This is a genomic window from Streptomyces plumbidurans (assembly GCF_019857225.1).
Classification (GTDB): Bacteria; Actinomycetota; Actinomycetes; order Streptomycetales; family Streptomycetaceae; genus Streptomyces; species Streptomyces plumbidurans.
This window is the reverse complement of record NZ_JAFJSY010000017.1, coordinates 56,813-113,660: the sequence shown is the minus strand read 5'-3', so window position 1 is coordinate 113,660 and position 56,848 is coordinate 56,813. Positions and strand designations below refer to the sequence as shown.

At 70.6% G+C, this 56,848-nt stretch carries 49 protein-coding genes and 2 tRNA genes (1 of these 51 only partly in view); 33 read left to right on the top strand and 18 right to left on the bottom strand.

Annotation, left to right across the window (positions count from 1 at the left end; translation table 11 throughout):
- Positions 1-16 precede the first annotated feature (16 nt).
- The 3 genes from JYK17_RS14390 to JYK17_RS14380 form a co-directional block, all read right to left on the bottom strand.
- Positions 17-90 (bottom strand) — tRNA-Pro (locus tag JYK17_RS14390).
- A 34-nt stretch (positions 91-124) separates the two neighbouring features.
- Entirely contained in the window at positions 125-910 is a 786-nt protein-coding gene (locus tag JYK17_RS14385) for a Pr6Pr family membrane protein (RefSeq protein WP_108010841.1), read from the bottom strand.
- A gap of 81 nt (positions 911-991) precedes the next feature.
- Entirely contained in the window at positions 992-1,918 is a 927-nt protein-coding gene (locus tag JYK17_RS14380; RefSeq protein WP_108010843.1) for a metallophosphoesterase, read from the bottom strand.
- A gap of 93 nt (positions 1,919-2,011) precedes the next feature.
- Here JYK17_RS14380 and JYK17_RS14375 point away from each other — a divergent pair, with 93 nt between their 5' ends.
- Complete coding sequence (locus JYK17_RS14375; protein ID WP_108011127.1) at positions 2,012-2,479, top strand: GatB/YqeY domain-containing protein; 468 nt, start codon at positions 2,012-2,014, stop codon at positions 2,477-2,479.
- A 144-nt stretch (positions 2,480-2,623) separates the two neighbouring features.
- Here the strand turns inward: JYK17_RS14375 and JYK17_RS14370 are convergent, their stop codons facing one another.
- A complete protein-coding gene (locus tag JYK17_RS14370; protein ID WP_108010845.1) occupies positions 2,624-4,918 on the bottom strand; it encodes a transglycosylase domain-containing protein in 2,295 nt (764 codons plus the stop codon).
- 636 nt (positions 4,919-5,554) lie between these two features.
- On the opposite strand from JYK17_RS14370, the gene wblA reads away from it, so the two are divergent.
- Positions 5,555-5,893, top strand: coding sequence for a transcriptional regulator WblA (gene wblA / locus JYK17_RS14365; RefSeq protein ID WP_037783411.1), 339 nt, complete (start codon positions 5,555-5,557; stop codon positions 5,891-5,893).
- 135 nt (positions 5,894-6,028) lie between these two features.
- Here the strand turns inward: wblA and bagB are convergent, their stop codons facing one another.
- The 3 genes from bagB to JYK17_RS14350 all read right to left on the bottom strand — a co-directional run bounded on the left by bagB (position 6,029) and on the right by JYK17_RS14350 (position 10,302).
- Complete coding sequence (bagB, locus tag JYK17_RS14360) at positions 6,029-7,348, bottom strand: ATPase BagB (protein WP_108010847.1); 1,320 nt, start codon at positions 7,346-7,348, stop codon at positions 6,029-6,031.
- Positions 7,345-8,400, bottom strand: a complete 1,056-nt coding sequence (bagA, locus tag JYK17_RS14355) for an ATPase BagA (RefSeq protein WP_258198297.1) — start codon at positions 8,398-8,400, stop codon at positions 7,345-7,347. Before bagA ends, bagB begins: the two co-directional genes overlap by 4 nt.
- Positions 8,401-8,613: 213 nt before the next feature.
- Positions 8,614-10,302, bottom strand: coding sequence for a recombinase family protein (locus JYK17_RS14350; protein WP_222810490.1), 1,689 nt, complete (start codon positions 10,300-10,302; stop codon positions 8,614-8,616).
- Here JYK17_RS14350 and sp36 point away from each other — a divergent pair.
- The 4 genes from sp36 (at position 10,301) to JYK17_RS14330 (ending at position 12,769) form a co-directional block, all read left to right on the top strand.
- On the top strand, positions 10,301-10,474 hold the full coding sequence (gene sp36, locus JYK17_RS14345) for a Sp36 family protein (RefSeq protein WP_108010853.1): 174 nt from the start codon (positions 10,301-10,303) through the stop codon (positions 10,472-10,474). The two genes, JYK17_RS14350 and sp36, sit on opposite strands and share 2 nt — an antisense overlap.
- The gene (locus JYK17_RS14340) at positions 10,471-10,938 is read left to right on the top strand and encodes a RidA family protein (protein ID WP_108010855.1); all 468 of its coding nucleotides are present in this window, start codon (positions 10,471-10,473) and stop codon (positions 10,936-10,938) included. Before sp36 ends, JYK17_RS14340 begins: the two co-directional genes overlap by 4 nt.
- A gap of 98 nt (positions 10,939-11,036) precedes the next feature.
- On the top strand, positions 11,037-11,912 hold the full coding sequence (locus tag JYK17_RS14335) for an NUDIX hydrolase (protein ID WP_128802577.1): 876 nt from the start codon (positions 11,037-11,039) through the stop codon (positions 11,910-11,912).
- Between the two features lie 2 nt (positions 11,913-11,914).
- Complete coding sequence (locus tag JYK17_RS14330; RefSeq protein ID WP_108010859.1) at positions 11,915-12,769, top strand: MBL fold metallo-hydrolase; 855 nt, start codon at positions 11,915-11,917, stop codon at positions 12,767-12,769.
- A 13-nt stretch (positions 12,770-12,782) separates the two neighbouring features.
- Here JYK17_RS14330 and JYK17_RS14325 read toward each other — a convergent pair whose 3' ends face one another.
- The gene (locus JYK17_RS14325; protein ID WP_108010861.1) at positions 12,783-13,637 is read right to left on the bottom strand and encodes a nucleotidyltransferase domain-containing protein; all 855 of its coding nucleotides are present in this window, start codon (positions 13,635-13,637) and stop codon (positions 12,783-12,785) included.
- Between the two features lie 121 nt (positions 13,638-13,758).
- The gene (locus JYK17_RS14320) at positions 13,759-14,433 is read right to left on the bottom strand and encodes a Crp/Fnr family transcriptional regulator (protein ID WP_016437305.1); all 675 of its coding nucleotides are present in this window, start codon (positions 14,431-14,433) and stop codon (positions 13,759-13,761) included.
- Between the two features lie 276 nt (positions 14,434-14,709).
- Here JYK17_RS14320 and nth point away from each other — a divergent pair, with 276 nt between their 5' ends.
- The 3 genes from nth to JYK17_RS14305 all read left to right on the top strand — a co-directional run bounded on the left by nth (position 14,710) and on the right by JYK17_RS14305 (position 17,772).
- Entirely contained in the window at positions 14,710-15,711 is a 1,002-nt protein-coding gene (gene nth, locus JYK17_RS14315) for an endonuclease III (protein ID WP_108010863.1), read from the top strand.
- Between the two features lie 109 nt (positions 15,712-15,820).
- Positions 15,821-16,516: an NUDIX hydrolase gene (locus JYK17_RS14310; protein WP_108010865.1), complete on the top strand. Its 696-nt coding sequence runs from the start codon at positions 15,821-15,823 to the stop codon at positions 16,514-16,516.
- Between the two features lie 56 nt (positions 16,517-16,572).
- On the top strand, positions 16,573-17,772 hold the full coding sequence (locus JYK17_RS14305) for a MarP family serine protease (protein WP_128802579.1): 1,200 nt from the start codon (positions 16,573-16,575) through the stop codon (positions 17,770-17,772).
- 51 nt (positions 17,773-17,823) lie between these two features.
- Here JYK17_RS14305 and JYK17_RS40515 read toward each other — a convergent pair whose 3' ends face one another.
- The 6 genes from JYK17_RS40515 to JYK17_RS14280 all read right to left on the bottom strand — a co-directional run bounded on the left by JYK17_RS40515 (position 17,824) and on the right by JYK17_RS14280 (position 25,900).
- Positions 17,824-18,006 (bottom strand): hypothetical protein, encoded by a 183-nt coding sequence (locus JYK17_RS40515; RefSeq protein ID WP_108010869.1) that lies wholly within the window; start codon positions 18,004-18,006, stop codon positions 17,824-17,826.
- 127 nt (positions 18,007-18,133) lie between these two features.
- A complete protein-coding gene (locus JYK17_RS14300; protein WP_128802580.1) occupies positions 18,134-19,102 on the bottom strand; it encodes an alpha/beta fold hydrolase in 969 nt (322 codons plus the stop codon).
- Entirely contained in the window at positions 19,099-19,614 is a 516-nt protein-coding gene (locus tag JYK17_RS14295; protein WP_128802581.1) for a phage holin family protein, read from the bottom strand. Before JYK17_RS14295 ends, JYK17_RS14300 begins: the two co-directional genes overlap by 4 nt.
- A 60-nt stretch (positions 19,615-19,674) precedes the next feature.
- Complete coding sequence (nhaA, locus tag JYK17_RS14290) at positions 19,675-21,111, bottom strand: Na+/H+ antiporter NhaA (RefSeq protein ID WP_108010875.1); 1,437 nt, start codon at positions 21,109-21,111, stop codon at positions 19,675-19,677.
- Positions 21,112-21,302: 191 nt separating this feature from the next.
- Positions 21,303-23,258, bottom strand: coding sequence for an acetate--CoA ligase (gene acs / locus JYK17_RS14285; RefSeq protein ID WP_222810489.1), 1,956 nt, complete (start codon positions 23,256-23,258; stop codon positions 21,303-21,305).
- A 185-nt stretch (positions 23,259-23,443) separates the two neighbouring features.
- Positions 23,444-25,900: a SulP family inorganic anion transporter gene (locus JYK17_RS14280; RefSeq protein WP_222810488.1), complete on the bottom strand. Its 2,457-nt coding sequence runs from the start codon at positions 25,898-25,900 to the stop codon at positions 23,444-23,446.
- Positions 25,901-26,234: 334 nt separating this feature from the next.
- On the opposite strand from JYK17_RS14280, the gene JYK17_RS14275 reads away from it, so the two are divergent.
- Positions 26,235-27,506 (top strand): polysaccharide deacetylase family protein, encoded by a 1,272-nt coding sequence (locus tag JYK17_RS14275; protein ID WP_108010881.1) that lies wholly within the window; start codon positions 26,235-26,237, stop codon positions 27,504-27,506.
- Between the two features lie 6 nt (positions 27,507-27,512).
- On the opposite strand, the gene JYK17_RS14270 is transcribed toward JYK17_RS14275, so the two are convergent.
- A complete protein-coding gene (locus JYK17_RS14270) occupies positions 27,513-28,493 on the bottom strand; it encodes an ATP-binding protein (protein WP_222810487.1) in 981 nt (326 codons plus the stop codon).
- A gap of 101 nt (positions 28,494-28,594) precedes the next feature.
- On the opposite strand from JYK17_RS14270, the gene JYK17_RS14265 reads away from it, so the two are divergent.
- Entirely contained in the window at positions 28,595-29,419 is an 825-nt protein-coding gene (locus JYK17_RS14265) for a Fic family protein (protein ID WP_108010882.1), read from the top strand.
- 380 nt (positions 29,420-29,799) lie between these two features.
- Here JYK17_RS14265 and JYK17_RS14260 read toward each other — a convergent pair whose 3' ends face one another.
- Complete coding sequence (locus JYK17_RS14260; RefSeq protein ID WP_108010884.1) at positions 29,800-30,633, bottom strand: HAD family hydrolase; 834 nt, start codon at positions 30,631-30,633, stop codon at positions 29,800-29,802.
- A gap of 575 nt (positions 30,634-31,208) precedes the next feature.
- Between JYK17_RS14260 and ssd the strand changes: the two genes are divergently transcribed.
- The 9 genes from ssd to JYK17_RS14215 all read left to right on the top strand — a co-directional run bounded on the left by ssd (position 31,209) and on the right by JYK17_RS14215 (position 36,584).
- The gene (ssd, locus tag JYK17_RS14255; RefSeq protein WP_222810486.1) at positions 31,209-32,321 is read left to right on the top strand and encodes a septum site-determining protein Ssd; all 1,113 of its coding nucleotides are present in this window, start codon (positions 31,209-31,211) and stop codon (positions 32,319-32,321) included.
- A 35-nt stretch (positions 32,322-32,356) separates the two neighbouring features.
- On the top strand, positions 32,357-33,553 hold the full coding sequence (locus JYK17_RS14250; RefSeq protein WP_234548470.1) for a TadA family conjugal transfer-associated ATPase: 1,197 nt from the start codon (positions 32,357-32,359) through the stop codon (positions 33,551-33,553).
- Complete coding sequence (locus JYK17_RS14245) at positions 33,550-33,699, top strand: hypothetical protein (protein WP_164932214.1); 150 nt, start codon at positions 33,550-33,552, stop codon at positions 33,697-33,699. The genes JYK17_RS14250 and JYK17_RS14245 overlap by 4 nt, the downstream gene beginning before the upstream one ends.
- A complete protein-coding gene (locus JYK17_RS14240) occupies positions 33,696-33,845 on the top strand; it encodes a hypothetical protein (protein WP_222810524.1) in 150 nt (49 codons plus the stop codon). The genes JYK17_RS14245 and JYK17_RS14240 overlap by 4 nt, the downstream gene beginning before the upstream one ends.
- A complete protein-coding gene (locus JYK17_RS14235; RefSeq protein ID WP_222810485.1) occupies positions 33,842-34,711 on the top strand; it encodes a type II secretion system F family protein in 870 nt (289 codons plus the stop codon). The genes JYK17_RS14240 and JYK17_RS14235 overlap by 4 nt, the downstream gene beginning before the upstream one ends.
- Entirely contained in the window at positions 34,708-35,496 is a 789-nt protein-coding gene (locus tag JYK17_RS14230; RefSeq protein WP_108010892.1) for a type II secretion system F family protein, read from the top strand. Before JYK17_RS14235 ends, JYK17_RS14230 begins: the two co-directional genes overlap by 4 nt.
- Positions 35,497-35,561: 65 nt before the next feature.
- Positions 35,562-35,771, top strand: a complete 210-nt coding sequence (locus JYK17_RS14225) for a DUF4244 domain-containing protein (RefSeq protein ID WP_108010894.1) — start codon at positions 35,562-35,564, stop codon at positions 35,769-35,771.
- Positions 35,758-36,135 (top strand): TadE family type IV pilus minor pilin, encoded by a 378-nt coding sequence (locus tag JYK17_RS14220; RefSeq protein WP_108010896.1) that lies wholly within the window; start codon positions 35,758-35,760, stop codon positions 36,133-36,135. Before JYK17_RS14225 ends, JYK17_RS14220 begins: the two co-directional genes overlap by 14 nt.
- The gene (locus JYK17_RS14215) at positions 36,132-36,584 is read left to right on the top strand and encodes an Rv3654c family TadE-like protein (protein ID WP_108010898.1); all 453 of its coding nucleotides are present in this window, start codon (positions 36,132-36,134) and stop codon (positions 36,582-36,584) included. The genes JYK17_RS14220 and JYK17_RS14215 overlap by 4 nt, the downstream gene beginning before the upstream one ends.
- Here JYK17_RS14215 and sftH read toward each other — a convergent pair.
- Positions 36,472-39,003: a DEAD/DEAH box helicase gene (gene sftH, locus JYK17_RS14210; RefSeq protein WP_234547981.1), complete on the bottom strand. Its 2,532-nt coding sequence runs from the start codon at positions 39,001-39,003 to the stop codon at positions 36,472-36,474. The two genes, JYK17_RS14215 and sftH, sit on opposite strands and share 113 nt — an antisense overlap.
- Positions 39,004-39,084: 81 nt before the next feature.
- Between sftH and bldG the strand changes: the two genes are divergently transcribed.
- The 13 genes from bldG to JYK17_RS14145 form a co-directional block, all read left to right on the top strand.
- Positions 39,085-39,426, top strand: a complete 342-nt coding sequence (gene bldG, locus JYK17_RS14205) for an anti-sigma factor antagonist BldG (RefSeq protein WP_003975386.1) — start codon at positions 39,085-39,087, stop codon at positions 39,424-39,426.
- A 117-nt stretch (positions 39,427-39,543) separates the two neighbouring features.
- Positions 39,544-39,975, top strand: a complete 432-nt coding sequence (locus JYK17_RS14200) for an ATP-binding protein (RefSeq protein ID WP_108010900.1) — start codon at positions 39,544-39,546, stop codon at positions 39,973-39,975.
- A 315-nt stretch (positions 39,976-40,290) separates the two neighbouring features.
- Complete coding sequence (locus JYK17_RS14195) at positions 40,291-42,699, top strand: sodium-translocating pyrophosphatase (protein WP_108010902.1); 2,409 nt, start codon at positions 40,291-40,293, stop codon at positions 42,697-42,699.
- A gap of 192 nt (positions 42,700-42,891) precedes the next feature.
- Entirely contained in the window at positions 42,892-43,482 is a 591-nt protein-coding gene (locus tag JYK17_RS14190; protein WP_108010904.1) for a small secreted protein, read from the top strand.
- 53 nt (positions 43,483-43,535) lie between these two features.
- On the top strand, positions 43,536-45,134 hold the full coding sequence (locus JYK17_RS14185; RefSeq protein WP_372465112.1) for a DUF7059 domain-containing protein: 1,599 nt from the start codon (positions 43,536-43,538) through the stop codon (positions 45,132-45,134).
- Between the two features lie 264 nt (positions 45,135-45,398).
- Positions 45,399-45,596: a hypothetical protein gene (locus tag JYK17_RS14180; protein WP_108010906.1), complete on the top strand. Its 198-nt coding sequence runs from the start codon at positions 45,399-45,401 to the stop codon at positions 45,594-45,596.
- Positions 45,597-45,836: 240 nt separating this feature from the next.
- Entirely contained in the window at positions 45,837-48,662 is a 2,826-nt protein-coding gene (gene topA, locus JYK17_RS14175) for a type I DNA topoisomerase (protein WP_108010908.1), read from the top strand.
- Positions 48,663-48,795: 133 nt separating this feature from the next.
- A complete protein-coding gene (tmk, locus tag JYK17_RS14170) occupies positions 48,796-52,023 on the top strand; it encodes a dTMP kinase (RefSeq protein WP_108010910.1) in 3,228 nt (1,075 codons plus the stop codon).
- Positions 52,024-52,139: 116 nt separating this feature from the next.
- A complete protein-coding gene (locus tag JYK17_RS14165; RefSeq protein ID WP_108010912.1) occupies positions 52,140-53,345 on the top strand; it encodes a DNA polymerase III subunit delta' in 1,206 nt (401 codons plus the stop codon).
- A gap of 123 nt (positions 53,346-53,468) precedes the next feature.
- Positions 53,469-55,049 (top strand): alpha/beta hydrolase, encoded by a 1,581-nt coding sequence (locus tag JYK17_RS14160; protein ID WP_222810484.1) that lies wholly within the window; start codon positions 53,469-53,471, stop codon positions 55,047-55,049.
- A 110-nt stretch (positions 55,050-55,159) separates the two neighbouring features.
- Positions 55,160-55,236: transfer RNA gene (locus JYK17_RS14155), tRNA-Thr, on the top strand.
- 261 nt (positions 55,237-55,497) lie between these two features.
- Positions 55,498-56,391: a glycosyltransferase family 2 protein gene (locus tag JYK17_RS14150; RefSeq protein WP_108011135.1), complete on the top strand. Its 894-nt coding sequence runs from the start codon at positions 55,498-55,500 to the stop codon at positions 56,389-56,391.
- 405 nt (positions 56,392-56,796) lie between these two features.
- A protein-coding gene (locus JYK17_RS14145; RefSeq protein WP_222810483.1) for an AfsR/SARP family transcriptional regulator crosses the window boundary here: on the top strand, positions 56,797-56,848 show its 5' end (the start). Its footprint extends 3,122 nt past the window's final position; only the first 52 of its 3,174 coding nucleotides appear in the window; its start codon is at positions 56,797-56,799; its stop codon lies beyond the right edge, outside the window.

Sequence of the window (56,848 nt, the reverse complement as noted above, 5' to 3'; positions counted from 1 at the left end):
GGGCCTCTGACCAGTGTCGGGGTGGCGGGATTTGAACCCACGACCTCTTCGTCCCGAACGAAGCGCGCTGCCAAGCTGCGCTACACCCCGATCGTCGCTGCTGCTCGCGGCGACGTCGATTACTTTAGCCCACCGGTGGCTGGAGACGAAATCCGGTTTTTCGGCGGTGGTGGACCGGGTTGGGGCGGGCGTGGTCGAGGGCGACGAGGAGGATGGCCAGGCCGTAGAAGGCGAGGCCGAGGAGGAGGGCGTTGGCGAGGACGTTCTTGTAGCTGTGCAGGTCGACGTCCAGGAAGGGGTAGAGGTAGCGGCCCGGTGTGCCGGGCGGGATCAGCTCGCCTCTGGTGAGGGAGAAGAGCAGGTACGCCAGGGGGTAGAGCAGCCAGGTCGCCGCCTGGCGGAGGTGCAGGCGGCCGCGGGGGGTCAGGAGCAGCCAGTCCAGCAGTACCGCGACCGGGACCACCGTGTGCAGGATCTGGTTGCTGATCCACTGCCGGCCGGTCAGCGCCGAGGTGCTGCCCGTCATGGAGAACACGGGCGAGGCGTCGGCCAGGAGCAGGTGGTACACCAGCGCCGTGATGGTGATGTAGAGCAGCGTCGCCCCCGTCCACGCCGAGGGGAGCGGTCGGCCGGCCTTCCAGGCGCGGCGGGCCGAGAGCAGAAGGACGACGGCGACCAGGATGTTGCTCTGGATCGTGAAGTAGCTCAGCACCCGTACCGGGCTGCCGAGGAGCAGGTCGAGCGTGACTCCCGCCGCTGCCGTCAGGGCGACCACGAGGCGGTACGCGGCGGCGAGCGGGCGCCGTACGGGAGTCACCACCGCGGCGGCGGGAACCGAGGAAGGCAGCAGTGAGGGCATACCGGACAGTGCTGGAAGATCCGGCATGTCCCGGGGTATCGGGGCGGTCATGCCCTCAAGCTAGGCAAAAGGGGTGTCGGGGGCCACGTGAATGGGCCGCGCGGGTTACGCCCGGCCGACCGCCGCCGGAGGTTACTCCCGTCCCACCAGCGTCAGCAGCGTCGCCTCCGGTGGGCAGGCGAACCGTACCGGCGTGTAGCGGTTGGTGCCGCAGCCCGCCGAGACGTGGAGATACGACGTGTGGCCGTCGGCCGTATGGGTCGACAGGCCCTTCACCCGGTCCGTGTCCAGGTCGCAGTTGGTGACCAGGGCGCCGTAGAAGGGGATGCAGAGCTGTCCGCCATGGGTGTGGCCGGCCAGGACCAGGGGGTACGCGTCCGCCGTGAAGGAGTCCAGTACGCGCAGGTAGGGCGCGTGTACGACGCCCATCGAGAAGTCCGCGGCCCCGGACGGGCCGCCGGCCACCTGGGCGTAGCGGTCGCGCTTGATGTGCGGGTCGTCGAGACCCGTGAGCTCCACCGAGACGCCCTCGACCTTGAGCGTGCCGCGGGTGTTCGTCAGGTTCAGCCAGCCCGCCGCGTCGAAGCCGTCCCGCAGGTCCTCCCACGGGTTGTGGATCGCGCCGACGACCGGTGCGTTGCCGTTCAGCCCGTGGCGCCGCTGGGCCTTCTCCATCAGATAGCGGGCCGGGTTGCGGAACCTGGGGCCGTAGTAGTCGTTCGAGCCGAAGACGTACGCCCCGGGGAACTCCATCAGCGGGCCCAGGGCGTCGAGGACCTCCGGCACGCCCTCCGGGTCGGACAGGTTGTCGCCGGTGTTGATCACGAAGTCGGGGCGCAGCCCGGCCAGGGAGCGCAGCCAGCGCTGCTTCTTGCGCTGCCCGCCGACCATGTGGATGTCGGAGACCTGGAGGATGCGCAGGGGGTGCATCCCCGGCGGCAGGACGGGGATCGTCACCCGTCGCAGCCGGAACGAGCGGACCTCGAACCCCGCCGCGTACACCACACCCGCGGCGCCGGCCGCCGCGATCCCCAGAGGTACTCCGTATCGAGCGCGCATACGCCCATCGTGTCAGACCCGGAGTACCTTCCGAGCCCCACCGCCCTTTAAATGCGCGGGCATCGGGCCGTCGGCACCTGCGACAATCGTCCCATGACCACCACGCTCAAGTCGAAGCTGCAGGAAGACCTCAACGCCGCGATCAAGGGGCGCGACGAGCTGCGCTCCTCGACGCTCCGGCTGACGCTCGCCGCGATCACCAAGGAGGAGGTCGCGGGCAAGGAGAAGCGCGAGCTCTCCGACGACGAGGTGCTGAAGGTGATCACCAAGGAGGCGAAGAAGCGCCGGGAGGCGGCCGACGCCTTCGCGCAGGGTGGTCGCCCCGAGCAGGCCGAGCGGGAGAAGGCGGAGGGCGAGGTGCTCGCCGTGTACCTGCCCAAGCAGCTCGGCGACGACGAGCTGAACGCCATCGTCGCGCAGGCCGTCGAGGAGGCCCGGGCGGCCGGCGCCGAGGGCCCGCGCGCCATGGGCGCCGTCATGAAGATCGTGAACCCGAAGGTCGCCGGCCAGGCCGAGGGCGGCCGCGTGGCCGCGGCGGTGAAGAAGCACCTGGCGGGCTGAGCCGCCGGCCGTAGGGCGTACGACGCCTGATCGCCGCATGTGCCTGATCACCGCATGTGAACCAACGGCCTTGTGCGTACGGCCCCTCTCCACCCATCCCGGTGACACAGGGGCCGTACACATTTCACATACGGATATGGGGCGTCAGCCGCGCCGCCCCCCGTTCCCGTTCCCCCCGTTGCCGTTCTGGCCCTGGAAGAGGTTCGACGGGAAGGAGAAGGTGGGTGTCGGGAGGGCGCCGCCGTTTGTGTTGCCGCCGGTGTCGTTGCCGCCGTCGTTGCCGCCCACCAGGCCGCCGATGAGGCCGCCGTTGTCTCCGTGGTCGCCGTTGTCCCCGTCGTCGTGGCCGTGGCCCCGGCCCTTGTCGCCGTCGGGGATGTTGACGAGGTTGAAGTTCTCCACCGGCTTGCCCTCCAGGGCGCCGGTCATGGCGTCCTTCCAGATCGGGCCCGGGGTGTCGGCGCCGTAGACGAGCGGGTGGTACACACCGCCGATGCTGATGTTCTTCATCTGGCGCCGGTGGGTCGGGTCGCCGACCCAGACCGCGCCCGCCATGTTCGGGGTGTAGCCGACGAACCAGGCCGCGTAGCGGTTGTCCGTCGTACCGGTCTTACCGGCGCTCGGACGGCTGTCGAGACCCGCCTGCTGGCCCGTGCCGTCCTCGACCACGCCCTTCAGGAGCGTGCTCACGGTGTCGGCGGTCTTCTCCGACATCGCGCGCGAGCAGGTCGACTTCGGCACGGCCAGGGACTTCTTCTGGCTGCCGACGGTCTGCGTGATGGACTCGATGGCGACCGGCGTGCAGTACATGCCGCGCGTCGCGAACGCCGCGTACGCGCTCGCCATCGTCAGCGGGGACATCTCCTGCGTGCCCAGCGCGATGGAGGGGGCCTGCTGCATCTTGCCGCCGTCCGCGCGCTCCACGCCCATCTTCTTGGCCATCTCGACGACCGGGCAGATGCCGATGTCGCTGATCAGCTGCACGTAGTAGGTGTTGATCGACTTCGCGGTCGCCTGCTTCATGCTGTACGGGCCGTGCTCCGACTCGTTCTCGTTCGTCAGCTTGGCCGGGTTGTTCGGGTCGGTCCGCCACTGCTTGCCGTCGCAGGTCGACACCGGGCTCGGATAGGCCATCTCGTACGGCGAGGAGTACGACTTCGTCGCCGGCGTGCCGCCCTCCAGGGCCGCCGCGGCCACGATCGGCTTGAACGTCGAACCGGTCTGGTAGCCCGCGCCGCCGCCCATGCCCTGGTCCACCGACAGGTTGATCTGCGTCTCGTGCTTGCGGAAGCCGTACGGCCGGGACTGGCCCATCGCGAGGATCTTGCCGGTGCCGGGCTCGACGAGGGTGGACGCGGTGGCCACGGAGTCGCTCTTGTAGACGTGGTCCTTGATCGACGTCTCGACCGACTTCTGCGCCTGCGGGTCGAGCGTCGTACGGATCGTCAGACCGCCCTGGTTCCAGACCTTCGCCCGGGCCTCCTTGGTCCTGCCGAAGACCGGGTCGTTGAGGAACACCTCGCGCACGTAGTCACAGAAGAAGCCGGCGCCCTTGACCGCGGTGATGCAGCCGTTCTTCGGCTTGCTGGGGTTGAGGCCCAGCGGCGTCTTCTTGGCCTTGTCGGCCTCGGTCTGCGAGATGTCGCCCATGTCGGCCATGCGCTGCAGGACGACATTGCGGCGCTTGGTGGCCTCCGCCTCGTCGTTGACCGGGTCGTACCGGCTCGGCGACTGGACGATGCCCGCGAGCAGCGCCGACTCCTGGACGTTGAGGTCCTTGGCGTGCTTGGAGAAGTAGCGCTGGGCGGCGGCCTCGACGCCGTAGGCCTGCTCGCCGAAGAACGTGATGTTCAGGTAGTTCTCGAGGATCTTCTTCTTGCCGAGCTCCTCCTCGACCTGGATCGCGTACTTCAGTTCCTTGATCTTGCGGCCGAGGGTCTGCTGGGTGGCCTCGGCGACCTTCGTCGGGTCGTCGCCGGCCTCCTCCACGAAGACGTTCTTCACGTACTGCTGGGTGAGCGTGGAGGCGCCCTGGGCCACCCCGCCGCTCCGCGCGTTCGTGTTCAGCGCGCGCAGGACGCCCTTCAGGTCGACCGCGCCGTGCTGGTAGTAGCGCGAGTCCTCGATCGCGACGATCGCCTTCTGCATGTAGGGCGAGACGTCCTTGAGGCCGACCACCGTGCGGTCGCGTGAGTAGACCGTGGCGATCTGGCCGCCGTCGGCGTCGAGGATCGTGGTGCGCTGGCTCAGGGGTGGCGTCTTGAGGTTCGCGGGGAGCTCGTCGAAACTCTCCACCGATCCCTTGGCGGCAAGGCCCAGTGCGCCTACGGCGGGCAACGCGATGCCGGCCAGCACCGCACCGGCGAGCACACTGACACCGAGGAACTTGGCGGCCTGCTGCGTTGGCGACAGACCACCGCCCGAGCGCTTCTTTGGCATGAGGGCAGCCTAATCCGTAGTGATGAGCGTTCCGCAGACGCAGGGGCTTCTCGGAGCGTTCGAGTACCGGACCGTGACATCCAGGTGCAGCCGGGCTGCCGCGAGGGCGGCGGCCTGACCAGCCAAGACGCCTTGCTCATGATGGCGAGCACAGGACGGCCGATCATTCCCGGACGACTGCCCAGCCATGACCAGAGGTCTCATCCTCTGAACGTGACGGCATGGCAACGTCAGGTGTCTACGTTCTCATTCGCCGGACACACGTATATGCCTTGGCCTAAGCTGCTCTCAACTGTCACAGCAGTAGGGCCACGTATCAATACGTCCGGCGACCCCGAATCGTTCCGGAGGTTCCCCAACTTTTTGCTGGGGACGTGTCCGAATCCGCCTTGTGTGTCAGTTGGCGTCCGTTGTGACTCAACAGAACTGTCCCGGTTTGCCGGGAAGATCACGCATGTCACCAGCTCACTCCCCCGGGTGATCTGCCGCTTACGCATAGTCCGTTCGGGCCATTCAAGATTGGGCCCGCTGGGGGTGTTGCGCTCTGCCCGCCTTCCGTAACGTCCTCAACTGGCGGCGGTGCATATGCCGCTGCCGCCGTGGGGGAGCCTCGATTCGGGAGAGGACGGCGCCGGTATGGGCTGGGTAACCGACTGGAGTGCGCAGGCCGCCTGCCGCACTACCGATCCGGATGAACTGTTCGTGCAGGGAGCAGCGCAGAACAGGGCCAAGGCGGTGTGCACCGGATGTCCGGTACGCACGGAATGCCTGGCCGATGCGCTGGACAACCGCGTCGAGTTCGGCGTGTGGGGAGGCATGACGGAGCGGGAGCGCCGCGCACTGCTGCGCAGGCGACCCACGGTCACCTCCTGGCGCCGGCTCCTCGAGACGGCCCGCCTGGAGTACGAGCGCGGGGTGGGCATCCTGCCGCTCGACGACGACCAGGTGTACGAGAACTACGCGGCCGTGAGCTGAGGTCGACCCTCGGATCAGTCCGTAGCGGTCTCCGGGTCCACGGCAGGTTCTGGGTCCACGGCGGTTTCGGCGTCCTCAGCGGTCGTCTCTGAGGCCACGGCGGTTTCGTAGTCCTCAGCGGTCCCTGAAGCCACGTCAGTCTCTTGGGTCCACGGCGGTCTCGGGCAGCTCCGGTCGGTTGGCCGTGAGGCGGTCGCCGATGTTCCGCAGGCCCGCGAGGTCGTGCACATCGCCAGGCAGCGCGGCCACTTCGGCCACCGCCACCTCGGGGTGCAGGGTCGTGAAGCGGTCACGCGTGCGCTGCTCGCGGGAGAGCAGCTGCATACGGTCGGCATGCAGCCGCAACAGGCCCGCGGTGAGCTGGTCGACGTCCCCATCCGCCCCGGGGGAGTGGGGCTCGGATGCGGGTGATTCTGAACTGCCGTACGGGTCGGGAGAGTTACGAAGTCCAGCTTTCCCGCCGTCCTGATCGACAATGCGGGGCTCCACAAGATTTTCCGCGGCGGCGAGCGCCCGCTCGGCCGACAGCCGGGCGGCACCGCTGCCGTGGACGCGGTTGAGCACCAGACCGGCGAGCGGCATGTCCTCCGCCGCCAGCCGCTCCACGAAGTACGCGGCCTCCCGCAGCGCGTCCCGCTCCGGCGCCGCCACCACCAAAAACGCCGTCCCCGGCGCCTGCAGCAGCTTGTACGTGGCATCCGCGCGCGTGCGGAAACCGCCGAAGGTCGTGTCCATCGCCGACACGAACGTCTGGACGTCCTTGAGCAGTTGACCGCCCAGCAGCTTGCCGAGCGTGCCGGTCATCATCGACATCCCGACGTTCAGGAACTTCATGCCCGCGCGGCCGCCCAGCTTCGCCGGGGCGGTCAGCAGCCGGATCAGCCGGCCGTCGAGGAACGAGCCCAGCCGCTTCGGCGCGTCCAGGAAGTCGAGCGCCGAACGCGACGGCGGGGTGTCCACGACGATCAGGTCCCACTCGTTGCGCGCGCGCAGCTGCCCGAGCTTCTCCATCGCCATGTACTCCTGCGTGCCCGCGAAGCCCGCCGAGAGCGACTGGTAGAAGGGGTTCGACAGGATCGCGGCCGCCCGCTCGCGGTCCGCGTGCGCTTCGACGATCTCGTCGAAGGTGCGCTTCATGTCGAGCATCATGGCGTGCAGTTCGCCCCCGCCGTCGACGTCCTTCACCCGGCGCGGGGTGTTGTCGAGCGAGTCGATGCCCATGGACTGCGCGAGCCGGCGTGCCGGGTCGATGGTCAGCACGACCACCTTGCGCCCGCGCTCGGCCGCCCTCAGGCCCAGGGCCGCGGCGGTGGTCGTCTTGCCGACGCCGCCCGAGCCGCAGCACACCACGATCCGGGTCTTCGGGTCGTCGAGCAGCGGGTCGACGTCGAGGGTGCGCGCGGGGGAGAGTGGGTGCCGGGTGCTCTCCTGGTCCGCTGCCGGGTCCGGACTCATGACATCCCCTGCTTCCGCAGCTCGGTGGCCAGCTCGTACAGCCCCGCCAGGTCCATGCCCTCGGCGAGCAGCGGCAGTTCGTGCAGCGGCAGGCCCAGCTCGGCGAGCACCGCGCGCTGCTCGTGCTCCAGCTCGTACCGCTCGGCGTACTCCTCGGCCTGCTCCAGCAGGGGGTCCACCAGCTTCTCGGCGTTCCCGCCCCGCCGGGCGCCACCCAGGCCCGCCGCCGACAGTGCCCTGGCGACCGATGAACGCGGCACGCTGCGCACGAGTTCCAGATCGGCGGCGTCCAACACCTCGGGCCGCACCATGTTCACCATGATCCGGCCCACCGGCAGCTTGGCCGCGCGCAGTTCGGCGATACCGTCCGCGGTCTCCTGGACCGGCATCTCCTCCAGGAGCGTGACCAAATGCACGGCCGTCTCCTTGGACTTCAGCACGCGCATCACGGCCTGCGCCTGATTGTGTATCGGGCCGATCTTGGCGAGTCCCGCCACCTCGTCGTTCACGTTCAGGAAGCGCGTGATGCGGCCTGTGGGCGGCGCGTCCATGACCACGTAGTCGTAGGCGAACCGTCCGCTCTTGTCCTTGCGGCGCACCGCCTCGCACGCCTTGCCGGTCAGGAGCACGTCCCTGAGGCCGGGCGCGATGGTGGTGGCGAAGTCGATCGCGCCGAGTTTCTTGAGGGCTCTGCCGGCGCCTCCGAGCTTGTAGAACATCTGGAGGTAGTCCAAAAGGGCCAGCTCGGGGTCGATGGCGAGGGCGTACACCTCCCCGCCCCCCGGAGCGACGGCGATCTTCCGCTCCTCGTAGGGCAGCGCTTCCGTCTCGAAGAGCTGCGCGATGCCCTGGCGCCCCTCGACCTCGACGAGAAGCGTCCGCTTCCCCTCGGTCGCGAGGGCCAGCGCGAGAGCGGCGGCGACCGTCGTCTTTCCGGTCCCGCCCTTGCCGCTGACGACCTGGAGCCTGCTCACGCCTTCGAGCCTAACCAGTCCGTGCACCAACCACGCGACAGCCTGTGGACAACTCGACCACGGGGGGCGGGTGGGCAGCGGCCAGAGTCAGGCCGCATGTGGTTCGGATGGCCACACCGTGGGCGTATGCGTGGCGTAGACCACTTCACTCTGCAAACTGCGGCTCCTTGGTCTGGACCCGGGGCAATTCTGGCCGGCCGAAGGATACGCGGATCAAGCATCGCTGCCCTTTCCGAAAGGGCTCGGCTCTAGGTATCGGTACTGCGCCAAAAGAGCCCCGCCCAGAGGCGCTCAGACCCACTCGATAGTCACTCGGCCATCAATGACAGCCCGCGCTTTGTTGCCCCGGCTCTTTTCGCTGGGAAGCGCCTTGCGGACGACGATTCGCTTACAGAACAGTGCGACGAACTCTCGGCGAGCGGTCAAGGTCGCAGATTCCCACCATGAGCCCGGCCCCATCGGGTCGCCATTGTCAGACTCGGTCCACCCGCTGATGGGCAGCACCATCGAGCCAGCCTGTCCGAGGACTTTCAAGCGGCTGTCAGCAGCCCGCAGACGCGCTTGCTGAGTCTTCACGTCCTCTTGCCAGCGCGCACGGCCCACGGGGTCACCCGCGTAAAGCTCACGGTCGTCGTAGAGCTGTGTCAGCGCCCGCGTAGCGTCTGCCCGCTCATGCATGACGGCCTGCCGTTCCTGCGCCACCTCGGGAGTTTCGTTGATCTCGGCGTAGTGCGCGGAGACCCGTTCAAGAATCTCCCTCGATTTTCCGTCCCACTCGGCAGCATCAATGAGAGCGAAGATGCTCCGCACCACGTGCTCATCAAGAGTCGTACGACTGATGTAGCTACGGCCCTCATGGTCGCCAGGCGAATGCGTGAGCGGCTTACCCGTAGGCCGGTTGCAGAAGTAGCTGGGGCGGGCAGCGTTGTTCGCACTCATCGAGCAGCCACACGCGCAAGCGAGGATTCCCTGAGAAGACAGCAGCGCTGTGGTCCTGTGCTCGTTCATACGGACCGGCCGCGCGTCGAGCCAATCCTGAACGGCGAACCAATCAGCCTCGCTGAGAATGGGCTCCCAGACGCGCACAGGCTTGCCCTCAGCGTCACGTCGGACACGGTGGCCAGTCACGCGCCCCTGTGCGTTGTAGACCGCCTCAGCGTCGAATCCAGCGAGGTGCGGGTGACGCAGCATGTTGATCACGGTCTTGGGGTGCCAGGAGCTACCCGCTGTCTTCTTCCCGCGCGCCGTTCCGAGAGTTGGTACTCCTTCGGCGTTGAGCGTTGCGCTCATGCTGTGCACAGAGTCCGTGCCAGCGAGCAGACTCTTTACGATCCGCCGGATTACCTCCGCCTCGTCCGGCTGAGTAACAAGCAGTTGCACCGCAACAGGCTTGCCGTTGGGGGTCGTTCGAGTCTCCTGCTTCAGCTGGCGACCATAAGGAGCCTTACCGCCCACGTAACCACCCAGGGAGCGAGCCAGCGCAGCAGCATCACGGACGGCCGTCGACTTGTTCTTGGACTCCTGGTGCGCAGCGTCGAGCCTGAACAGCAGATGAATGACATCCATCATGTCGCCGGGGCGGAACACGCCCTCAGCCACAGAGATGAGGGTCACGCTCAGGGACTGCAAAAGCTCAGTGACGATCGGGATGGCGTCACGGGGTTCGAGGCGAGAAAAGCGGCTGACGTTGTAGACAACGACGACGTTGATGCGGCCCAGGCGGCAGTCACGCAGCAGGCGCTCAAAGTCTGGCCGTTCCTTCTTGCTGTACGCGCTGATCCCGACGTCCTCGTAGTGGCCGTGCCAGGAAGCCTCACGCCCCTGCCGCGCCATCTCGGCGGCGAACGTTGCAAAGCGCCGCTCGTTGGCCTCACGCTGGCTTGCGGGGCTGGCCTCACTGCCGTTGACCCGGCCGTAGGACTGACGCGTATAGCCTGCGACGTGAAAGTTCATACCGCTCACCACCTGGGGTGTCGTCATGGCCGAAGTCAGCCATCGTTCTTGGGAATACGCAACTGTGCCTTTGCTCGTCCACGCCACCAAGCAGATCCTGGACACCTGGGGCGAGGACGGCTGGGAGCTCGTCCAGGTCGTGCCCGGGCCGAACAACCCCGAGCAGCTCGTTGCCTACCTGAAGCGGGAGAAGGCATGAGTGCCGTCGAGGCGAAGCTCGCAGAGCTCGGTCTGACGCTGCCCGAGGTCGTGCCGCCGCTGGCCGCGTACCAGCCGGCCGTGCAGTCCGGTGTGTACGTCTACACCGCCGGTCAGCTCCCCATGGTCGAGGGCAAGCTGCCCGTCACCGGCAAGGTGGGCGGGGAGGTCACGCCCGAGGAGGCCAAGGAACTGGCCCGCACCTGTGCGCTGAACGCACTGGCCGCGGTCAAGTCCGTCACCGGCGACCTGGACCGCATCGCGCGCGTGGTGAAGGTCGTGGGCTTCGTCGCCTCGGCCACCGACTTCACCGGCCAGCCCGGAGTGGTCAACGGCGCGAGCGAACTGCTCGGCGAGGTTCTCGGCGACAAGGGCGTGCACGCGCGCAGCGCGGTCGGCGTGGCGGTGCTGCCGCTGGACGCTCCGGTCGAGGTCGAGATCCAGGTGGAGCTCACGGGGGCGTAGCCGCCCCGGTGGTGTCCAGAGCGGCCGTGTGCCCGGGCCCGGCGCTCTGACCTCGGTGGCCTCTCGAACATTCGCGCACCAGCAGATAGCCTCCGCCCATGGCGAATGGGCAGTGGTTTCCACAGGACTGGCCGGAGCGCATCCGCGCACTCACGGACGGCACGCTCACTCCTGTCGTGCCCAAGCGCGCGGCGACCGTCATGCTCCTGAAGGACACCGACCGCACCCCCGCCGTGCACATGCTGCGCAGACGCGCCTCCATGGCCTTCGCCGGAGGCGCGTACGCCTATCCGGGCGGCGGCGTCGACCCCCGCGACGACGAGCACCACGTCCGCTGGGCGGGTCCCACGCGCGCGTGGTGGGCGCAGCGGCTGGGTGTCGACGAGGCGAGTGCCCAGGCGATCGTCTGCGCGGCCGTGCGCGAGACCTACGAGGAGGCGGGCGTCCTGCTCGCCGGGCCGTCCGCCGACGGCGTCGTCGGTGACACCACGGGCGACGACTGGGAGGCCGACCGCGCGGCCGTGGCCGCCCGCGAGGTCTCCTTCGCCGAGTTCCTCGACCGCCGCGGCCTGGTCCTGCGCTCCGACCTGCTGGGCGCCTGGACCCGCTGGATCACCCCCGAGTTCGAGTCCCGGCGCTACGACACCTGGTTCTTCGTGGCGGCCCTCCCGCAGGGCCAGCGCACTCGCAACGCCTCCACGGAGGCCGACCGCACGGTGTGGATCCGGCCGCAGGAGGCCGTGGAGGGCTACGACAAGGGCGAGCTGCTGATGATGCCGCCCACCGTCGCGACCCTGCGCCAGCTGCTCCCGTACGGCACGGCCGCCGAGGCGCTCGCCGCCGCCCCCGGGCGCGACATGACGGCCGTACTGGCGCGGGCCCGCCTCCAGGACGGGGAGATCGTGCTGTCCTGGCCGGGGCACGACGAGTTCACCAAGCACATCCCGACCGACCTGCCGACCGGTGGAGCCTGAGCATGACGGACGCAGCAGCCCTTCCCGGCCAGCCACGGGGCGGAGTCCTCACCGGCCCCGCCACCTCCCGGGCCGTCAACGTCCTGGCGCCCAACGCCTCGGCGATGACCCTCGACGGCACGAACACCTGGATCCTCGCCGAGCCGGGTTCCGATCTGGCGGTGGTCCTCGACCCCGGGCCGCTGGACGAGGGGCATCTGCGCAACGTCATCGACACGGCCGAGAGGGCCGGACGACGCGTCGCCCTCACCCTGCTGACCCACGGCCACCCCGACCACGCCGAGGGCGCCGCCCGTTTCGCCGAGCTGACCGGTACGCACGTGCGTGCCCTGGACCCGGCGCTGCGGCTGGGCGACGAGGGGCTGGCCGCGGGGGACGTGGTCGAGGTCGGCGGCCTGGAGCTGAGGGTCGTGCCGACCCCGGGCCACACCTCGGACTCCCTCTGCTTCCACCTGCCGGCCGACCGCGCGGTCCTGACGGGCGACACGGTCCTGGGCCGCGGTACGACGGTCGTGGCGCACCCCGACGGCCGCCTCGGCGACTATCTGGACTCGCTGCGCAGGCTGCGGTCCCTGACCGTCGACGACGGCGTGCACACGGTGCTCCCGGGCCACGGTCCGGTCCTGGAGGACGCCCAGGGCGCCGTCGAGTTCTATCTCGCCCACCGTGCCCATCGCCTCGCCCAGGTCGAGACGGCGGTCGAGGAGGGCTGCAGCACGCCGTCCCAGGTCGTCGCGCACGTCTACGCGGACGTCGACCGCTCCCTGTGGCCGGCGGCCGAGCTGTCGGTGCGGGCGCAGCTGGACTACCTGGAGGAGCACGGGCTGATCCAGGGGCCGGCGGCCGAAGCTCCGTAGCCCCTGCAGCCGTCTAGTCTCTGGGACTTTTTACGCCGTGCACGCGCGCGTACTCCCGCGCGAGCCACGGTCCCAGGTCGTCGACGTAGGAGCGCAGTACGGCGGCGTCGCCGGTCGGCTCCCGGCCGAGGGCGGCCGCGGCGAGCATCTGCTGTGCGCGCTCGGGGTAGTACGCGCCGAACGCCTCGGCCATCTCCGTCAGGTCGCTGGTCCAGCCGTTCCAGCGGGGCATGACGAGCGTGAACCCGGTGCGCACGAGATGCCGGGACATGAACCGTACGAGCGGTCGTCGGGCCGCCTCGGCGTCCCCGGTCTGCTCGGTGGTCTGCTCGATGGCCTCCACGGTGGCCTTCTCGATCCGGTGCCGCCAGCGGGGCAGCAGCAGGGCGAGGTCCCCGTTGGTCTCGCGGGCGAGCCGGGAGTCGGGTCGGTAGCGGGGCAGGTGTTCGGCGAGGTCCTCACCCAGCAGCGGGGTGCACAGACAGGCCACGAACCACCCGAGGTCGTACGTCTCCGCCGGGCTCAGCAGCCGTGCCCGGCTGTACAGCAGCGTGCTGACGCCGTCGATCTGCGGGAACTCCCTGTCGACGGCGTCCCCGAGCGCCAGGACGCCCGCCCGGTCGGCGTCCGTCGGCTCCTCCCGCAGCGCGACCAGCAGATCCAGATCGCTGCGTCCCGCGCGTGCGGTGCCGCGCGGGATCGATCCGTAGACGCACGCGCTCTGCAGCCGCGCCCCGAACAGCCCCAGCAGCCGGTCCCGCGCGGAGGCGACGACGGGCCGGAAGGCGGGCGGGATGCGGCCGAGAGAGCCCTCGCGCTCGATGCAGCCCTGGGGGTCGAGGCCCTTGGGGGTCACGTTTTCGGCCATGGGGTCCACTGAGCGGACATGCGGTCACTGAGCGGCCGTTGGGGACACCGAGCGGCCATGGGGACGCTGGAGCAGCCGTCCGGGGGCAGGGCCCCCGGAACACGGCTGGGACGACCGGGCGTCAGCGGGAGCGCTTGGCGAGCCGTTCGACGTCCAGGAGGATCACCGCGCGCGCCTCCAGGCGGAGCCATCCGCGCTGGGCGAAGTCGGCCAGCGCCTTGTTGACCGTCTCGCGGGAGGCGCCGACCAGCTGGGCCAGCTCCTCCTGCGTCAGGTCGTGGACGACGTGGATGCCCTCCTCGGACTGCACGCCGAAGCGGCGCGAGAGGTCCAGCAGGGCTCGGGCGACGCGGCCGGGGACGTCGGAGAAGACGAGGTCGGACATCGCGTCGTTGGTCTTGCGCAGTCGGCGGGCGACGGCGCGCAGGAGGGCTCCGGCCACCTCGGGGCGGGCGCTCAGCCAGGGCTGGAGGTCGCCGTGGCCCAGGCCGAGGAGCTTGACCTCGGTCAGGGCGGTGCCCGTGGCGGTGCGCGGGCCCGGGTCGAAGAGCGAGAGCTCACCGATCAGCTCGCTGGGGCCGACGACGGCGAGCATGTTCTCGCGGCCGTCGGGGGAGGTGCGGTGGAGCTTCACCTTGCCCTCGGTGACGACGTAGAGCCGGTCACCGGGGTCGCCCTCGTGGAACAGCGAGTCACCGCGCGCGAGGGTCACCTCACTCATGGAGGCGCGGAGCTCCGCGGCCTGCTCATCGTCGAGCGCCGCGAAGAGCGGGTTGCGCCGCAGAACGTCGTCCACGAGTTCTCTCCTTGTCGACCTGCTCAGGGGATCTTCATCCCCCTTGGTACCAGGGGACCGTGCTCCCCATTTTGCCGGACGGTCCAAACAGTGTGATCTGTCACAAGGATGCCGCACACATGTCCCGAGGTAAGCGGCAGGGGTCCAATTGGGGGCCGGTCTCCCAGGTCCGGGGCGGATGTCAGTGTCGGGCTCTAGGCTGGCCGGGTGTCCAAAACGCCGGTGAGAGCACAGGCCAAGGGGGCTGGGCGGGTGGTAGTACGTCGTGATTCCGCTGTGGGCGAACAGAACTCCGGCGGTGGAAAGAAACCGGCAAAAGAGGCGAAAGGCGCCGCGGTGAAGAAGGCCGCCGCGAAGAAGACCGCCGTGAAAAAGGCTTCCTCCGCAGTGAAAAAGTCGGCGCCGGCGAAGAAGGCACCCGTCAAGAAAGCGACCGTCGCGCCGAAGAAGGCGACCGCCGCTGTCAAGGGTGTCCCTGCCGCGCAGCCCGTCGCCAAGCCGCCGACGGGTGAGTCGCACACCGCGCTGGTCCGCCGCGCCCGCCGCATCAACCGCGAACTCGCCGATGTGTATCCGTACGCCCACCCGGAGCTGGACTTCGACAACCCCTTCCAGCTCGTGATCGCCACGGTCCTGTCGGCGCAGACCACCGACCTCAGGGTCAACCAGACGACGCCGGCGCTCTTCGCCAAGTACCCCACCCCCGAGGACCTGGCCGCCGCCAACCCCGAGGAGGTCGAGGAGATCCTCCGCCCGACCGGCTTCTTCCGGGCCAAGACCAAGTCCGTCATGGGGCTGTCGAAGGCGCTGGTGGAGCAGTTCGGCGGGGAGGTCCCCGGCCGCCTCGAGGATCTGGTCAAGCTGCCCGGTGTGGGCCGCAAGACCGCCTTCGTGGTGCTCGGCAACGCCTTCGGGCGCCCCGGCATCACGGTGGACACGCACTTCCAGCGGCTGGTGCGGCGCTGGCAGTGGACCGATCAGACCGACCCGGACAAGATCGAGGCCGCGGTCGGCGCGCTGTTCCCCAAGAGCGACTGGACGGACCTCTCGCACCATGTGATCTGGCACGGCCGCCGCATCTGCCACGCCCGCAAGCCCGCCTGCGGTGCCTGCCCCATCGCCCCGCTCTGCCCGGCGTACGGCGAGGGCGAGACGGACCCGGAGAAGGCGAAGAAGCTCCTGAAGTACGAGAAGGGCGGCTTCCCCGGCCAGCGCCTGAAGCCCCCGCAGTCGTACCTCGACGCGGGCGGAAAGCCGGCCCCGCCCCTGGGCGCCTGATGGGGGGCGCCGTGACGGCGGGCGCTGTTTCGCGCCACGGCCCCGATCGGGTGGCTCAGGAACGATCTCGGGTACGCGGGACGTTGGACTCGGCAGGACGGGGGTGGCGATGACGCGCGCGAGCCATACGCAGGGCGGTCCGGTGACGGTCACCAAGGAGGGGCTGCCCGAGTGGCTGGACCCGGTGGTGCGGGCCGTGGAGACGGTGCAGCCGCTGCAGTTGAGCCGTTTCCTGCCGCCGGAGGACGGCGCGGGCCGGCAGTCCGCGGTCCTGGTCCTCTTCGGTGAGGGCGAGCGCGGCCCCGAGCTGCTGCTCATGGAGCGGGCGAGTTCCCTGAGATCACATGCCGGCCAGCCGTCCTTCCCGGGCGGCGCCCTCGACCCCGAGGACGGCGACCCGGCGGCCGAGGGGCCGCTCAGAGCCGCGCTGCGCGAGGCCGAGGAGGAGACGGGGCTCGATGCGTCCGGCGTCCAGCTCTTCGGCGTCCTGCCGAGGCTGTACATCCCGGTCAGCGGCTTCGTGGTGACGCCGGTGCTGGGCTGGTGGCGCGAGCCGAGCCCGGTCGGCGTCGTCGACCCGAACGAGACGGCCCGCGTCTTCACGGTCCCCGTGGCGGATCTCACGAACCCCGACAACCGGGTCACCACGGTGCATCCCAGCGGCCACCGAGGTCCGGCATTTCTGGTCGAATCGGCCCTGGTGTGGGGCTTCACGGCGGGAATCATCGACCGCCTGTTCCACTACGCGGGCTGGGAGCGCCCCTGGGACCGTGACAAGCAGGTCCCGCTCGACTGGCGGTCATGACAGGGTGTCTGCCGTACCTGAGGTGACCGCGAAGTGATGAGGCGAGGCTCGAACCGGTGAACGTGCTGGACATCCTGTTGCTGGTCGCCGCCGTCTGGTTCGCGATCGTGGGTTATCGCCAGGGCTTCGTCGTCGGCATCCTGTCGGTGATCGGCTTCCTGGGCGGCGGTCTCGTCGCCGTCTACACCCTGCCCGTCATCTGGGACGCGCTGACCGACAACGCCGAGGTGAGCACCACGGCCGCGGTCGTCGCGGTTGTCGTCGTCATCGTCTGCGCCTCGGTCGGCCAGGCGCTGACCACCCATCTGGGCAACAAGCTGCGCCGGTTCATCACCTGGTCCCCGGCCCGTGCCCTGGACGCGACCGGCGGCGCCCTCGTCAACGTCGTGGCCATGCTCCTGGTGGCCTGGCTGATCGGCTCCGCCCTCGCGGGCACCACCCTGCCGACCCTCGGCAAGGAGGTCCGCAACTCGCAGGTGCTCCTCGGCGTCTCCCGGGCGCTGCCCAACCAGGCGGACACCTGGTTCGCGGACTTCTCCTCGGTGCTCGCGCAGAACGGCTTCCCGCAGGTCTTCAGCCCGTTCGCGAACGAACCGATCACCGACGTACGGCCCCCCGACCCCGCCCTCGCCAACAGCCCCGTGGTCACGCGCGCCAAGCGCTCCATCGTCAAGGTCGTGGGCACGGCCCAGAGTTGCGGCAAGGTCCTGGAGGGCAGCGGCTTCGTCTTCGGCGACCGCCGGGTGATGACCAACGCGCATGTCGTCGGCGGCGTCGACGAGCCCACCGTCCAGATAGGCGGCGAGGGCAGGAAGTACGACGCGAAGGTCGTCCTCTACGACTGGCACCGCGACATCGCCGTGCTCGACGTACCCGATCTCCGGGCGCCCGCCCTGAAGTTCACCACCACGGACGCCCGAAGCGGCGACAGCGCGATCATCGCGGGCTTCCCGGAGAACGGCGCCTACGACGTCCGGGCCGCACGCGTGCGGGGCCGCCTGCCCGCCAACGGCCCGGACATCTACCACCGGGGCACCGTCCGCCGCGACGTCTACTCGCTGTACACGACCGTCCGCCAGGGCAACTCCGGCGGCCCGCTGCTGACGCCCCAGGGCAATGTCTACGGCGTCGTCTTCGCGAAGTCCCTCGACGACGCCGACACGGGATACGCGCTCACCGCCGACGAGATCCAGGCGGACATCACCCAGGGGCGTACGGCCAACCAGCAGGTGGACAGCGACAGCTGTGCCCTTTGAGCCGGTGACAGCTGTGCCCCGCGAGTTCTCGTGGTGGAGGAAGAGGGGCCGTCAGCCGCGCGGGTGACGCAGGCGTACGGAGACCCAGCGGGCCCTGCGGCGCAGAATGTGCGGTATGCCCACGCGGAGGTCCGTGCCCGTCATCTGCGTTGCACCGCCTCGCTGGTGGGAGCTCAGACCAGTGGCCGAGCGTCGGTTGCGTGCTGCGTCACCGTAGTCGTGCGTCCAGCCCATACCCCGACGTGTGCCCCTGCCCCAAGGTCGATAACCGCTCCCAGGGCTCCCAATTGGCCTATGCGCCAGGCAATTGGCCGTTCGTCGGACACCTGTTCAGATCCGGATACCGGACGCATGGGAACGCTCACCGATCCGGTTCGGGATCCTTCAGCCAATTGACCAGTTCTGTGGTGAAAGCGACCGGATCCTCCTCGTGCGGGAAGTGCCCCAGTCCGTCGAACAGCCGCCAGCGGTACGGCGCTTCGACGTACTCGCCGGACCCGGCCGCGCTCCGCGTCCGCATCACGGGGTCGAGCGAACCGTGCAGATGCAGGGTCGGCACCCGCAGCGGCCGCTTCATCCGCCGGTTGAACTGGATCCCGTCCGGACGGGCCATCGAGCGGACCATCCAGCGGTACGGCTCGATCGAGCAGTGGGCCGTGGAGGGGATGCACATCGCGCGGCGGTAGATCTCCAGCGCCTTGTCGTCGGCCGGGTTCGGCCCCGACCACTCGCGGATCAGCTCGCCGACGAGCGCGCCGTCGTCCGAGGTCAGCTGCCGCTCGGGGAGCCAGGGGCGCTGGAACCCCCAGATGTAGGAGCCCGCGCGCGTCTGCTTGACGTCCGAGAGCATCGCCGAGCGCCAGCGCCGGGGATGCGGCATCGAGGCGACCGCGAGGCGGCGTACGAGCTTGGGGCGCATCACGGCCGCCGTCCAGGCCAGATAGCCGCCCAGGTCGTGGCCGACGAGCGCGGCGTCCGGCTCGCCCAGCGAGCGGATCACGCCGGTGATGTCGAGGGCGAGGTTCGCGGGGTCGTAGCCGCGCGGGGTGCGGTCGCTGCCGCCGACGCCGCGCAGATCCATGGCCACGGCCCGGAAGCCCTCGTCGGCGAGGGCGCCCAGCTGGTGCCGCCAGGCCCACCAGAACTGCGGGAAGCCGTGCAGCAGCAGCACGAGAGGTCCGTCGCCGGCCTCGGCGATGTGGAAGCGCGCGCCGTTGGCGGCGACCTCGCGGTGCGTCACCTTCGTCCCGTCGGGCAGGACGTCGGGGCGTACGACCGAGGCCGATGGCGCCGAGGATGAGTGCCCCGCAGGGATGAACGAGCCCGTCATGAGGATGAGCGTGCCACAGCCTCGATGGCTTCGGGGGTCCGGTCCTCGATCGCTGGCAACTCGGGACGCGGGTGCGGCTTGGCCTTCTGCAGGACGTTCGCGGTCTCCTTCATGGACGCGGCGACCTTCTGCGGCCCCTTGCCCTTCTTGGCCTTCTTCGCGAAGACGATGCCGATCAGCGCGAGGACGGCGGCGAGGAGGACATTGGCCGCGAAGGACAGCAGGAAGCACCAGCCGAGGTTCCAGCCGTCCTCGCCGTTGTGACCGCCGGTCCAGGCGTGGATCCCGTACGCCAGCGCGAAGTTCAGCATCGGCAGGGAGAACACCAGGATGGCCGCGGCCACCGTGAACGCGCCGCCGCTGGTCGCGCCGCGCTTGACGTCCTGCTTGAGCTGCGCCTTGGCCAGCGCGATCTCGTCGTGCACCAGCGCCGACATCTCGGCCGTCGCGGAGGCGAACAGCTGGCCGATGCTGCGTTCTGCGCCGACCGGGCTGCCGTCGGGTGCGCTCATCGCGGTCTCCCTCTTCTGCCGTACTGCCTTCGAGCGGTCCTTTTGTACCGTCCCGTCAGATCATGCCGGACGGTCGTCGTCCTCGCCTGCCCCGCCCGGTACTTCGGCAAGCGCGCGTCGCTCGGCCGCCTTCAGTTCGGCGATCCTGCGGTGCTCGGCGGCCTTGCTCTCGTGGATGGCGGCCATCCTCAGGTGATACTCCGGATCGTCCTGCTCGTACACGTCCGGGATGCCGTCGAGGTCCTCGTCGCGCTCCTCTTCCTCGCACAGCCTGCGGTACCGGGTGTTGCGTATCTTCAGCAGCACGGTGGCCAGCAGCGCCGCGATCAGCGATCCGCACAGCACCGCGGCCTTGACCTCGTCAGTCAGTACGGCGTCCCCGTCGAAGGCGAGTTCGCCGATCAGCAGCGACACGGTGAAGCCGATGCCGGCCAGGGTCGCCACCGCGAACACGTCCGGCCAGGCGAGGTCGTCGCTCAGCGACGCACGGGTGAAGCGGGCCGTCAGCCACGTACCGCCGAAGATCCCGACCGCCTTGCCGACGACCAGGCCGAAGACGACACCCAGCGTCTCCGGCTTGGTGAACACGTCCCCCAGGGCGCCGCCCGAGACGGTGACACCGGCGCTGAACAGCGCGAACAGCGGGACCGCGAGGCCGGCCGACAGCGGCCGTACGAGATGCTCGATGCGCTCGCCCGGGGAGTGTGCCTCGCCCTCACGCGTATGGCAGCGCAGCATCAGGCCCATCGCGACGCCCGCGATGGTGGAGTGGACGCCGCTGTTGTACATCAGCCCCCAGATCACCAGGGCGAGCGGGACGTAGACGTACCAGCCGCGCACGCCCTTGCGCAGCAGCAGCCAGAAGACCGCGAGGCCAACGACCGCGCCGGCGAGCGCCGCGAAGTCGATGGTGCTGGTGAAGAAGACGGCGATGATCAGGATCGCGAAGAGGTCGTCGACGACGGCGAGGGTGAGAAGGAAGGCGCGCAGGGCGCTCGGCAGGGACGTACCGATGACCGCCAGGACCGCCAGCGCGAAGGCGATGTCGGTCGCGGTGGGGACGGCCCAGCCCTGCAGCGAACCGCCGCCGGTCAGATTGGTGAGCGTGTAGACGAGGGCCGGTACGGCCATCCCGCACAGGGCCGCTACGACCGGCAGGGCGGCCGCCCTGGGGTCGCGGAGATCACCGGCGACCAGCTCGCGCTTGAGCTCGATGCCGGCGACGAAGAAGAAGATCGCGAGCAGCCCGTCGGCGGCCCAGTGCGCGACCGACAGATTCAGGCCGAGCGCGTCGGGTCCGAAGTGAACGTGGCTGACGCTCTCGTAGCTGTCGTGCAGTGCGGGGATGTTCGCCCAGACGAGTGCCGCCACGGCCGCCGCGAGCAGGAGCACGCCGCCGACCGTCTCGGTGCGCAGCGCGTTCGCGACGAAGTTCCGCTCCGGCAGGGACAGACGTCCGAAAGCCTTGCGGGCGGGGCTGGTGCGGGGCGCGGCCACGGTGGGAGACCTCCGGTCGGTGGGCAGGGCGGAACAACTGCCGACCAGACTTCCCGGCGCACCTTTGTTTAGTTTACCTAAGGTGGCAAGGGAGGAATCCGGCGATCCCTACGTTAGGCGCGAAAAGGGCGCCCGGCGCGTCTCGCGCCGGGCGCCCTTCCCTGCCGTACCCGGTCCTCACCGGGCCGCGCTCAGTCCTCGGAGGCGGCCGACGGCAGCTTGTCCTGGATGAGGTCCATGACCGTCGAGTCCGTCAGCGTCGTCACGTCGCCGAGCTGGCGGTTCTCGGCGACGTCGCGCAGCAGGCGGCGCATGATCTTGCCGGAGCGGGTCTTGGGCAGCTCCGCGACCGGCAGGATGCGCTTGGGCTTGGCGATCGGGCCGAGGGTGGTGCCGACGTGGTTGCGCAGCTCGCCGACCAGGTCCTCGGTCTCGGCCGCCGTACCGCGCAGAATCACGAAGGCGACGATGGCCTGTCCGGTGGTCTCGTCCGTTGCGCCGACCACGGCCGCCTCGGCGACCGACGGGTGCGACACCAGCGCCGATTCCACCTCCGTGGTGGAGATGTTGTGCCCGGACACCAGCATCACGTCGTCGACCCGGCCCAGCAGCCAGATGTCGCCGTCGTCGTCCTTCTTCGCCCCGTCACCGGCGAAGTACTTGCCCTCGAAGCGCGACCAGTACGTGTCGATGAAGCGCTGGTCGTCGCCCCAGATGGTGCGCAGCATCGACGGCCACGGCTCGGTGAGGACGAGGTAACCGCCGCCACCGTTGGGCACCTCGTTGGCCTCGTCGTCGACGACGGTCGCGGAGATGCCGGGCAGCGGCGTCTGCGCGGAACCGGGCTTGGCGGCCGTGACGCCCGGCAGCGGCGAGATCATCATCGCGCCGGTCTCGGTCTGCCACCACGTGTCGACGACCGGGGTGCGGTCGGCGCCGATGTTCTTGCGGTACCAGATCCACGCCTCGGGGTTGATCGGCTCACCGACCGAACCGAGGACGCGCAGGCTGGACAGGTCGAACTTCGCGGGGATGTCGTCGCCCCACTTCATGAACGTACGGATCGCGGTCGGCGCCGTGTACAGGATCGTCACCCCGTACTTCTGCACGATCTCCCAGAACCGGCCCTGGTGCGGGGTGTCGGGCGTGCCCTCGTACATGACCTGGGTCGCGCCGTTGGCGAGCGGCCCGTAGACGATGTACGAGTGGCCGGTGACCCAGCCGACGTCGGCCGTGCACCAGTAGACGTCGGTCTCCGGCTTGAGGTCGAAGACGGCGTGGTGGGTGTACGCGGTCTGGGTGAGGTAGCCGCCGGAGGTGTGCAGGATGCCCTTCGGCTTGCCCGTCGTACCCGACGTGTACAGGATGAACAGCGGGTGCTCGGCGTCGAAGGCCTGCGGCGTGTGCTCCGCCGACTGCCGGTCGACGATCTCGTGCCACCACACGTCGCGCTCGTCGTTCCAGGCGACCTCCTGGCCCGTACGGCGGACCACCAGCACATGGCTGACGTTGTCCACGCGCGCGACGGCCTCGTCGACGGCCGGCTTGAGGGCGGAGGGCTTGCCGCGCCGGTAGCCGCCGTCCGAGGTGATGACCACCTTGGCGTCGGCGTCCTCGATACGGGTGGCGAGCGCGTCCGCGGAGAAGCCGCCGAAGACAACGGAGTGCGCGGCGCCGATGCGGGCGCACGCCAGCATCGCGATCGCCGTCTCCGGGATCATCGGCATGTAGACGGCGACCCGGTCGCCCTTCTGAACTCCCAGCTCCAGCAGGGCGTTGGCGGCCTTGCTCACCTCGTCCTTGAGCTCGGCGTAGGTGATGGCGCGGCTGTCGCCGGGCTCGCCCTCGAAGTGGATGGCGACCCGGTCGCCGTGGCCGGCCTCCACATGGCGGTCGACGCAGTTGTACGCGACGTTGAGCTCGCCGTCCTTGAACCACTTGGCGAACGGCGGGTTCGACCAGTCCAGCGTCTCGGTCGGCTCCTTGGCCCAGGTCAGCCGACGTGCCTGCTCGGCCCAGAAGCCGAGCCTGTCAGCCTTGGCCTGTTCGTACGCCTCCGCCGTGACGTTGGCATTCTCGGCCAGGTCCGCCGGCGGCGCGAAGCGTCGCTCCTCCTTCAAGAGGTTGGCCAGGCTTTCGTTGCTCACGACATCTCCCTTTCTCAGGGTGTCCGTTGTGTCCTGGACCACAGCTCATCAGACCCGGGGGGCCGATGACAAGGGGCGATGGGAAATTGGTTTAGACCTTTTGAGGGGGGTGGTGGGGCGGAGGCGGTGATCTGTACTGCGGCGTCCGGGGTCATCCGTACCCACGGACGCCGATCAGCCGGAGTTCAGCCCGCCGCCACATGGGCGAACATCTCGTCGTCGCCCGCCCCGGTCAACAGATACGCCTGTGCCTCGCCGACGTGGAAGTACATCCCGTGCAGCTCCAGCGCACCGTTCCGCAGAGCCCGGGACACCGACTCGTGCTCACGCAGATGCGCCAACTGCTGGACCACGTTGGTCAGACACAACTGCTCGACCGCGTCGGCAGGATCCCTGCCCGCAAGGCGCGGACGGGTCCATGGCCGGCCGACGCCCGCCATGCGCTCCAGGCTGGGGAGCCCGTGGCGAAGCCAGCGCGTGAGGGGGGTGGGGGTGCCGGGCTCGGCACGCTTGGTGGGCTTGGTGGGCTCGGCCCGCTTGGTGGGCTCGGCGGGTTTGGTGGGCTCGGCGGGCTCGGCGGCAAGCAGTGCCTGCATGGCTCCGCACCCGGAGTGCCCGCACACCGTGATGGACCGCACCTTCAGTACGTCCACCGCGTACTCGATCCCCGCCGCCACCGAGTCGTCACCGCTCTCCGCGCCCGGCAGCGGGACGAAATTGCCGACGTTGCGCACCACGAACAGGTCGCCGGGACCACTGGAGGTGATCATCGACGTCACCACCCGCGAGTCGGCGCAGGTGATGAAGAGCTGCGACGGCTGCTGCCCCTCCCGCGCCAGCCGAGCCAGCTCTCCTCGCACCAGCGGCGCGGTGTTGCGCTGGAACGCCCTGATGCCATGGGCCAGTTGGCGAGCGGCGGTGCCGATGGGGGTGGTTGGTGCACCGGAGCAGCCGGTGGGCATCGCGGGGCGCGGACGTACGCAATGGTGGTTGCGCCAGGGTGTCCAGGGGCTGCAGCGGCAGCCGACGGAGGATCCGTCCAGCCCCTCGACCGCATCGACGGCGTCGGCGTCGGTGTCGGTGTCGGTGTCGGTGGTGCGGGTACCGACTCTGCGGCCGGCCAGGTCGGCGGAGCCGCCCCGTGCGGTGTGTGTGTTCTGCCAGTCCTGCAGGGACTCGTACGCCGCGTGGTCCATGAAGGAGCCGTCCAACTCCACGACGGCATGGGCGCCTTGGGGTACGAGATGCAGGGCCCGGCTGAGCCGTGGCACCGCGAGGAACGTCAACTGCCCTCGGACTCTGACGTGATGGACTCCTTCCTTCTCCTCGTGCGTGATGCGGGTGCGGGCGAGGCGTTGCATGGCGACGGCGACGGCCATGGCAATCCCCAGGGCCACCCCTTGCAGGACGCCGAGGATCACGACGCCGAGTGCGGTGGCGGCGTACACCAGCACTTCGCGGTGGCGGGTCACCGTGCGGATGTGGTGCAGGGACACCATCCGGATGCCGACGGCCATCACCAGGGCGGCGAGTGAGGCGAGCGGGATGAACTCGAGGACCGGGATCATCAGCAGCGCGGCGACTACTACGAGAACGCCGTGCAGCATCGTGGAGTTCCTGCTCACGGCTCCCGCGTTGACATTCGCCGAACTCCGCACGGCCACCCCGGCGACGGGCAGCCCGCCGAGTGCGCCGGAGACGATGTTGGCTGCGCCCTGTCCGAGCAGTTCACGGTCCAGGTCGGCGCGTCGGACGCGGGCCGTCAGGCCGGGCCGCGCCGCCACCATCTTGTCCACGGCGACAGCGCCGAGCAGCGACTGCACGCTGCACACCAGCGTGGTGGTGAGCACGGCCGCGGTCAGGCCGAGCACCGGCCCCTCGGGAAGCCCGGCCAGAGCATGGCTGCTCCAGGACGGCAGGTCGACCCTGGGCAGGGTCAGCCCGGCGAGCGCGGCGGCCACGGTGGCGCCCGCCACGGAGACGAGCGCGGCCGGGATGCTGCGCAGCAGACGCCCGGTCCGGCCGGGGAGGCGCGGCCAGAGCGACAGCAGGGTCAGGGTCAGCGCGCTGACGGCCACGGCGGCGGGGTGCAGATTCGCCAACTGGGCGGGCAGCGCTTGGACATTGGCGAGGACGGAGCTCTGCGGGGTGCCGCCGAGCACGATGTGCACCTGGGCGACGGCGATGGTGACGCCGATGCCGGCGAGCATGCCGTGCACGATGGCGGGGCTGACGGCGAGCGCCGAGCGCGCCACGCGCAGGCAGCCCAGGCCGAGTTGGGCGATACCGGCGAGGACCGTGACGGCACAGGTCGTACGCCAGCCGTACTGGTGGATGAGGTCGGCGGTGACGACCGTGAGTCCCGCGGCGGGTCCGCTGACCTGGAGCGGGCAGCCGCCGATCCATCCGGCGACGAGCCCGCCGACCGCGGCGGCGACCAGGCCCGCCTGAAGCGGAGCGCCGGTGGCGAGGGCGATGCCCAGGGACAGGGGAAGAGCGATCAGGAAGACCGCGATCGAGGCCGACACATCGGCTCCCGCGATGCGGAAACGACGGCCCCGGGCGGGCGGCGGGCTGTGGGGTTGGTGGGTGTGTTTGGCGTGGGAGTGGTCGATGGTGCAGGTGGGGGCACAGGCTGACATGTTCCCGTCTCCTCCGGGCGGCGCGGTCGCGGATCAGGTCGTCCCCACCGATGGGCGGGGGTTGGTCGCGGCCGTGGGTCACGGCGTGCAGCGGCGGGATGAATCAACGCTCGGTAAACAGATCGTAATTCAGAGTAAAGGGAAGGCATAGAGCTTCCTGGCGAATGGGGTAACGAATCCCACTGATGAGTGAAGGGGTCATTTCATCGGCTTGTCGTACTAATTCCTTCTCGGCCCCGTGCGACCTTGGCGGCGTTGCCGGGCAAGCCCGGCATACCACCAGAAAACGCCCTCACCGGCGTTGGCCTGAGAGAAGGAAGAAGGTGAGCGGAACATGGCCGCCACCCACAGGATCGCCAAAGGTGCCGTGATCGCCGCGGCCTGTGCCGCATCGGTCGCCGGCTGCGCGCTCGGCTCCAGCGGCACCAAGGGAGGTGCTCCAGGTCCGCAGAAGGTTAAGCCGGTCCTGGCGCCGGGCAGCGTCGTCCGGCTGATCGGCGACGGCTCCACCGCGTACACCGGAGCCCAACCGCACCTGCCCAGACCCGAGCGCCTGCGGCCCGGCCAGAAGCCTCCGCAGTTCGTCGTCTTCTCCTGGGACGGCGCGGGAGAGGACGACCACAAGCTGTTCTCCCACTTCCGCAAGGTCGCCAAGGCCAACCACGCGAACATGACGTTCTTCCTCAGCGGCCTGTACCTGCTCCCGGAGGACAAGCGCGACCTGTACAAGCCGCCGCAGCACTCGCCGGGCAGCTCCGACATCGGCTACCTCACCGACGCGCACATCAAGGCCACGCTCGACAACGTCCGCCTCGCGTGGCTGGAGGGCAACGAGATCGGCACCCACTTCAACGGCCACTTCTGCGGCAAGAACGGCGGGGTCGGCGAGTGGTCGGTCGCCGAGTGGAAGAGCGAGATCGCGCAGGCCAAGAAGTTCGTCAAGAGCTGGAAGACCAACACCGGCAGGACGAAGGCGGCCCCACTGCCCTTCGACTACGACAAGGAGCTCATCGGCGGGCGCACACCCTGTCTCGAGGGCCAGCAGAACTTTGTGAAGGCCGCCCGCCAACTGGGCTTCCGCTACGACTCCAGCGGGGTCGACGAACAGCTCTGGCCGAAGAAGAAGGGAGGGCTGTGGGACCTGTCGATGCAGCTCGTGCCCTTCCCCGGCCACTCCTACGAGCAGCTCACCATGGACTACAACTTCATGGTCAACCAGTCCGGCACCCAGACCCAGGGTGACCCCGACAAGTTCGATTATTGGGGCGACCAGATGCGCGACGGCCTGCTGAAGGGCTTCAGCCGCGCCTACAACGGCAACCGCGCACCCCTGGTCGTCGGCAACCACTTCGAGGCCTGGAACGGCGGCACCTACATGCGCGCCGTCGAAGAGGTCGTCGAGAAGGTCTGCAACAAGCCCGACGTGCGCTGCGTGTCCTTCCACCAGCTGGCCGACTGGCTGGACGCCCAGGACCCGAAGGTCCTGGCGAAGCTGCGCGACCTCACCGTGGGCGAGGCACCCAAGCAGGGCTGGGCGTCCTACCTGTCGGGCCGCCCCGCCCCGGCCCCGAAGGGCGCGCCCGGGGCGCCCGCGGCCAAGCACTAGCCCCGGTCACACCGCGGCGGTGACGCCCTCGCCGAGCACGAACCCGGGGTCGACCTGCGCCGCCAGGTCGGCCCCCGTTCGCGCGTTGCCCCAGGAGGCCGCGTTCTTCAGGTGGAAGTGCACCATCTGGTGCATGTAGCTCTCCCGGTCCCGCAGTTCGTACGTCGCGTCCGCGGCGACGCGCAGGATGCGCAGGGCGCGGCGGTTGGCGTCCTCCAGGAGCTCGAACCGTGGCGGGCGGCCCTTCTCCATGGAGCGCACCCAGTCCGAGTGCCCCACGGTCACCAGCAGGTCGTCCCCGACCTCGGCGCGCAGGAAGTCGAGATCCTCCTGGCCCTGCACCTTGTTGCCGACGACTTTCAGCACGACGCCGAAGTCACGGGCGTACTCCCTGTACTGGCGATAGACGGAGACCCCCTTCCGGGTCGGCTCGGCGACGAGGAACGTCATGTCGAAGCGGGTGAACATGCCCGAGGCGAAGGAGTCCGAGCCCGCCGTCATGTCCACCACGACGTACTCGCCCTGCCCGTCCACCAGGTGGTTCAGGCACAGCTCCACCGCTCCTGTCTTGGAGTGGTAGCAGGCGACCCCCAGGTCGGCGTCCGTGAAGGGGCCGGTGACCATCAAACGGACGGCGGTGCCGTCGAGTTCCACCGGACGCGCACAGGCCTCGTAGACCGGGTTGTCCTCGCGCACGCGCAGCAGCCGTGAGCCCTCGCCGGGCGGCGTGGTCTTGATCATCGACTCGGCCGAGGTGATGCGCGGGTTGGAGCCGCGCAGGTAGTCCTTGATCAGCGGCAGCCGGTCGCCCATCGCCGGCAGCGCCGCGGCGTCCTCCTCGTCGAGGCCGAGCGCGACGCCCAGGTGCTGGTTGATGTCCGCGTCCACGGCGACGACCGGCGCTCCGGCGGCCGCGAGGTGGCGGATGAACAGAGAGGACAGAGTGGTCTTGCCGCTGCCGCCCTTCCCGACGAAAGCAATTTTCATGTTCACGAAGCGTAGTCGTCCGATAGCTGTGCGTGGCAGACATGCGTGAAGAAGACCACTCAATCGTGGGGCGCGCCCCCTGGGTGGCTAGTGTCGTACTCATGAGTACGACAGGCGCGACCGCCGATCCGCTCGCCGCCCTGGCTTCGCTGCCCGGTGTCGCCGAGTCCGTGGAGTCCGTGCGCAAGGCCGTGGACCGGGTCTACGGGCACCGGGTCATGCGGCGCCGCAGCAACGAGATCACCTCCGAGGCGGCGCTGCGCGGCGCCCGTGGCTCCGCGGCGCTCTCGGGCGCCGACTGGGCCCTGGAGGAGGTGCGCCGGCGCAGCGACTTCAGCGGTGACGACGACGCGCGCGTGGTGGGCGCCGCGCTGAGGCTCACCGCGGAGGCGGGTCAACTGCTGTCCATCTGGCGGCAGTCGCCCCTGCGGGTCCTGGCCCGGCTGCACCTGGTGGCCGCCGCCGGCAACGAGGACGAGGTCGGCCGGCCGCGGCAGGCGGGCGAGCCCGTCGACGAACCGCTGATCGAACTGGACCTCCCGCGCGCGGACGAGGCCCACGGCCGACTGGAGGGCCTGTCCGAGCTGATCATCTCGGGCAGTTCGGCCCCGGCTCTGATCACCGCCGCCGTCGTCCACGGCGAACTCCTCGCGCTGCGCCCCTTCACGTCCCACAACGGCCTGATCGCGCGCACCGCCGAACGCATCGTCCTCGTCGGCAGCGGCCTCGACCCGAAGTCGGTCTGCCCCGCGGAGGTCGGCCACGCCGAACTGGGCCGGGCCGCCTATCTGGCCGCGCTCGACGGCTATGTCTCCGGTACGCCCGAGGGAGTGGCCGCCTGGATCGCCCACTGCGGAAAAGCAGTTGGGCTCGGTGCGCGTGAGTCGACGGCCGTGTGCGAGGCACTGCAGCGCGGGGCCGCCTGAGAAGTCCGGGGAAACGGCTGAAAACCGGGAATGCCGGGACCGCCGGTAAAGGCGGACAAAGGGATGCGGCGGCACGAGGACTCGTACCGCCGCTGGCATGCTCACCGGGTTACCAGGCGTCCTCGATATATCGCCCATCAGGTCGGGACTTTGCCCGTCACCTGGTGCGGCTGGCCCGTAATCGACGGGTCGACGTCGCGTGGGTGCCCGATGCTCATGCTCGGTCCGTGGGGCCAAATACGATGTTTAAGGTGATCCTTTCGGATGTCCTTGGTCTCGCGGGCCGTTAACCCCTTTGTACTCCGGGACCGAAGCAAGCGGAACCCCTGGCTGTACTTCTTTACTTTTGGTCTCAAATAGGTTGCAAACGGACACCGGAATCAAATGGTCGCCGCCCGGCGCCGGTTGGCGTACCAGACGAGACCGGCGGTGGCCGCCGCGGCGCCTATGGCGGCGGCGGCGACCAGGGCCGGGCGGGGCGGTACGGCGAATCCCGGGATCCGCTGCTTCAGCCGCACCGGGCGGTGGAAGTCGAGAATCGGCCACCCGCGCGCGAGGGCCTCACGGCGCAGGGTGCGGTCCGGGTTCACGGCATGCGGATGGCCGACCTCCAGCAGCATCGGCAGATCGGTCGCCGAGTCGCTGTAGGCGTAACAGCGCTCCAGGTCGTATCCCTCGGAGCGGGCCAGTTCCTTGACGGCCTCGGCCTTCGTCGGGCCGTAGGCGTAGTACTCGACCTCTCCGGTGAAGCAGCCGTCCTCGCCCACGACCATGCGCGTCGCCACCACGCGGTCGGCGCCGAGCAGCTCGCCGATGGGCTCCACCACCTCCGCGCCCGACGTCGACACGATGACGACGTCGCGTCCGGCGGTGTGGTGCTCCTCGATGAGGGAGGCGGCCTCGTCGTAGATGATCGGGTCGATCAGGTCGTGCAGCGTCTCGGCGACGATCTCCTTGACCTGCTGGACGTTCCAGCCGCGGACGAGCGCGGACAGGTACGTGCGCGTGCGCTCCATCTGGTCGTGGTCCATGCCGCCGACGAGGAAGACGAACTGGGCATATGCGGTACGCAAGGCGGCCCTGCGGTTGATCAGTCCGCCTTGGTAGAACGACTTGCTGAACGTGAGCGTGCTCGACTTCGCAATGACCGTCTTGTCCAGGTCAAAGAAGGCGGCTGTGCGGGGCAAGGAGTGGTTTTCCACGACCCCGAGCATAGGCGCAGCCCATTCGGCGTAAGGTGTGGCGCGTGGGTTTGCCTGAGAGGGCTCTCGGGTACACCATGGAAGTCACGGATCGTTCGCGACCGTGCTAACCCGGTCCGGCTCCTCCCCCCCCGAGTCGGCCGTGGAGACGACCCCCACTCTCCCCCCCGGTGGGGGTCGTCGCATGTCCGGGTGGGTTTTTCCTCTTTTCATGCGGTTGTACGGCCGCTTCGAGGCGGCTGCGGCCGCCTCTTCGTCATGCTCATGATTCGTCACTGTGTGTAGCGATCGGGCTGCTCTGCGGAAGTCGCACGGAGCCCGTACAAGGCTCACCGGTATGGGTGACGGCGATATTCACAACCGCCGACTCGTCCACAGTTATCGACCATGATCCACACGATTTCCCGGCTCGCTGCACCGTGATTCAAACGCGTCCCGCTCGGACCGAGTTCATGACCCGGATCCGGTTTGTCGGGCGGGTTTGGCCGGTTCCTATCGGCCGCCCATATGAAGGCCGGTCGACGGTTCTTCACACGTTTGGGAATCGCGTGGCCGCAGAGGCTGCGCGAGACATGCAGCGAAGGGGGATGGAGACCGTGACCGGAGCCGTCACACACGAACCACCGCCGGCCGCCTCGGGACGGCAGGCCGGACCACTGATCGTCACGGAGGACGTCGCACTGCTCGACGACCTCTTGCGCCTGTGCGCCGCGGCCGGTGCCACACCGGAGGTCCATCACTCGGTGCCGCAGCGCGCGGGCACCTGGGAGACGGCGCCGCTCGTCCTGGTCGGCGACGACGCCGCGCGCCGCGTGCGTGGGGCGGCGCGCAGACGAGGAGTGGTGCTGGTCGGCCGCGACCAGGACGACTCCGGGGTCTGGCGGCGCGCCGTCGAGATCGGCGCCGATCACGTCCTGGTGCTGCCGGACGGCGAACAGTGGCTGGTCGACCGCATCGCCGACGTGGCCGAGGGCGTGGGCCGGCCCGCCCTCACGGTGGGCGTCATCGGGGGCCGCGGCGGGGCCGGAGCATCCACGCTCGCGTGCGCCCTCGCCGTCACCTCCGCGCACGAAGGACTGCGCACCCTGCTCGTGGACGCCGATCCGCTGGGCGGCGGACTGGATGTCCTGCTCGGCGGCGAGAGCGCCGAGGGACTGCGCTGGCCCGCGTTCGCCGCCTCCCGCGGCCGGGTCGGCGGCGGCGCCCTGGAGGAGTCGCTGCCGAAACTGCACTCCCTGCGGGTGCTCAGCTGGGACCGCGGCGACCGCGTCGCGGTGCCGCCGCAGGCCGTCCGGGCGGTGCTCGCCGCGGCCCGGCGAAGGGGCGGCACCGTGGTCGTCGACCTGCCGCGACGCATCGACGACGGCGTCGCGGAGGTCCTGGCCCAGCTCGATCTCGGGCTCCTGGTGGTTCCCGGCGAGCTGCGCGCCGTCGCCGCGGCCGGGCGGGTGGCCTCCGCGGTCGGCATGGTCCTGCGCGATCTGCGGGCCGCGGTACGGGGGCCGTACGCACCCGGCCTCGACGACCGCGAGGTCGCCCGGCTGCTCAGGCTGCCCCTGGCCGGCGAACTGCCGGTGGAATCTGGGCTGTTGCGCCCCGGTGAGGGCAAGGTGCCGCCCGCGGGCGGCGGACGCGGCCCCCTGGCCCGCTTCTGCAAGGAGTTCTGGGAGCGGGCCCTGGTGGAAGCGGGTGGCGCATGAGCGCCGGTACGGGCCCCGTGTGGGCGCCGCGGCGGATGGGCGGAGCGCAGGCCCCGGCGGGCGGCCGGCACATGCCACCGGGGCTCCTGGACGGAGTGCGTCAGTGGCTGGTCGAGAGCGGGGCCGAGCCGACGCCCGCGCGCGTGGCGCAGGCACTGCGGGAGCAGGGGCGGGTCCTCGGGGACGCGGAAGTCCTCGGCGCGGCCGCGCAGTTGCGGTCCGAACTGGTCGGCAGCGGCCCGCTGGAGGCGCTGCTCGCCGATCCGTCGGTGACCGACGTACTGGTGACGGCCCCGGACCGGGTCTGGGTGGACCGGGGCGGCGGGCTGGAGCTGACGTCGGTCTGCTTCCCAGACCCCGCGGCGGTACGGCGTCTCGCGAAGCGCCTGGCCGCGGTGGCCGGGCGGCGGCTCGACGACGCCCGCCCGTGGGCCGACGCCCGGCTGCCGGACGGGACACGGCTGCACGCGGTGCTGCCGCCGGTGGCCGTGGGCTGCACAAGCCTGTCGCTGCGCGTCGTGCGGCCCCGGGCGTTCACCCTCGGCGAGCTGGTCGCGGCGGGCACGGTGCCGCCGGGCGGCGAGCGCGTCCTGCGGGCGCTGATCGAGGCACGGCTGTCCTTCCTGATCAGCGGCGGCACCGGCAGTGGCAAGACGACCCTGCTGAGCGCCCTGCTGGGGCTGGTCGGACGCGGCGAGCGGATCGTGCTCGCCGAGGACTCGGCGGAGCTGCGGCCCGACCACCCGCATGTCGTACGCCTGGAGACCAGACCCGCCAACCAGGAGGGCGCGGGACTCGTCACGCTTCAGGACCTGGTGCGCCAGGCACTGCGGATGCGGCCGGACCGGCTGGTCGTGGGTGAGGTGCGCGGGCCCGAAGTGGTGCATCTGCTGGCCGCGCTGAACACGGGACACGAAGGCGGCTCGGGGACTCTGCACGCCAATGCCGCCGCCGACGTACCGGCCCGCCTGGAGGCGCTCGGCACGGCAGCCGGGCTCGACCGGGCCGCGCTGCACAGCCAGTTGGCGGCGGCGCTGTCGGTGGTCCTGCATCTCGTACGGGACCGGAGCGGGCGGCGGCGGATCGCCGAGGTGCATGTGCTGGAGCGGGATGCGTCGGGGCTGGTGCGGACGGTGCCGGCGCTGCGGTGGGGCCCGGACGCGTTCGCGTACGAGCAGGGCTGGGAGCGGCTGCGGGGGCTGCTGCGGAACGAGGGCGAGGGGGAGCGATGACGGGGACCGGTGAAGCGGTCATGGGAGTGGGTGTGGTGTGTGTCGGTGGGGCGGCGCTGCGGTGGGGCCCGGAGGCGTTCGCGTACGAGCAGGGCTGGGAGCGGCTGCGGGGGCTGCTGCGGAACGAGAACGAGGGGGAGCGATGACGGGGACCGGTGAGACGGCCATGGGAGCGGGCGTGGTGTGTGTCGGTGGGGCGGCGCTGCGGTGGGGCCCGGAGGCGTTCGCGTACGAGCAGGGCTGGGAGCGGCTGCGGGGGCTGCTGCGGAACGAGAACGAGGGGGAGCGATGACGGGGACCGGTGAGACGGCCATGGGAGCGGCCGTGATGTGTGTCGGTGCGGCGGCCCTGCTGATGGGCGGGTGGCATTCGGGGGCGCGGCGGGCGCAGTTGCTGCTCGCGGGCGGCGGTGTGGGGGCGAGTGGACCGCCGGCCCGGCGGGACCTGGCCGGGGGACTGCGGCGGATCCGCGGGCGGCTGCGGGCCGAGTGGTGGGCCCTGGCCGCCGGGGTGCTGCTGGCGGTGCTGGGCACGTCGGTGCTCCCGGTCGTCGCGGGGGCGGCCGGAGTGCCCTTGCTGCGGCGGGCGCGACTGAAGGGGCAGGCGCGGACCGTACGGGAGCGCCGCGGGGACGCGGTGATCGCGCTGTGCGGAGCGCTCGCCGGTGAGGTGCGGACCGGGCGGCAGCCGGGCGAGGCGCTGCTGCGCGCGGCGCGGGACTCGGGAGGGCTCGGCACCTCGCAGGCGGCGGTGCTGGCAGCGGCGCGCTTCGGCGGGGATGTGCCGGACGCCCTGGCGGTGGCGGCACGGCAGCCGGGCGCCGAGGGACTGCTGGGGCTGGCAGCCTGCTGGCGGGTGGCCGTGGACCAGGGTGCGGGCCTCGCGGCCGGACTGGACCGGCTCGAAGGGGCGTTGCGCGCGGAGCGGGACCAACGCGTCGACCTGCGGGCCCAGTTGGCGGGTGCGCGATCCACGGCGGTGATGCTCGCGGGACTGCCGGTTCTGGGGCTCGCCCTCGGCACCGCGCTCGGTGCCGACCCGCTGCATGTGCTGCTGCACACCGGGGCCGGGCTGGGCTGCCTGCTGATCGGCGGAGTGCTGGAGGGCCTGGGGACGTGGTGGGCGCTGCGGATCGTGCGGGGAGCGGAGGCGGCGTGAGCGCGGAAGTTGTCCACAGGCTGGGGGTGACCTTGGGGATGCTGTGCGCCCTCGGGTGGCTGCTGCGCCGGCTGGAGACGGTACGGCGGGAGCGCAGAGTCCGGAAGCGGTTGGCGCGACTGGTGAGCGACGTCGCCGCCGAGCGGTCCGGGCCGCGCTTCGAAGTGGGGGACACCGCGCGGCGCTGGCTGCCCCTGGCGGGGGTGGCGTGTGCCGGGTGGGTTCTGGTCGGCGGCCTCGCGGGTGTCCTGCTGGGGCTGGTCGTCGCGGCCGCGCTGTGGCGATGGCGAAGGAGCCGGGCCGCCGGGGACGGCGCGGAGGCGTACGACCCGGGTGAGGCGGTACGTCAACTTCCGCTCTCCGCCGACCTGGTGGCCGCCTGCATCGCCGCCGGCGCGGCACCTGTGAACGCCGCACGGGCCGTGGGCGAGGCCCTGGGAGGTCCGGTCGGCCAGGCGTTGGCGCGGGGCGCGGCCGAGGTGCGGCTCGGCGGGGAACCGGCCGAGGCCTGGCGCAGGCTGGCCGCGCTGCCCGGCGCACAAGCGCTGGCGCGGCTGCTGGAACGGGCCGACGTGTCCGGACTGCCGGCCGCCGTGCCGGTCGCACGGCTCGCGGCCGACGTCCGCGCCGACTGGGCCCGCGCCGCGACCGCACGGGCCCGGCGGGCGGCCGTCATGGTCTCGGCCCCAGTGGGGCTGTGCTTCCTGCCCGCCTTCATCGCGGTCGGCGTCCTGCCTGTGGTGATCGGGCTCGCGGGTGGGGTGCTGGGAGGGGGTGGTGGATGACGGGGACGGGACGGTCGGTGGGCAGTGGCAAGCAGTGAACGGGACTGAACCTCACGGGGGTTGAGATGAACAAGGTGGTACGGGCGCGGTTGGGCGCCCTGGTGTGCAGGGCGCGGTCGGTGCGCGGGGACGCGGGGATGGTCACCTCGGAGTACGCGATGGGGATCGTGGCGGCGGTGGCGTTCGCGGTGGTCCTCTACAAGGTGGTGACGAGCGGGGAGGTCAGCGCGGAGCTGCAGGGGATCGTGAAGCAGGCGCTCGATGCGAAGGTGTGAGCGCGGATGCGGGAGGAATGCGGACGGAGGGTTCGTGACGGCGGAGTCGGCCGTCGTGCTGCCCGTGCTGGTGATGTTCACGACGGCACTGGTGTGGGGGCTGCTGGTGGTGGCCGCGCAGATCCAGTGCGTGGACGCGGCGCGCACGGGGGCGCGGGCGGCGGCCCGTCAGGACCCGGCGGGCACGGTGACCGAGTTGGCCCGCGCGACGGCCCCGCGCGGAGCACGGGTCACGGTCCACCGGGAGGGGGACCGGGTCCATGTGGTCGTGGAGGCGAAGCCACCGGTGCTGCACGGCCTGCCCTTCGACGTACGGGAGGAGGCCGTGGCCGAGGCGGAGGAGACGGTGGGGGCCGGGTCATGACAGCCGGCTTCCGGGGCCGCCGGTGGACCGGCAGGAGGGGCGGGGACCGCGGTTCGGCCACCGTCTGGAGCGTCGGGGCGATCGCCGTGCTGTGCGTGGTGTTCGGTGTCGTGCTCGCCCTGGGTCAGGCCGTTGCGACCCGCCATCGCGCGGCCGGCGCCGCGGACCTGGCGGCGCTCGCGGCGGCGGATCACTGGGCGGACGGCCGTCGATCGGCCTGTGCCCGGGCCGAACGGCTGGCCCGGGCACAGGGCACCCGGCTGGTGCGGTGCGCGCTCGTCGGACAGATCTCGGACGTGACGGCGGCCTCGGGACGGGGGCCGTTCACGGCCGAGGTCAGGGCACGGGCGGGGCCTGCGGGGCCGGGGTTGGGGCCGTCGACGGTGCCACCACCCCCGCCGCGTGCTTCTCCTCCGGCTCCGCGGGCGCCCCGCGCAACAGCACCGTGAGCAGTCGTACGGCCCCCCTCTTGTGCAGCGGATCGTTGCCGTTGCCGCACTTGGGGGACTGGATGCAGGACGGGCAGCCGGCCTCGCACTCGCAGGAGGCGATGGCCTGACGGGTGGCGGTGAGCCAGGCGCGGGCCGTGTGGAAGGCCCGCTCGGCGAAGCCCGCGCCGCCCGGGTGGCCGTCGTAGACGAAGACCGTGGGCAGGAGCGTGTCGGGGTGCAGCGGGATCGAGACGCCGCCGATGTCCCAGCGGTCGCAGGTCGCGAAGAGGGGCAGCATGCCGATGGAGGCGTGCTCGGCGGCGTGCAGGGCGCCGCCGAGGATCTCCGGGTTGATCCGGGCCTCGTCGAGCTGGTCCTCGGTGACCGTCCACCACACCGCGCGCGTGCGCAGCGTACGAGGAGGGAGGTCGAGTTTGGTCTCGCCGAGCACTTCGCCGGTGATGAGCCGGCGGCGCAGGAAGGAGACGACCTGGTTGGTGACCTCGACGGAGCCGTAGCAGAGGCGGCCGGAGCCCCAGGGGATCTCGGTGTCCGTCTCCAGGACGGCGATGGACGTCGTGTCGCGGGCGACCGTGGAGTACGACGGGCTCGCCTGCTCGACCAGGGCGACGGAGTCCTCCAGATCGAGCGAGCGGACCAGATACGTACGGCCCTGGTGGAGGTGGACCGCGCCCTCGTGGACGGCCGTGTGCGCGGCGCCCGCGTCGACCGTGCCGAGCAGCCGTCCCGTGCCGGACTCCACGACCTGGACCGGACGGCCGCCCTCGCCGCGGATGTCGGTGAGGTCGGCGGCCCGCTCCCGGCGCGTCCAGTGCCACGCCTTCGTGCGGCGGCGCAGCAGCTTCGCGGCCTCCAGCTGCGGCAGCAGCTCCTCGCAGGCGGGACCGAAGAGCTCGAAGTCCTCGTCGGTGAGGGGCAGTTCCGCGGCGGCGGCGCACAGGTGCGGGGCCAGGACGTAGGGGTTGTCGGGGTCGAGGACCGTGGACTCCACCGGCTGGTCGAACAGGGCCTCGGGATGGTGGACGAGGAAGGTGTCCAGGGGGTCGTCCCGGGCGACCAGGACGGCCAGCGCCCCCTGCCCGGCGCGTCCGGCGCGGCCCGCCTGCTGCCACAGGGAGGCGCGTGTGCCCGGATAGCCGGCGATCAACACGGCGTCCAACCCGGAGACGTCGATGCCGAGTTCGAGGGCGGTGGTCGCGGCGAGCCCCAGGAGTTCGCCGGAGTGCAGGGCCTGCTCCAGGGCGCGGCGCTCCTCGGGGAGGTAGCCGCCGCGGTAGGCGGCCACGCGCCGGGCCAGGGAGCGGTCGACCTCGGCGAGGCGCTCCTGGGCGATCACGGAGATCAGCTCGGCGCCGCGCCGGGAGCGTACGAAGGCGACCGAGCGCACGCCTTGCACGGCGAGGTCGGTGAGCAGGTCGGCCGTCTCGGCGGTGGCGGTGCGGCGGACCGGGGCGCCCTTCTCGCCCTGCATCTCGGTGAGCGGGGGTTCCCACAGGGCGAACACCAGTTCGCCGCGGGGTGAGGCGTCGTCGGCCACCTCGACGACGGGAAGGCCGGTCAGGCGGCGGCCGGCCACCGACGGCTCCGCGGCCGTCGCGGAGGCCAGCAGGAAGACGGGAGAGGAGCCGTAGCGGGCGCACAGGCGGCGCAGCCGGCGCAGCACCTGGGCGACATGGGAGCCGAACACGCCCCGGTAGGTGTGGCACTCGTCGATGACGACGTACTTCAGCGACTTCAGGAAGGAGGACCAGCGGGGGTGGGAGGGGAGTATCCCGCGGTGCAGCATGTCGGGATTGGTGAGGACGTAGTTGGCGTACTGGCGCACCCACTCGCGTTCCTCGAACGGAGTGTCACCGTCGTACACCGCAGGGCGAACGGCATTTCCCAGAGATTGTGAAAGTTCCTTCACCGATCGACACTGATCGGCCGCAAGAGCTTTCGTCGGCGCCAGGTAGAGGGCGGTGGTGCCGCGGCCGTTCGGGGCCTCGGAACCGTCCAGCAGCGTGGAGAGCACCGGGACCAGATAGGCCAGGGACTTGCCGGACGCCGTGCCCGTGGCGACGACCACCGAGTCGCCGTCCAGGGCGTGTTCGGCGGCCAGTGCCTGGTGGGCCCAGGGATGCTCGATGCCGCAGGACTGCACGGCCGCGACGACCTCCGAACGAATCCGGTCAGGCCAGACGGCATGGCGACCCTCGCGCGGGGGCAAGTGCTCCGTATGAGTGATGCGCGAAGCCCGGCTCGGCCCGGAGGCGAGTCGGCCCAGGACCGTGCCCGGTTCCGGCCGGGAGGCGGGGTCCGTCAGGGATCGATCGGAGCGGAGATTCTTGGCCATCGGCACCGAGTGTGTCACCGGAGTGACGGACAATGGGACCAAGGCGTCGTGCACGCCTGCCGGTAAGTGATTGAATGCCATCGCGGCTGGCGAACCGTTCCGGGGGCGGAAGCCGAGATGTCCCGAGGAACGACCGCTCGATAGCAAGGTGCTGGAGGATCCGTGGACCTGTCCCTGTCGACTCGTACCGTCGGCGATCGTACGGTCGTCGAGGTCGGTGGCGAAATCGATGTATATACCGCGCCCAAGCTGCGCGAGCAGCTGGTCGAGCTGGTGAACGACGGGAGTTTCCACCTCGTCGTAGACATGGAGGGCGTGGACTTCCTCGACTCCACCGGGCTCGGCGTGCTGGTCGGCGGCCTGAAGCGTGTGCGTGCCCATGAGGGCTCGCTGCGCCTGGTGTGCAACCAGGAGCGCATTCTGAAGATCTTCCGCATCACCGGCCTCACCAAGGTGTTCCCGATCCACACCTCGGTCGAGGAAGCGGTGGCGGCCACCGACTGACCACCGCCCCGCGGAGCGGGAAAGGACCGCTCCCGGGACGGAAGAAGTACGAACAGGGGGTCCGGGCTTTCGGCGGTCCGGCCCCCCGACAGCACGCCCGAAGTCTGAGGGGGATGCATGGCCACCGTTGAACTCCGCTTCAGCGCGCTGCCCGAGCACGTCAGGACCGCCCGACTGGTGGCGGCAGCGGTGGCGCGCAGGGCCGGAGTGGACGAGGCCGTCCTCGACGAGGTCAGACTCGCCGTCGGCGAGGCCTGCACCCGTGCCGTCGGACTGCACCAGAACGCCGGGATCACGACGCCCGTGAAGGTTCAGCTGGTCGAGGAGGAGAAGCAGTTCTCCATCGAGGTCGGCGACGAGGCACCGCGTTCGGCTCCCGGGGACCGGGCGCCGGGATCGGCCGGCGGGGACATGGACACCGATGAGGACGAAATGGGCCTCGCGGTCATCAGCGGTCTCGTCGACGACGTCGAGGTCACCGCAGGGGAGCACGGCGGTCAGATCCGGATGACCTGGCCGACCACACCGCCCGCCGCGGCGCTCTCCTGACCCCACCGGCCGCCTGACCGCACCGCTCGTAGCACATCGCAGGGCCCTGCTGAGCAGGGCCCTCGCTGCGTTTCAGGACGTTCCCGCGAATTCGTGAAGGAATTCACGATCATTCGGCCGATAATTTGATCAAGGGCAAATTCAGGCGTCAATGCCTTTGAGGCATTACCTCTTTCGGGTTCTGTGGCGTGATGTCGATCATTTGCTGTAGAGCATGTGAAGGCCAATTCCGGTTACCGCGGACTGTTTTGATCAGGTCGAGGTACCTACAATCCGTCCACATCTTGAGCTCAGCCCAAGCGTCAAGGAGGACGAATGGCGGGGCTTTCTACCCCTCATCAGTTGGACCACCCCACTAACCTCGCAGCGGCAGTGCTGACAGACGACAACCGGATCATGGTGATGATCATCGGAGTCGTCGCGCTTGCCGCACTTGTGGTCGCAGGTGTCCTGGTGCGCCAGGTACTCGCGGCGGGCGAGGGCACCGACAGCATGAAGAAGATCGCGGCGGCGGTCCAGGAAGGCGCCAACGCCTATCTGGCCCGGCAACTGCGCACGCTCGGCGTATTCGCCGTCGTTGTGTTCTTCCTGCTCATGCTGCTTCCTGCGGACGACTGGAATCAGCGCGCCGGGCGATCGATCTTCTTTCTGATCGGCGCGGCGTTCTCGGCGGCCACCGGCTATATCGGCATGTGGCTCGCCGTGCGCAGCAATGTCCGTGTCGCCGCGGCGGCCCGGGAAGCGACTCCCGCGGAAGGTGAGCCCGAAAAGGATCTCACCGCCGTATCGCACAAAGCCATGAAGATCGCTTTCCGCACGGGCGGCGTCGTCGGCATGTTCACAGTGGGGCTCGGTCTGCTGGGCGCCTCCTGCGTGGTGCTGGTGTACGCGGCCGACGCGCCGAAAGTGCTCGAAGGCTTCGGCCTCGGCGCCGCTCTGATCGCGATGTTCATGCGTGTCGGCGGCGGCATCTTCACCAAGGCCGCCGACGTCGGCGCCGACCTGGTCGGAAAGGTCGAGCAGGGCATCCCGGAGGATGACCCACGCAATGCCGCGACCATCGCCGACAACGTGGGCGACAACGTCGGCGACTGCGCGGGCATGGCGGCCGACCTCTTCGAGTCGTACGCCGTGACCCTGGTCGCCGCGCTGATCCTCGGCAAGGTGGCGTTCGGCGACTCCGGACTGGCCTTCCCCCTGCTCGTGCCCGCGATCGGCGTGATCACGGCGATGATCGGCATCTTCGCCGTGGCCCCGCGCCGCTCCGACCGCAGCGGCATGTCCGCGATCAACCGTGGATTCTTCATCTCCGCGGCGATCTCGCTCGTGCTGGTGGCCGTCGCGGTCTTCGTCTATCTCCCGTCGAAGTACTCGGACCTCGACGGCGTCACCGATGCCGCGATCAGGGCCAAGGACGGCGATCCGCGGATCCTCGCGGTCGTCGCCGTGGCCATCGGCATCGTCCTGGCCGCCGTCATCCAGCAGCTGACCGGCTACTTCACGGAGACCAACCGCCGTCCCGTCATGGACATCGGCAAGACCTCGCTGACCGGCCCGGCCACCGTCGTCCTCGCCGGTATCTCGGTCGGTCTGGAATCGGCCGTCTACACCGCCCTGCTGATCGGCCTCGGCGTCTACGGGGCGTTCCTGCTCGGCGGTTCGTCGATCATGCTCGCGCTGTTCGCGGTGGCGCTGGCCGGCACCGGCCTGCTCACCACCGTCGGTGTGATCGTCGCGATGGACACCTTCGGACCGGTCTCCGACAACGCGCAGGGCATCGCCGAGATGTCCGGCGACGTCGAGGGGGCGGGCGCGCAGGTGCTCACCAACCTGGACGCGGTCGGCAACACCACCAAGGCCATCACCAAGGGCATCGCCATCGCCACCGCCGTCCTGGCGGCGTCGGCGCTCTTCGGGTCCTACCGTGACGCGATCACGACCGGCGCGCAGGACGTCGGCGAGAAGCTCAGCGGTCCGGGCGCACCGATGAACCTGATGATGGACATCTCGCAGCCCAACAACCTCGTCGGTCTCATCGCGGGCGCGGCGGTCGTCTTCCTCTTCTCGGGGCTGGCGATCAACGCGGTGTCGCGGTCGGCGGGTGCCGTGGTCTACGAGGTGCGCCGGCAGTTCCGCGAGAAGCCCGGGATCATGGACTTCACGGAGAAGCCGGAGTACGGCAAGGTCGTCGACATCTGCACCAAGGACGCCCTCCGGGAGCTCACGACGCCAGGTCTGCTGGCGGTCATGGCGCCCATCGCCATCGGGTTCACGCTCGGTGTCGGCGCCCTCGGCGCGTTCCTCGCCGGTGCGATCGGCGCGGGCACGCTGATGGCCGTGTTCCTCGCCAACTCCGGTGGCGCGTGGGACAACGCCAAGAAGTTGGTCGAGGACGGTCACCACGGCGGCAAGGGCAGTGAGGCCCATGCGGCCACGGTGATCGGCGACACGGTCGGCGACCCCTTCAAGGACACCGCGGGCCCCGCGATCAACCCGCTGCTGAAGGTGATGAACCTGGTGTCACTGCTCATCGCACCCGCGGTGATCAAGTTCAGCTACGGCGATGACAAGAATCTCGGCGTACGGATCCTGATCGCGATCCTCGCGCTGCTCGTCATCGTCGGGGCGGTCTACGTCTCCAAGCGCCGCGGTATCGCCGTGGGCGACGAGGAGGACACCGGCAGGGTGGCCAACAACTCGGCGGATCCTGCGGTGGTTTCGTAGACGGTCTTAATCGGCCTGGCTCAAGAAGCGGGCGGGAGACGCGTGTTGACGCGTCTCCCGCCCGTCTCATGTGACCGCAGCCTCATCGTGAGCCTTCTCTCGCCTGGTGCAAATGGCCCCAAAGCGGAAACTTACGGACGCCGGACGTGCGGTTGTCGTGCGGGCGCCGTGTATGTTCCGGGGCCGAGAGCCATGGAAGGGACCAAACCGGTGAACAAGAAGCTCGCGGCCGCACTGTCCGGCGGTGCGGTACTGGTACTGGCGCTGTCGGGATGCAGCAGCGACAACGGCAACGACAAGCTGGACGCCTGGGCCAAGCAGGTCTGCGACGGGGTGCAGCCGCAGGCCAAGAAGATCGCGGACGCCAACGCCGCGATCCAGAAGCAGACCTCGGACAACAGCGCGCCGGCCGACGTGCAGAAGACCGACGCACAGGCCTTCCAAGACATGTCGGACGCATACAAGGCGATCGGCGCCGCCGTGCAGAACGCCGGGGCCCCCGACGTCGACGGCGGGGCGAAGAAGCAGAAGGACGCCGTCAAGGAGCTCAACGACATCTCCGCCTCCTACGCCTCGCTCAAGACGCAGGTCGACAAGCTCGAGACCAAGGACCAGGCGAAGTTCGCCGACGGCCTCAAGGACATCGCGACCTCGCTGGACAAGCTGAGCAAGAGCGGGAACGACGCGCTGAAGACCCTCGAGGAGGGCGACGTCGGCAAGGCGATGGCGAAGCAGGAGAGCTGCAAGAGCGCCTCCTCGTCGGCTCCCGCGACCGCGAGCTGACCGCAGGCGGCCAGGAGCTGCAGGCGGCCGTCCGTCCCCGCCACAATGGGGGCGTGAGTACCTCAGGCCTGCCTGCCCTGCCCGCCGCCCCCGCTTCCGGCCGACCCGACGCCTCCGGCCGACCCGACGCCTCCGGCCGACCCGACGCCTCCGGTCGATCCGACGCTCCCGGCCGAACCGACGTCGCCGCCCGCCTGCGGGACGCCCTGCTCGCCGCGTCCTTCACCGCCGACGGGCTGCTGGAGCTGCTCGGCGCCCCCGCGTACGCGGCGCTGGCGCGCAGCGAGACCGTGCCCGCGCTCCGGGCCACCCGCGGCGACACGCCGCTGGAAGTACTCGTACGGCTCTTCCTGCTGCAGCAGCCGGTGCCGCACGCGCGCGTGGCGGGCGTTCTGCCGCTCGACGCGTGCCTGGAGGACGGGTGGCTGGTGCCCGCGGGCCGGGACGAGGTCGCGGCGAGCGTGGACGTACGGCCCTACGGCGGGCCCGGCGGCGAGGACTGGTTCATCGTCTCCGACCTCGGGTGCGCCGTCGGCGGCGCCGGCGGGATCGGCAGCCGTGAGGAGGGCGTCGTCCTCGGCGTGGGCGGTGCCTCCACGACGCTCGCGGGCATCACCGTGCGCCGCCCCGTCTCCTCCGCACTCGACGTCGGCACCGGCTCCGGCATCCAGGCCCTGCACGCCGCGCAGCACGCCACGCGCGTGACGGCGACCGACCTCAACCCGCGCGCGCTGCACATCACCGCCCTCACGCTGGCGCTGTCCGGCGCCCCGGCGGCCGACCTGCGCGAGGGCTCGCTCTACGAGCCGCTGCGCGACGACGAGACGTACGACCTGATCGTGTCGAACCCGCCCTTCGTGATCTCGCCGGGCGCACGGCTGACGTACCGCGACGGCGGGATGGGCGGGGACGATCTGTGCCGCTCGATCGTTCAAGGTGCGGGCGAGCGACTCAACGAGGGCGGGTTCGCGCAGTTCCTCGCCAACTGGCAGCACGTGGAGGGGGAGGACTGGCAGGACCGGCTCAGGTCCTGGGTGCCGCGCGGGTGCGACGCCTGGATCGTGCAGCGCGAGGTGCAGGACGTCACGCAGTACGCCGAGCTGTGGCTCAGGGACGCCGGCGACCACCGCGGGGACCCGGCCGAGTACCAGGCGCTCTACGACGCGTGGCTGGACGAGTTCGAGGCGCGCAAGGTGCGGGCCGTCGGGTTCGGCTGGATCACTCTGCGCCGCACGGGCGCGGCGGTCCCTTCGATCACCGCGGAGGAGTGGCCGCACCCCGTCGAGCAGCCGCTGGGCGAGACCGTGCGGGCGCACTTCGGCCGCCTCGACTATCTGCGCGCGCACGACGACGCGGCCCTGCTGGAGGGGCACTTCAGGCTCGGCGCCGAGATCGTCCAGGAACAGGTCGGGCTGCCCGGCGCCGAGGACCCGGAGCACGTCGTGCTGCGGCAGAACCGCGGCATGCGCCGCGCCACCAAGGTGGACACGGTCGGCGCGGGCTTCGCGGGCGTCTGCGACGGCTCGCTCAGCGCGGGCCGCATCCTGGACGCGATCGCCCAACTGATGGGCGAGGACCCGGTGTTGCTGCGCGACCGCACCCCGGCGCAGATCAGGCTGCTGGTGGAGCAGGGGTTCATCGAGCCTGTGTGAGGGCCGGCCTCCTCCCCGGGGAGGTGAAGGGGAGGCAAACAGGCCAACATCCGTCTGGCGTCCGTCGCTTCGGGCAACCGCCGTCTCCGACATTCGGCGCTTCCGGCATCCGGAGCCTCTGGCGTCCGGCGCTCGAGACGTCCGGCACGCGCGCGTGCCGGACGTCGGCCCCGAGTTCACCCCGGGTTCGCCTGTGCGCCGTCCGCGCGTGCCACTCTCCCCGTGCTGGGCACTCGCGGACAGGGGAAAGAGGCACGGGCAGCCATGGAGAGCGGACCGGCGATCTTCGCCGGAGTGGTGTTCGCCCTGTTCGGAGGGGCGCTGCTGGTATGGACCCTGGCCCGGGTCAGGCACGGCGAGCCCGTGGCCCACGGTGTGAGCCCCGTCGCATCGGCGGCCGTCGCGAGCCTCGCCGCGGTGATCGCTCTGATTTTCGGAGTCTGGTGCTTCCTCCAGATGTGAAAGCCGCCCCGGAGCTGCGGCTCCGGTAATTGGGAGGTGATCCTCCGGTCCGGCTCGAAAAGGCCCGTGCGTACTCCGGGCGGCAGGAATGACGGAAGTCGGGTTACCGTTCGAGTGGCCGTTGCGGGCTTTTCCCGTTTGACACGGGGGCGGGATGTACCGTCACACTCCGCAGCGTCACCCCCGACCTCGGGACGAAGCACCCCGGGGGCCCAGCGTCGACCGGAGAGAAGAGCGAAGTTGTCCCCGACCAGCGAGACCGCACACGGCGGCCGCCGACTCGTCATCGTCGAGTCGCCTGCCAAGGCGAAGACGATCAAGGGCTATCTCGGCCCCGGCTACATCGTCGAGGCGAGCGTCGGGCACATCCGCGACCTTCCCAACGGCGCCGCGGAGGTGCCGGAGAAGTACACCGGTGAGGTCCGCCGCCTCGGTGTGGACGTCGAACACGACTTCCAGCCCATTTATGTGGTCAACGCCGACAAGCGGGCCCAGGTCAAGAAGCTGAAGGACCTGCTGCGCGACTCCGACGAGCTCTTCCTCGCCACCGATGAGGACCGCGAGGGCGAGGCCATCGCCTGGCACCTCCTGGAGGTGCTCAAGCCCAAGGTCCCGGTCAAGCGCATGGTGTTCCACGAGATCACCAAGGACGCCATCCGCGAGGCCGTCGCCAACCCGCGCGATCTCAACAAGCGCATGGTCGACGCCCAGGAGACCCGCCGCATCCTCGACCGCCTCTACGGCTACGAGGTCTCGCCGGTCCTGTGGAAGAAGGTCATGCCGCGGCTGTCGGCCGGCCGTGTCCAGTCCGTGGCGACCCGGCTCGTCGTCGAGCGGGAGCGCGAGCGCATCGCGTTCCGCTCCGCCGAGTACTGGGACCTGACGGGCACCTTCGCCACCGGCCGCGCGGGAGACTCCTCGGACCCCTCCTCGCTGATCGCCCGCCTGCAGACCGTCGACGGCAGGCGGGTCGCGCAGGGCCGCGACTTCGACTCCGTGGGACAGCTCAAGGGCGCGAACACCCTCCACCTCGACGAGGCGAACGCCCGTGCCCTCGTCGCGGCCCTGGAGAACACGCGGTTCGCGGTGCGCTCGGTCGAGTCGAAGCCGTACCGCCGCTCGCCGTACGCCCCGTTCCGTACGACGACGCTGCAGCAGGAGGCGAGCCGCAAGCTCGGCTTCGGCGCGAAGGCCACCATGCAGGTCGCGCAGAAGCTGTACGAGAACGGCTACATCACCTACATGCGTACGGACTCCACGACGCTGAGCGACACCGCCGTGAGCGCCGCCCGCGCCCAGGTGACGCAGCTGTACGGAGCCGACTACCTGCCGGACCGGCCGCGGACGTACGCCGGGAAGGTCAAGAACGCGCAGGAGGCGCACGAGGCGATCCGGCCCTCGGGTGATCGTTTCCGCACCCCGGCCGAGACCGGTCTGACCGGCGACCAGTTCAAGCTCTACGAGCTGATCTGGAAGCGGACCGTCGCCTCCCAGATGAAGGACGCCACCGGCAACTCCGTCACGGTCAAGATCGGTGGCACGGCCGCCGACGGCCGGGACGTCGAGTTCAGCGCCTCCGGCAAGACGATCACCTTCCACGGCTTCCTCAAGGCCTACGTCGAGGGCGCCGACGACCCGAACGCCGAGCTGGACGACCGCGAGCGCCGGCTGCCGCAGGTCGCCGAGGGCGACGCCCTCACCGCCGAGGAGATCACCGCCGACGGCCACTCGACCAAGCCCCCGGCCCGCTACACCGAGGCCAGCCTGGTCAAGGAGCTGGAAGAGCGCGAGATCGGCCGCCCGTCGACGTACGCGTCGATCATCGGCACGATCCTCGACCGCGGCTATGTGTTCAAGAAGGGCACGGCACTCGTCCCGTCCTTCCTGTCCTTCGCCGTGGTCAACCTCCTGGAGAAGCACTTCGGGCGGCTCGTCGACTACGACTTCACCGCCAAGATGGAGGACGACCTCGACCGCATCGCCCGCGGTGAGGCGCAGTCCGTGCCGTGGCTGAAGCGGTTCTACTTCGGCGAGGGCACCGACAACGGCAACGCCGCCGAGGCGGGCAACGGCGACGGCGACCACCTCGGCGGCCTCAAGGAACTCGTCACCGACCTGGGCGCGATCGACGCCCGCGAGGTCTCGTCGTTCCCGGTGGGCAGCGGCATCGTGCTGCGCGTCGGGCGCTACGGCCCCTACATCGAGCGCGGCGAGAAGGACTCCGAGAACCACCAGCGCGCGGACGTGCCCGAGGACCTCGCGCCGGACGAGCTGAGCGTGGAGCTCGCCGAGGAACTGCTCGCCAAGCCGAGCGGCGACTTCGAGCTGGGCGCCGATCCGGAGACGGGTCGTCAGATCATCGCCAGGGACGGCCGTTACGGCCCGTACGTCACCGAGGTGCTCCCCGAGGGCACCCCGAAGACCGGCAAGAACGCCGTCAAGCCGCGTACGGCCTCGCTGTTCAAGTCGATGTCCCTCGACACGGTGACGCTTGAGGACGCGCTCAAGCTGATGTCGCTGCCGCGCGTCGTCGGCGTCGACGCCGAGGGCCAGGAGATCACCGCGCAGAACGGCCGCTACGGGCCCTACCTGAAGAAGGGCACGGACTCGCGCTCGCTGCAGTCCGAGGAGCAGCTGTTCACGATCACGCTGGAAGAGGCGCTGGAGATCTACTCGCAGCCCAAGCAGCGCGGTCGCGCGGCCGCCAAGCCGCCGCTGAAGGAGCTGGGCACCGACCCGGTCAGCGAGAAGCCGGTGGTGGTCAAGGACGGCCGCTTCGGGCCGTACGTCACCGACGGGGAGACCAACGCGACGCTGCGCTCCGGCGACAGCGTCGAGGAGATCACCCCGGAGCGCGGCTTCGAACTGCTCGCCGAGAAGCGGGCGAAGGGGCCCGCCAAGAAGACCGCGAAGCGGGCGACCGCCAAGAAGGCTCCGGCGAAGAAGACGGCCGCCAAGAAGACGGCGGCTAAGAAGACCACCACCGCGAAGAAGACGACCGCCAAGAAGACCGCCGCGACCGCGGCGAAGAAGGCGACCGCTGCCAAGTCGGCCTCGGACGACTGAGCCGTAGCAGTCGGCAGGTCTTCGTTAGCGAAGGCTTCGCAAAACGAACGCCCCGATATCGCTTTGGTGTCGGGGCGTGCGCACGTTCGGGCGCGTGCCACGAGCTGTCAGTCCGTCCCGATAGGCTGAAAGCATGACGCGAGCCGAGCAGCCAACGGCCCACCCCCCGGCCCCCGACGACGTCCTGGTCGCGGACTCCCGCGAGCGCGCAGTCCGCGCTCTGCTGCGGCGTCCGCAGCTGAGGCGGTTGTGGAGCGCCCAGCTCGTGGGCGGTGTCGGCGACACGCTCGCCCTCCTTGTGCTGGTCCTCCTCGCCCTCCAAGCGGCGATCGGCGAGGGCTCGTTCGGCGGTGGTTACCGCGGCGTGGCGTTCGCAGTGGCGACCGTTTTCGCGGTGCGCATCCTCGCGACGCTGCTCTTCGGCGCCGTGCTCCTCGGACCGCTGACCTCCCTCACCTCGCAGGAGGGTCCGCTCGACCGCCGCTGGACCATGGTCGGCGCCGACGGTCTCAGGGCCGCGGTGCTGATCGTCGCGCCCCTGTGGATCGACTGGACGCCGAAGAACGCCCTGGCCGCCATCCTGGTCAGCGCCTTCGTGACCGGGGTCGCCGAGCGCTTCTGGACGGTGTGCCGCGAGAGCGCGGCGCCCGCGCTGCTGCCCGCCCCGCCCCCGGAGGGCGCGACGGTACGGCCGCTGCCCGATCACATGGACGCGCTGCGCCGGCTGACGCTGCGTACGAGCTTCGTGTCGATCCCCCTCGCCGCCGCCGCGCTCGTCGCCGCCGGGCTGATCAACAACCTGCTGGGCGCCGGGATCGACTGGTTCGAGCAGCACCAGGCGGCCCTCGCCTCGTACGTCGCGGCCGGGCTGTTCGCCGCGTCGCTGTCCGTGGTGACCTATGTGGAGCTGCCCGGCACGCGCACTCCGCGCGCGCGGTCGCCGCTCGAAGGGCTGCGCCGCCCCAGGACGGGCACGGGCGTCGACAAGGGCCGCACGGGCGCCATCCCGCTGCTGGTGATCGCGTCCGCCGCCGTCGCGGGCGCGGTCTCCGCGGCCGTCGCCGTCTGCGTGCTGCACGCCAAGGACCTGGGCGGCGGCCCGGTGATGTACGGGCTTCTGGTGCTCGCGCTCACGGGCGGCGTCGTCGTCGGCATCCGTACGGCCCCCTCTCTGCTGCCCGCCCTGTCGCGGCGCCGCCTGCTGGCGCTGGCGATCGCCTTCACCGGCGTCGCGCTGCTGGCCGCCGGGCTCGTCCCGGACGTCACCACCGTGCTGCTGATCGTCGCGCTGGCCGGCTTCGGCGCGGGCGTGGCCGCCAACACCGGACACACGCTGCTCGACCAGGAGGCCGAGGACTACCGCCGCGCGCGGACGACGGAGCACCTGCACGCGGTCGTCCGCGTGTGCGTGGCGCTCGGCGCGGTGATCGCGCCCGTCGTGGCGGCCGGTATCGGCCCGCACCGGCTGGAGAACGGCAAGTTCGTGTTCGCGCACGGCGGCGCCGCGTTCACGCTGATGCTGGTCGGCGCGCTGCTGCTGCCGGTGGCCGCACTGGTCCTGGCCAAGGTCGACGACCGCTCGGGCGTGCCGCTGCGCCACGATCTGCGGGACGCGCTGCTCGGCGGTGACGACCCGGAGACGGTGCCCGCCGTGCAGGGCTTCTTCATCGCCCTGGAGGGCGGCGACGGAGCGGGCAAGTCCACCCAGGCCGAGGCGCTCGCCGAGTGGATCCGCGGCAAGGGACACGAGGTCGTGCTGACGCGCGAGCCCGGCGCGACGCCGGTGGGTAAGCGGCTGCGCTCGATCCTGCTGGACGTGTCGAGCGCGGGACTGTCCCACCGCGCGGAGGCACTGCTGTACGCCGCGGACCGCGCCGAGCACGTGGACACGGTGGTCAGGCCCGCCCTGGAGCGCGGCGCGGTGGTCATCACCGACCGCTACGTCGACTCCTCGGTGGCCTACCAGGGTGCGGGCCGCGACCTGTCGCCGACCGAGATCGCCCGTATCAACCGCTGGGCGACGAACGGCCTCGTACCGCATCTGACCGTGCTGCTGGACGTCTCCCCGGAGATCGCCCGCGAGCGGTTCACCGAGGCGCCCGACCGGCTGGAGTCCGAGCCGGCCGAGTTCCACGCGCGCGTGCGCTCCGGTTTCCTCACGCTGGCCGCGGCCGACCCCGGGCGGTATCTCGTGGTGGACGCGGGCCAGGAGCCCGAGGCCGTCACCACCGTCGTACGGCACCGGCTCGACCAGATGCTGCCGCTGTCCGAGGCCGAGCTGAAGGCCCAGGAGGAGGCGCGCAAGAAGGCCGAGGAAGAGGCGCGCAGGAAGGCCGAGGAGGAGGCCGCCCGCAAGGCCGAGGAAGAACGGCTGGAGCGCGAGCGCAAGGCCGAGGAGGAGCGGCTGCGCGCGGAGGAAGAGGAGCGCAAGCGGCGCGAGCTGGAGGAGGCGCAGCGCCGCGAGGCCGAGCGGCAGGCGGAGGAGGCCCGGCTGCGGGCCGAGGAAGCGCGCCGTCGCGCCGAGGAGGAGCAGGCGCGGCTGCTCGCGGAGGAGAAGGTGCGCGCCGAGGAGGAGGCCCGCCGCAAGGCCGAGGAGGACCGCCGCCGCAAGCAGGCCGAGGAGGAGGCCCGGCTGCACGCCGAGGCCGAGGCCAGGCGCCTGGAGAAGCAGCGCAAGGCCGAGGAGGCGCTGCTGCGGGCCGAGGAGGCCAGGCGGCTCGCCGAGGAGGCGGCGGCCGCCGCGGAGGCGGGACCCCGGCAGCCGACGGCGCCCGTGGCACCCGCGGTGCCGCCGGAGGCGTCGACGGTGCCGACACCGGTGGTGACGCCGACGAACGCGTCGGGTGGGCCGGTCGAGGAGACGGCGGTGCTGCGGCCGGTGCGCGAGGAGCCGGTGCGCGAGGAGACGCGCGACGGGCGTCCTGCGGGCGGGGCCGGATCTTCGGCCGAATCCGAGTCCGAAGTGACCACCCAGCTGCCGCAGCCGCCGGCTCCCGCGGGTGCGGCCGACGAGACGGCCGTGCTGCCGCCGGTGCGGCCCGCGGCCGACGACGAGACCGCCGTGCTGCCTCCCGTGCGCGACGACGATCCCGCGCACCGGGTGCCGCAGGGGTACTTCCGGGACGAGCAGCCCGGGGCGGATCCGACCGCGGCGGGCCCGGACGGGACCGAGGACCGTACGCGCGAAATACCGCAGGTCGACGCCTCGGGCGAGCCGCGGCGCAGGGCGCGCCCGGACTGGGCCGAGGAGACCCCGCTGGACGACCTGCCGACCCTGGCGGACGAACTGCTCGGCCCGCACGAGGACGATCACGACGACGACGCGGGCCGGGGGCGACGGGGGCGCGGGCGCCGCGGCTGAGGGCTCAGGTCCAGGACCCGGGGCCGAGGTGGGAACCGGCTCCGGGGCCGTTGTCAGTGCCGCCCCGCACAATGGATCTGGCAACGTGACGTGTGACGAAGGGGCGGGCTGACCGCATGACCGTCTGGGACGACCTCGTAGGCCAGGAGAAGGTGGCCGGGCAGTTGGACGCCGCTGCCCGGGACGCCGACGCGCTGGTCACCGCGGCCGCCGCCGACGCGCCGCCGCCCGAGGCGTCGAAGATGACGCACGCCTGGCTGTTCACGGGACCGCCGGGCGCGGGGCGGACCCAGGCCGCGCGGGCGTTCGCCGCCGCGCTGCAGTGCGTCAGCCCCGACCGCGCGCTCGGCGGCACCCCCGGCTGCGGGTTCTGCGACGGCTGCCACACCGCCCTGCTCGGCACCCACGCGGACGTCACCACCGTCGCCGCGGTCGGCTCGCAGATCCTCGCCGAGGACATGCGCGACACGGTCCGCAAGTCGTTCACGTCACCGGCGAACGGCCGCTGGCAGGTCATCCTCGTCGAGGACGCCGAGCGGCTGAACGAGAAGTCGGCCAACGCGGTCCTCAAAGCGGTGGAGGAACCGGCCCCGCGTACGGTCTGGATGCTGTGCGCCCCCTCCATCGAGGACGTCCTGCCGACCATCCGCTCCCGCTGCCGCCACCTCAATCTGCTGACGCCCTCCGTGGACGCGGTCGCCGACCTGCTCGTACGGCGGGAAGGCGTCGAACCGTCCGTCGCCGCCGCGGCCGCCCGCGCCACGCAGGGGCATGTGGACCGGGCCCGCCGCCTGGCCACCGACCCGGCCGCCCGTGAGCGCCGCGCCGCCGTGCTGAAGCTGCCGCTGCGGGTCGAGGACGTCGGCGGCGCGCTCAAGGCCGCGCAGGAGCTCGTCGACGCGGCCGCCGAGGACGCCAAGCAGCTCGCCGAGGAGCGGGACGGCAAGGAGACCGAGGATCTGAAGGCGGCGATGGGTGCGGCCCAGGGCGGCCGGATGCCCCGCGGCACGGCGGGCGTGATGAAGGACTTGGAGGACAAGCAGAAGCGCCGCAGAACGCGTACGCAGCGCGACAGCCTCGACGTCGCCCTCACCGACCTCACGGCCTTCTACCGCGATGTCCTCGCCCTCCAGCTCGGCTCCCGCGTGGCCATCGCCAACGCGGACTGCGAGGACGCCCTGCAGCGCCTCGCCCGCGCGGGGTCCCCGGAGTCCACCCTCCGCCGTATCGAGGCCATCGCCGCCTGCCGCGACGCCCTCGACCGCAATGTGGCCCCGCTGCTCGCGGTGGAGGCGATGACGATGGCGCTCAGAGCGGGGTGAGGTGAGGGGGAACTGGCGACGAGGGGACCGCTGGGCGGACGCGGCGCGTTGACGCCGTAATTCGTACGAGCCACGGTGGACACGGAAGGCATCCGGTCGACTGCACAGAGTTACGCTCGCCAGATGTACTCCTGGCGCAGCTCCCGTCCCCGTCGGCCCCGAACCGCCGCCGCCCTCCTCGCCGCGGCCGCGCTGCTCGTATCCGCCTGCTCCTCCGGCGGCAGCGCGGACACCGGCGAGCCCGCGGCCGAGGCGGCGCTGGCCGCGCTGCCGCAGGCGACACCGTCCGCCCTCTCCGCGTACTACGGACAGAAGCTGAGCTGGCGCAGCTGCGGAGTCCCGGGTTTCCAGTGCGCCACGATGAGGGCGCCGCTGGACTACGACCGGCCGGACGGCGGTGACGTACGGCTGGCCGTGGCCCGCAAGAAGGCCACCGGCAAGGGCAAGCCGCTCGGTTCGCTGCTGGTGAACCCGGGCGGTCCGGGCGGCTCGGCGATCGAGTATCTGCAGCAGTACGCCGGCATCGGTTACCCGGCGCAGGTCCGCGCCCGCTACGACATGGTCGCGGTCGATCCGCGCGGCGTCGCTCGCAGCGAGCCCGTCGAATGCCTCGACGGCTGGCAGATGGACGCCTACACGCAGACGGACACCACGCCCGACGACAAGGGGGAGACGGGCCAACTGGTCGGCGCCTACACGAAGTTCGCGCAAGGGTGTCGGCAGCACTCGGCGAAGCTGCTGCGGCACGTCTCCACCGTCGAGGCGGCCCGCGACATGGACATCCTGCGGGCGGCGCTGGGCGAGTCGAAGCTGACGTATGTGGGGGCGTCGTACGGGACCTTCCTCGGGGCGACGTACGCCGGGCTGTTCCCCGGACGGGTGGGGCGGATGGTCCTGGACGGCGCGATGGACCCCACGCTGTCCGCGCGGCGGCTCAACCTCGACCAGACGGCGGGCTTCGAGACGGCCTTCCGGTCCTTCGCGAAGGACTGCGTACGGCAGCGGGACTGCCCGCTCGGCCGCAAGGGCACCACGCCCGCCCAGGTCGGCAGGAACCTCAGCGCCTTCTTCAGGAAGCTGGACGCCCACCCCATCCCCACCGGCGACACCGACGGCCGCAAGCTCGGCGAGGCCCTCGCCACCACCGGCGTCATCGCGGCGATGTATGACGAGGAGTCGTGGGGGCAACTGCGCGACGCACTGTCGTCGGCGATGAAGGAGAACGACGGCGCGGGCCTGCTCGTACTCTCCGACAGCTACTACGAGCGCGACGGCGACGGCCGCTACTCGAACCTGATGTTCGCCAACGCCGCCGTGAACTGCCTGGACCTGCCGGCCGCCTTCGCCGGTCCCAAGGACGTGGAGAAGGCACTCCCGGCCTTCGAGAAGGCGTCCCCGGTCTTCGGTGCGGGCCTCGCCTGGGCCTCCCTGAACTGCGCGTACTGGCCGGTGAAGCCCACGGGCGGGCCGCACCGCATCCAGGCGAAGGGCGCCGCCCCCATCGTCGTGGTCGGCACCACCCGCGACCCGGCGACGCCGTACCGCTGGGCCCAGTCCCTGTCCCGCCAGCTCACCTCGTCCCGCCTCCTGACCTACGTCGGCGACGGCCACACCGCCTACGGCCGCGGCAGCACCTGCATCGACTCGGCGATCGACACCTACCTGCTCCGCGGCACCCCTCCGGCCAAGGGAAAGCGCTGCTGAAACCCCCTCGGCCGGCCCCGCGCTGCCCCCACCCGGGGCCGGTACGGAGCACCCCCCGAAACTGTGTAGACTTACCGACGTTGCTGATCGCACCATAGTGCGCACGGCGCGCCGCCTTAGCTCAGATGGCCAGAGCAACGCACTCGTAATGCGTAGGTCTCGGGTTCGAATCCCGAAGGCGGCTCCACTTGAAATCCCAGGTCAGATCCTATTCGACCTGGGTTTTCGGCATTTCTGGAGGCGGTTCAGGGGCGTCCGGTGCTGCGGGCGGGCGGTCTGCGGCGCGGTCCGGGGGCGTTCGGGCCCCGGTCTGTCCGAGGGTGTGCAGCCGGGTGACGTCGATCTAGCGCTCGGTAAGATCCGGCGTACTCAGGAAGTCCTTATCGTTAACGGCTAGCATCGCGCCCGGGATTGTCGGCGGCCGGGATGGGGTGAGGGCATGGGGGACCTGGGAGCGCCGAGGGTCGCGGTCGCGGTGGTGACCATGGGGAACCGGCCCGACGAGGTCGACGCCCTGCTGGAGTCCGTGGCCAAACAGGATCTTGCCCCCGCGCGGATCGTCGTCGTCGGCAACGGCTGCACGCTGCCCGACTTCGCCGAGCGGCTGTCGCTGCCGGGCGAGGTCACGCTCGTCGAACTCGACGAGAACCTCGGCTGCCCCGGCGGGCGCAACGAAGCGCTGGCGAAACTGCGGGAGTTCGGGGACACCGACATCGTCGTGGAACTCGACGACGACGGGCTGCTCGTCGACCCCGATGTGCTGCGCCGGGTCCGGGACCTGTTCGCGGCCGACCCGAAGCTCGGCATCGTCGGCTTCCGCATCGCGGACGAGCACGGTGAGACGCAGCAGCGGCATGTGCCCAGGCTCGGCGCCTCCGACCCGTTGAAGGGCGGCTACGTCACCGGGTTCCTCGGCGGCGGCCACGGCTTCCGTACGGCCATGCTCGACGAGATCGGCGACTGGCCCGCGGAGTTCTTCTTCGCGCACGAGGAGACCGACCTCGCCTGGCGGGCCGCCGACGCCGGCTGGCGGATCCTGTACGCGCCCGAGCTGCTCCTCCAGCACCCCAAGACCTCACCCGCCCGGCACGCCATCTACTACCGCGTCAACGCGCGCAACCGGGTGTGGCTCGTCCGCCGCCGCCTCCCTTGGCCGCTGATCCCCGTGCACCTGGGCGTCTGGACTCTGCTCACGCTCCTGCGGACCCGGTCGCGGGCCGGGCTGCGGGCCTGGTTCGGCGGATTCGTGGAAGGTCTTCGGGAACCGGCCGGCGAGCGTCGGCCGATGCGCTGGCGGACGGTGTGGCGGCTCTCGCGACTGGGGCGACCGCCGGTCGTCTGACCCGTCGACACCGGCCGTCCGTCGTACGGAGGGCTGTCTGTCGTACGGGGATACGGGCCCGGGTGGGACCGGGGCCCGGTCGTTCACCTCCGCCGACCGGGACCCTCTTACGTCCCCGGATCCGGCCACGGCGGCGTCACTCCCCCGAGTTGCGCGTCGTACGCGCGCACCCCCGGGCCAGATCCGATGATGTGATCACATCAGGTCGCACCAACGGATCGCTAACATGTGGCCAACGGCCCTCCGCTTTGGCCTCGGACGATTGGCGCGAAGCTGTCGGTCCTGGGCCCCGGTAGGCCGTTACGGGAGCGGAATTCCGGCGGAGCTCGCCGAGGAAACGGGTGGCGGGAAACCGCTGTGACAAGGGCGGTAATCCGCCAGGGACACGGGAAGGCAGTGGGCGGCGTGAGGCGGCACGAGCTGCGGTTCGGACTGCTCGGGCCGCCGGTTCTCTACG

What these genes read in the sequence shown, in the direction of transcription:
- JYK17_RS14165 (WP_108010912.1), top strand. Translation starts at nt 52,140, where the DNA reads ATGACCGTCTGGGACGACCTCGTAGGCCAGGAGAAGGTGGCCGGGCAG.
- JYK17_RS14370 (WP_108010845.1), bottom strand. Translation starts at nt 4,918, where the DNA reads ATGCCAAAGAAGCGCTCGGGCGGTGGTCTGTCGCCAACGCAGCAGGCC.
- JYK17_RS14245 (WP_164932214.1), top strand. Translation starts at nt 33,550, where the DNA reads ATGACGGGGACCGGTGAAGCGGTCATGGGAGTGGGTGTGGTGTGTGTC.
- JYK17_RS14215 (WP_108010898.1), top strand. Translation starts at nt 36,132, where the DNA reads ATGACAGCCGGCTTCCGGGGCCGCCGGTGGACCGGCAGGAGGGGCGGG.
- JYK17_RS40515 (WP_108010869.1), bottom strand. Translation starts at nt 18,006, where the DNA reads ATGGGCTGGACGCACGACTACGGTGACGCAGCACGCAACCGACGCTCG.
- JYK17_RS14160 (WP_222810484.1), top strand. Translation starts at nt 53,469, where the DNA reads ATGTACTCCTGGCGCAGCTCCCGTCCCCGTCGGCCCCGAACCGCCGCC.
- ssd (WP_222810486.1), top strand. Translation starts at nt 31,209, where the DNA reads ATGGAGACCGTGACCGGAGCCGTCACACACGAACCACCGCCGGCCGCC.
- JYK17_RS14300 (WP_128802580.1), bottom strand. Translation starts at nt 19,102, where the DNA reads ATGACGGGCTCGTTCATCCCTGCGGGGCACTCATCCTCGGCGCCATCG.
- JYK17_RS14330 (WP_108010859.1), top strand. Translation starts at nt 11,915, where the DNA reads ATGACGGACGCAGCAGCCCTTCCCGGCCAGCCACGGGGCGGAGTCCTC.
- JYK17_RS14375 (WP_108011127.1), top strand. Translation starts at nt 2,012, where the DNA reads ATGACCACCACGCTCAAGTCGAAGCTGCAGGAAGACCTCAACGCCGCG.
- JYK17_RS14335 (WP_128802577.1), top strand. Translation starts at nt 11,037, where the DNA reads ATGGCGAATGGGCAGTGGTTTCCACAGGACTGGCCGGAGCGCATCCGC.
- JYK17_RS14340 (WP_108010855.1), top strand. Translation starts at nt 10,471, where the DNA reads ATGAGTGCCGTCGAGGCGAAGCTCGCAGAGCTCGGTCTGACGCTGCCC.
- JYK17_RS14310 (WP_108010865.1), top strand. Translation starts at nt 15,821, where the DNA reads ATGACGCGCGCGAGCCATACGCAGGGCGGTCCGGTGACGGTCACCAAG.
- JYK17_RS14250 (WP_234548470.1), top strand. Translation starts at nt 32,357, where the DNA reads ATGGGCGGAGCGCAGGCCCCGGCGGGCGGCCGGCACATGCCACCGGGG.
- wblA (WP_037783411.1), top strand. Translation starts at nt 5,555, where the DNA reads ATGGGCTGGGTAACCGACTGGAGTGCGCAGGCCGCCTGCCGCACTACC.
- JYK17_RS14195 (WP_108010902.1), top strand. Translation starts at nt 40,291, where the DNA reads ATGGCGGGGCTTTCTACCCCTCATCAGTTGGACCACCCCACTAACCTC.
- bagB (WP_108010847.1), bottom strand. Translation starts at nt 7,348, where the DNA reads ATGAGTCCGGACCCGGCAGCGGACCAGGAGAGCACCCGGCACCCACTC.
- sp36 (WP_108010853.1), top strand. Translation starts at nt 10,301, where the DNA reads ATGGCCGAAGTCAGCCATCGTTCTTGGGAATACGCAACTGTGCCTTTG.
- JYK17_RS14240 (WP_222810524.1), top strand. Translation starts at nt 33,696, where the DNA reads ATGACGGGGACCGGTGAGACGGCCATGGGAGCGGGCGTGGTGTGTGTC.
- sftH (WP_234547981.1), bottom strand. Translation starts at nt 39,003, where the DNA reads ATGGCATTCAATCACTTACCGGCAGGCGTGCACGACGCCTTGGTCCCA.
- JYK17_RS14325 (WP_108010861.1), bottom strand. Translation starts at nt 13,637, where the DNA reads ATGGCCGAAAACGTGACCCCCAAGGGCCTCGACCCCCAGGGCTGCATC.
- JYK17_RS14385 (WP_108010841.1), bottom strand. Translation starts at nt 910, where the DNA reads ATGACCGCCCCGATACCCCGGGACATGCCGGATCTTCCAGCACTGTCC.
- JYK17_RS14270 (WP_222810487.1), bottom strand. Translation starts at nt 28,493, where the DNA reads ATGAAAATTGCTTTCGTCGGGAAGGGCGGCAGCGGCAAGACCACTCTG.
- JYK17_RS14235 (WP_222810485.1), top strand. Translation starts at nt 33,842, where the DNA reads ATGACGGGGACCGGTGAGACGGCCATGGGAGCGGCCGTGATGTGTGTC.
- JYK17_RS14200 (WP_108010900.1), top strand. Translation starts at nt 39,544, where the DNA reads ATGGCCACCGTTGAACTCCGCTTCAGCGCGCTGCCCGAGCACGTCAGG.
- JYK17_RS14380 (WP_108010843.1), bottom strand. Translation starts at nt 1,918, where the DNA reads ATGCGCGCTCGATACGGAGTACCTCTGGGGATCGCGGCGGCCGGCGCC.
- JYK17_RS14190 (WP_108010904.1), top strand. Translation starts at nt 42,892, where the DNA reads ATGGAAGGGACCAAACCGGTGAACAAGAAGCTCGCGGCCGCACTGTCC.
- JYK17_RS14280 (WP_222810488.1), bottom strand. Translation starts at nt 25,900, where the DNA reads ATGTCAGCCTGTGCCCCCACCTGCACCATCGACCACTCCCACGCCAAA.
- JYK17_RS14295 (WP_128802581.1), bottom strand. Translation starts at nt 19,614, where the DNA reads ATGAGCGCACCCGACGGCAGCCCGGTCGGCGCAGAACGCAGCATCGGC.
- JYK17_RS14265 (WP_108010882.1), top strand. Translation starts at nt 28,595, where the DNA reads ATGAGTACGACAGGCGCGACCGCCGATCCGCTCGCCGCCCTGGCTTCG.
- JYK17_RS14220 (WP_108010896.1), top strand. Translation starts at nt 35,758, where the DNA reads ATGCGAAGGTGTGAGCGCGGATGCGGGAGGAATGCGGACGGAGGGTTC.
- JYK17_RS14180 (WP_108010906.1), top strand. Translation starts at nt 45,399, where the DNA reads ATGGAGAGCGGACCGGCGATCTTCGCCGGAGTGGTGTTCGCCCTGTTC.
- JYK17_RS14260 (WP_108010884.1), bottom strand. Translation starts at nt 30,633, where the DNA reads ATGCTCGGGGTCGTGGAAAACCACTCCTTGCCCCGCACAGCCGCCTTC.
- JYK17_RS14275 (WP_108010881.1), top strand. Translation starts at nt 26,235, where the DNA reads ATGGCCGCCACCCACAGGATCGCCAAAGGTGCCGTGATCGCCGCGGCC.
- tmk (WP_108010910.1), top strand. Translation starts at nt 48,796, where the DNA reads ATGACGCGAGCCGAGCAGCCAACGGCCCACCCCCCGGCCCCCGACGAC.
- JYK17_RS14350 (WP_222810490.1), bottom strand. Translation starts at nt 10,302, where the DNA reads ATGACGACACCCCAGGTGGTGAGCGGTATGAACTTTCACGTCGCAGGC.
- JYK17_RS14225 (WP_108010894.1), top strand. Translation starts at nt 35,562, where the DNA reads ATGAACAAGGTGGTACGGGCGCGGTTGGGCGCCCTGGTGTGCAGGGCG.